53 protein-coding genes (1 of these 53 running past the window's edge) are annotated in these 57,671 nt (G+C 45.5%); 29 read left to right on the plus strand and 24 right to left on the minus strand.

What is annotated here, in order from left to right; all coding sequences use genetic code 11:
* The first annotated feature begins 153 nt into the window (after positions 1–153).
* Positions 154–798 carry a pentapeptide repeat-containing protein gene (locus tag QUB70_RS00005; RefSeq protein WP_332977657.1) on the plus strand — a complete coding sequence of 215 codons (645 nt, stop codon included), beginning with the start codon at positions 154–156 and terminating at the stop codon, positions 796–798.
* Positions 799–847: 49 nt separating this feature from the next.
* On the opposite strand, the gene QUB70_RS00010 is transcribed toward QUB70_RS00005, so the two are convergent.
* The 7 genes from QUB70_RS00010 to rpsL form a co-directional block, all read right to left on the minus strand.
* On the minus strand, positions 848–1,780 hold the full coding sequence (locus tag QUB70_RS00010; RefSeq protein WP_332977658.1) for a PspA/IM30 family protein: 933 nt from the start codon (positions 1,778–1,780) through the stop codon (positions 848–850).
* Between the two features lie 222 nt (positions 1,781–2,002).
* Positions 2,003–2,644, minus strand: a complete 642-nt coding sequence (locus tag QUB70_RS00015) for an LON peptidase substrate-binding domain-containing protein (RefSeq protein ID WP_332977659.1) — start codon at positions 2,642–2,644, stop codon at positions 2,003–2,005.
* Between the two features lie 410 nt (positions 2,645–3,054).
* Positions 3,055–3,372, minus strand: coding sequence for a 30S ribosomal protein S10 (gene rpsJ / locus QUB70_RS00020; protein WP_015174046.1), 318 nt, complete (start codon positions 3,370–3,372; stop codon positions 3,055–3,057).
* A 203-nt stretch (positions 3,373–3,575) separates the two neighbouring features.
* Positions 3,576–4,805 (minus strand): elongation factor Tu, encoded by a 1,230-nt coding sequence (gene tuf / locus QUB70_RS00025; RefSeq protein ID WP_332977660.1) that lies wholly within the window; start codon positions 4,803–4,805, stop codon positions 3,576–3,578.
* Positions 4,806–4,905: 100 nt separating this feature from the next.
* Entirely contained in the window at positions 4,906–6,978 is a 2,073-nt protein-coding gene (gene fusA, locus QUB70_RS00030; protein ID WP_332977661.1) for an elongation factor G, read from the minus strand.
* Between the two features lie 336 nt (positions 6,979–7,314).
* Positions 7,315–7,785, minus strand: a complete 471-nt coding sequence (rpsG, locus tag QUB70_RS00035; protein ID WP_006632196.1) for a 30S ribosomal protein S7 — start codon at positions 7,783–7,785, stop codon at positions 7,315–7,317.
* 120 nt (positions 7,786–7,905) lie between these two features.
* Entirely contained in the window at positions 7,906–8,286 is a 381-nt protein-coding gene (gene rpsL, locus QUB70_RS00040; protein WP_006632197.1) for a 30S ribosomal protein S12, read from the minus strand.
* 235 nt (positions 8,287–8,521) lie between these two features.
* Between rpsL and QUB70_RS00045 the strand changes: the two genes are divergently transcribed.
* From QUB70_RS00045 to QUB70_RS00055, 3 genes are all read left to right on the plus strand, one after another.
* Entirely contained in the window at positions 8,522–8,713 is a 192-nt protein-coding gene (locus tag QUB70_RS00045; protein ID WP_332977662.1) for a hypothetical protein, read from the plus strand.
* Positions 8,714–8,741: 28 nt separating this feature from the next.
* Positions 8,742–8,945, plus strand: a complete 204-nt coding sequence (locus QUB70_RS00050) for a hypothetical protein (protein WP_332977663.1) — start codon at positions 8,742–8,744, stop codon at positions 8,943–8,945.
* A gap of 176 nt (positions 8,946–9,121) precedes the next feature.
* Entirely contained in the window at positions 9,122–9,973 is an 852-nt protein-coding gene (locus QUB70_RS00055) for an Npun_R2479 family HD domain-containing metalloprotein (RefSeq protein ID WP_332977664.1), read from the plus strand.
* Between the two features lie 174 nt (positions 9,974–10,147).
* Here QUB70_RS00055 and QUB70_RS00060 read toward each other — a convergent pair whose 3' ends face one another.
* The 7 genes from QUB70_RS00060 to QUB70_RS00090 form a co-directional block, all read right to left on the minus strand.
* Positions 10,148–10,663, minus strand: coding sequence for a transcriptional repressor (locus QUB70_RS00060; protein WP_332977665.1), 516 nt, complete (start codon positions 10,661–10,663; stop codon positions 10,148–10,150).
* A gap of 134 nt (positions 10,664–10,797) precedes the next feature.
* Positions 10,798–11,151, minus strand: a complete 354-nt coding sequence (locus QUB70_RS00065) for a hypothetical protein (RefSeq protein ID WP_332977666.1) — start codon at positions 11,149–11,151, stop codon at positions 10,798–10,800.
* 106 nt (positions 11,152–11,257) lie between these two features.
* Positions 11,258–12,754 carry a chlorophyll a/b binding light-harvesting protein gene (locus QUB70_RS00070; protein ID WP_332977667.1) on the minus strand — a complete coding sequence of 499 codons (1,497 nt, stop codon included), beginning with the start codon at positions 12,752–12,754 and terminating at the stop codon, positions 11,258–11,260.
* 22 nt (positions 12,755–12,776) lie between these two features.
* Positions 12,777–13,847, minus strand: coding sequence for a chlorophyll a/b binding light-harvesting protein (locus QUB70_RS00075; RefSeq protein ID WP_332977668.1), 1,071 nt, complete (start codon positions 13,845–13,847; stop codon positions 12,777–12,779).
* A 622-nt stretch (positions 13,848–14,469) separates the two neighbouring features.
* A complete protein-coding gene (locus tag QUB70_RS00080) occupies positions 14,470–15,207 on the minus strand; it encodes a response regulator transcription factor (protein WP_332977852.1) in 738 nt (245 codons plus the stop codon).
* A gap of 731 nt (positions 15,208–15,938) precedes the next feature.
* A complete protein-coding gene (locus tag QUB70_RS00085) occupies positions 15,939–16,901 on the minus strand; it encodes an FTR1 family iron permease (RefSeq protein WP_332977669.1) in 963 nt (320 codons plus the stop codon).
* 168 nt (positions 16,902–17,069) lie between these two features.
* Positions 17,070–17,504, minus strand: coding sequence for a ferritin-like domain-containing protein (locus QUB70_RS00090; protein WP_332977670.1), 435 nt, complete (start codon positions 17,502–17,504; stop codon positions 17,070–17,072).
* Positions 17,505–18,063: 559 nt separating this feature from the next.
* On the opposite strand from QUB70_RS00090, the gene QUB70_RS00095 reads away from it, so the two are divergent.
* The 3 genes from QUB70_RS00095 (at position 18,064) to QUB70_RS00105 (ending at position 20,469) form a co-directional block, all read left to right on the plus strand.
* Positions 18,064–18,993 carry an energy-coupling factor ABC transporter permease gene (locus tag QUB70_RS00095; protein WP_332977672.1) on the plus strand — a complete coding sequence of 310 codons (930 nt, stop codon included), beginning with the start codon at positions 18,064–18,066 and terminating at the stop codon, positions 18,991–18,993.
* Positions 18,986–19,642, plus strand: coding sequence for an energy-coupling factor transporter transmembrane component T family protein (locus tag QUB70_RS00100; protein ID WP_332977674.1), 657 nt, complete (start codon positions 18,986–18,988; stop codon positions 19,640–19,642). The genes QUB70_RS00095 and QUB70_RS00100 overlap by 8 nt, the downstream gene beginning before the upstream one ends.
* Positions 19,643–19,734: 92 nt before the next feature.
* On the plus strand, positions 19,735–20,469 hold the full coding sequence (locus QUB70_RS00105; protein ID WP_332977676.1) for an energy-coupling factor ABC transporter ATP-binding protein: 735 nt from the start codon (positions 19,735–19,737) through the stop codon (positions 20,467–20,469).
* Positions 20,470–20,648: 179 nt separating this feature from the next.
* Here the strand turns inward: QUB70_RS00105 and QUB70_RS00110 are convergent, their stop codons facing one another.
* Positions 20,649–21,653, minus strand: a complete 1,005-nt coding sequence (locus QUB70_RS00110; RefSeq protein WP_332977678.1) for an ion transporter — start codon at positions 21,651–21,653, stop codon at positions 20,649–20,651.
* Between the two features lie 244 nt (positions 21,654–21,897).
* Between QUB70_RS00110 and QUB70_RS00115 the strand changes: the two genes are divergently transcribed.
* Both QUB70_RS00115 and QUB70_RS00120 read left to right on the plus strand, forming a co-directional pair.
* A complete protein-coding gene (locus QUB70_RS00115; protein ID WP_332977679.1) occupies positions 21,898–22,905 on the plus strand; it encodes a 2-hydroxyacid dehydrogenase in 1,008 nt (335 codons plus the stop codon).
* A gap of 196 nt (positions 22,906–23,101) precedes the next feature.
* Positions 23,102–23,539, plus strand: a complete 438-nt coding sequence (locus tag QUB70_RS00120) for a CAAD domain-containing protein (protein ID WP_332977680.1) — start codon at positions 23,102–23,104, stop codon at positions 23,537–23,539.
* Between the two features lie 292 nt (positions 23,540–23,831).
* Here the strand turns inward: QUB70_RS00120 and aroA are convergent, their stop codons facing one another.
* Positions 23,832–25,187 (minus strand): 3-phosphoshikimate 1-carboxyvinyltransferase, encoded by a 1,356-nt coding sequence (gene aroA / locus QUB70_RS00125; protein WP_332977681.1) that lies wholly within the window; start codon positions 25,185–25,187, stop codon positions 23,832–23,834.
* Positions 25,188–25,632: 445 nt separating this feature from the next.
* Between aroA and QUB70_RS00130 the strand changes: the two genes are divergently transcribed.
* A complete protein-coding gene (locus QUB70_RS00130; protein WP_332977682.1) occupies positions 25,633–26,127 on the plus strand; it encodes a hypothetical protein in 495 nt (164 codons plus the stop codon).
* A gap of 167 nt (positions 26,128–26,294) precedes the next feature.
* Here QUB70_RS00130 and QUB70_RS00135 read toward each other — a convergent pair whose 3' ends face one another.
* On the minus strand, positions 26,295–26,774 hold the full coding sequence (locus tag QUB70_RS00135; RefSeq protein WP_332977684.1) for a hypothetical protein: 480 nt from the start codon (positions 26,772–26,774) through the stop codon (positions 26,295–26,297).
* 142 nt (positions 26,775–26,916) lie between these two features.
* Between QUB70_RS00135 and QUB70_RS00140 the strand changes: the two genes are divergently transcribed.
* Together QUB70_RS00140 and QUB70_RS00145 are read left to right on the plus strand one after the other, a co-directional pair.
* Positions 26,917–27,594, plus strand: coding sequence for a hypothetical protein (locus tag QUB70_RS00140; RefSeq protein WP_332977686.1), 678 nt, complete (start codon positions 26,917–26,919; stop codon positions 27,592–27,594).
* A gap of 74 nt (positions 27,595–27,668) precedes the next feature.
* Positions 27,669–28,763, plus strand: a complete 1,095-nt coding sequence (locus QUB70_RS00145) for a DNA-methyltransferase (protein WP_332977688.1) — start codon at positions 27,669–27,671, stop codon at positions 28,761–28,763.
* Positions 28,764–28,774: 11 nt separating this feature from the next.
* Here the strand turns inward: QUB70_RS00145 and QUB70_RS00150 are convergent, their stop codons facing one another.
* Positions 28,775–29,458, minus strand: coding sequence for a hypothetical protein (locus QUB70_RS00150; protein WP_332977690.1), 684 nt, complete (start codon positions 29,456–29,458; stop codon positions 28,775–28,777).
* Here QUB70_RS00150 and QUB70_RS00155 point away from each other — a divergent pair.
* On the plus strand, positions 29,457–29,756 hold the full coding sequence (locus tag QUB70_RS00155) for a putative quinol monooxygenase (protein WP_332977692.1): 300 nt from the start codon (positions 29,457–29,459) through the stop codon (positions 29,754–29,756). The two genes, QUB70_RS00150 and QUB70_RS00155, sit on opposite strands and share 2 nt — an antisense overlap.
* Positions 29,757–30,078: 322 nt before the next feature.
* A complete protein-coding gene (locus QUB70_RS00160) occupies positions 30,079–30,882 on the plus strand; it encodes an MOSC domain-containing protein (protein WP_332977693.1) in 804 nt (267 codons plus the stop codon).
* Between the two features lie 118 nt (positions 30,883–31,000).
* Here the strand turns inward: QUB70_RS00160 and QUB70_RS00165 are convergent, their stop codons facing one another.
* Entirely contained in the window at positions 31,001–31,873 is an 873-nt protein-coding gene (locus tag QUB70_RS00165) for a calcium-binding protein (protein WP_332977694.1), read from the minus strand.
* A gap of 84 nt (positions 31,874–31,957) precedes the next feature.
* On the minus strand, positions 31,958–33,631 hold the full coding sequence (locus QUB70_RS00170) for a methyltransferase domain-containing protein (protein ID WP_332977697.1): 1,674 nt from the start codon (positions 33,629–33,631) through the stop codon (positions 31,958–31,960).
* 369 nt (positions 33,632–34,000) lie between these two features.
* Here QUB70_RS00170 and QUB70_RS00175 point away from each other — a divergent pair, with 369 nt between their 5' ends.
* The 10 genes from QUB70_RS00175 to QUB70_RS00220 all read left to right on the plus strand — a co-directional run bounded on the left by QUB70_RS00175 (position 34,001) and on the right by QUB70_RS00220 (position 50,227).
* Complete coding sequence (locus QUB70_RS00175; RefSeq protein WP_332977699.1) at positions 34,001–37,807, plus strand: glycosyltransferase; 3,807 nt, start codon at positions 34,001–34,003, stop codon at positions 37,805–37,807.
* 545 nt (positions 37,808–38,352) lie between these two features.
* Positions 38,353–39,102, plus strand: a complete 750-nt coding sequence (locus tag QUB70_RS00180; protein WP_332977701.1) for a peptidylprolyl isomerase — start codon at positions 38,353–38,355, stop codon at positions 39,100–39,102.
* Positions 39,103–39,242: 140 nt separating this feature from the next.
* A complete protein-coding gene (locus tag QUB70_RS00185; RefSeq protein ID WP_332977703.1) occupies positions 39,243–42,248 on the plus strand; it encodes a peptidase domain-containing ABC transporter in 3,006 nt (1,001 codons plus the stop codon).
* A gap of 52 nt (positions 42,249–42,300) precedes the next feature.
* Complete coding sequence (locus QUB70_RS00190; RefSeq protein ID WP_442927659.1) at positions 42,301–44,307, plus strand: chromosome partitioning protein ParA; 2,007 nt, start codon at positions 42,301–42,303, stop codon at positions 44,305–44,307.
* 344 nt (positions 44,308–44,651) lie between these two features.
* The gene (locus QUB70_RS00195) at positions 44,652–46,367 is read left to right on the plus strand and encodes a hypothetical protein (RefSeq protein WP_332977706.1); all 1,716 of its coding nucleotides are present in this window, start codon (positions 44,652–44,654) and stop codon (positions 46,365–46,367) included.
* A gap of 3 nt (positions 46,368–46,370) precedes the next feature.
* The gene (locus QUB70_RS00200) at positions 46,371–47,171 is read left to right on the plus strand and encodes a glycosyltransferase family 2 protein (protein ID WP_332977708.1); all 801 of its coding nucleotides are present in this window, start codon (positions 46,371–46,373) and stop codon (positions 47,169–47,171) included.
* Complete coding sequence (locus tag QUB70_RS00205; RefSeq protein WP_332977709.1) at positions 47,168–47,293, plus strand: hypothetical protein; 126 nt, start codon at positions 47,168–47,170, stop codon at positions 47,291–47,293. The genes QUB70_RS00200 and QUB70_RS00205 overlap by 4 nt, the downstream gene beginning before the upstream one ends.
* Before the next feature lie 188 nt (positions 47,294–47,481).
* The gene (locus QUB70_RS00210) at positions 47,482–48,189 is read left to right on the plus strand and encodes a Uma2 family endonuclease (RefSeq protein ID WP_332977710.1); all 708 of its coding nucleotides are present in this window, start codon (positions 47,482–47,484) and stop codon (positions 48,187–48,189) included.
* Positions 48,190–48,270: 81 nt separating this feature from the next.
* Positions 48,271–48,927 (plus strand): Uma2 family endonuclease, encoded by a 657-nt coding sequence (locus tag QUB70_RS00215; protein ID WP_332977711.1) that lies wholly within the window; start codon positions 48,271–48,273, stop codon positions 48,925–48,927.
* Positions 48,928–49,162: 235 nt separating this feature from the next.
* Positions 49,163–50,227 carry an NAD-dependent epimerase/dehydratase family protein gene (locus QUB70_RS00220; RefSeq protein ID WP_332977713.1) on the plus strand — a complete coding sequence of 355 codons (1,065 nt, stop codon included), beginning with the start codon at positions 49,163–49,165 and terminating at the stop codon, positions 50,225–50,227.
* Positions 50,228–50,314: 87 nt separating this feature from the next.
* Here the strand turns inward: QUB70_RS00220 and QUB70_RS00225 are convergent, their stop codons facing one another.
* From QUB70_RS00225 to QUB70_RS00235, 3 genes are all read right to left on the minus strand, one after another.
* Positions 50,315–50,938, minus strand: coding sequence for a hypothetical protein (locus tag QUB70_RS00225; protein ID WP_332977715.1), 624 nt, complete (start codon positions 50,936–50,938; stop codon positions 50,315–50,317).
* A 101-nt stretch (positions 50,939–51,039) separates the two neighbouring features.
* Positions 51,040–51,642 (minus strand): Uma2 family endonuclease, encoded by a 603-nt coding sequence (locus QUB70_RS00230; protein ID WP_332977853.1) that lies wholly within the window; start codon positions 51,640–51,642, stop codon positions 51,040–51,042.
* Positions 51,643–51,678: 36 nt separating this feature from the next.
* Entirely contained in the window at positions 51,679–51,804 is a 126-nt protein-coding gene (locus QUB70_RS00235) for a hypothetical protein (protein ID WP_332977717.1), read from the minus strand.
* Positions 51,805–51,836: 32 nt separating this feature from the next.
* Between QUB70_RS00235 and QUB70_RS00240 the strand changes: the two genes are divergently transcribed.
* Positions 51,837–52,382 carry a Uma2 family endonuclease gene (locus tag QUB70_RS00240; RefSeq protein ID WP_332977719.1) on the plus strand — a complete coding sequence of 182 codons (546 nt, stop codon included), beginning with the start codon at positions 51,837–51,839 and terminating at the stop codon, positions 52,380–52,382.
* A gap of 59 nt (positions 52,383–52,441) precedes the next feature.
* Here QUB70_RS00240 and QUB70_RS00245 read toward each other — a convergent pair whose 3' ends face one another.
* Positions 52,442–53,116 (minus strand): class I SAM-dependent methyltransferase, encoded by a 675-nt coding sequence (locus QUB70_RS00245; RefSeq protein ID WP_332977720.1) that lies wholly within the window; start codon positions 53,114–53,116, stop codon positions 52,442–52,444.
* 50 nt (positions 53,117–53,166) lie between these two features.
* Between QUB70_RS00245 and rfbC the strand changes: the two genes are divergently transcribed.
* The 4 genes from rfbC to QUB70_RS00265 all read left to right on the plus strand — a co-directional run.
* Positions 53,167–53,712 carry a dTDP-4-dehydrorhamnose 3,5-epimerase gene (gene rfbC / locus QUB70_RS00250; protein ID WP_332977723.1) on the plus strand — a complete coding sequence of 182 codons (546 nt, stop codon included), beginning with the start codon at positions 53,167–53,169 and terminating at the stop codon, positions 53,710–53,712.
* A gap of 2 nt (positions 53,713–53,714) precedes the next feature.
* The gene (rfbD, locus tag QUB70_RS00255) at positions 53,715–54,593 is read left to right on the plus strand and encodes a dTDP-4-dehydrorhamnose reductase (protein WP_332977725.1); all 879 of its coding nucleotides are present in this window, start codon (positions 53,715–53,717) and stop codon (positions 54,591–54,593) included.
* Positions 54,594–54,807: 214 nt separating this feature from the next.
* Positions 54,808–56,802, plus strand: coding sequence for a hypothetical protein (locus QUB70_RS00260; RefSeq protein WP_332977727.1), 1,995 nt, complete (start codon positions 54,808–54,810; stop codon positions 56,800–56,802).
* Positions 56,803–57,024: 222 nt separating this feature from the next.
* Positions 57,025–57,671 carry the 5' portion of a glycosyltransferase family 2 protein gene (locus tag QUB70_RS00265; RefSeq protein ID WP_332977729.1) on the plus strand. The gene runs 328 nt beyond the window's last position, so the window shows 647 of its 975 coding nt (coding positions 1–647); its start codon is at positions 57,025–57,027; its stop codon lies beyond the right edge, outside the window.

Below are 57,671 nucleotides of genomic sequence, written 5' to 3' on the forward strand. Positions count from 1 at the left end.
GCGATGGGATAGGGAGCTGCGTAGTTGGGCCAATGCGGGTTGATCCGCTCAAAGTAAAACAGAAAGGGGAGGGCTGATGCCTCCCATGTCATTGCAATAAATGACTATAGTTTTACCAGCTATGATATTAAATAAACTTAGGAGGCGGGCGAGATGAATGGTGATGAACTTCTCAAGCGATACGCAGCCGGAGAAAGAAATTTTCATGAAACAAACTTGATAGGCGGTTCCCTGTCAAAAGCTTTCCTAAGTCATATTTGCCTCGCCTGTGCCAACTTGAAAGACGTAAACCTAGCTTCGGCAGACCTGAGTTGGGCTAACTTAATTGGTGCAAACCTCGATAGTGCTTGTCTGCTGCTGGCAGACCTACATGGTGCGGATCTGAGTAAAGCAAATCTAACTCATGCGAAATTAACAGGGGCCGACCTGATTGACGCAAACTTAGAAAATGCCAACTTAGCAGATACTAAAATGATTGGTGTCAACTTGAGCGGGGCAAATTTGTATGGTGCCAATCTCATGGAAGCCAACCTCATAGATGCTTGCTTGGATGAAGCTAATCTCGAAGGAGCGAATCTTTGCGAAGTCAAACTTCGGGGAGCGAGTCTGAGAAGAGCCAACTTGAGAGGAGCCTTTTTATGCGAAAGTAACCTTCAGGACGCCGATTTGAGAGAAGCTGATTTGCGCGGTGCTAATTTAAGCGGTGCCTTTTTATGCGGTACTAACCGCAAAGGCGCTAAGTCAGATAAGGAAACTGTTTTAAGGGGGGCGATTCATTTTTGCATCAGACAAATCTAAAATCAGACAAGTCTGAGATCGAGCAGTATATACGCGCAGAATCTGACAACTAAGGACTGAAAAATATAGTATTCATTTGACTGAAAGTGCAGTTAATTTGCTCCTGTACCTTAGCAAAATGAAGCTGCATCTTTAGTATCTCTTTCTTAGAATTAGCTTCAGCAATTTTACTTTCCAAAGCCAGCAAGTTGCGGTTGAGAGTTTCTACTCGCACAGTTTGGTCGTCTAAGTCAATTTTTAGTTCTGCCGCCTTATCGAATTGAATCTGCTTGCGAACCAAGGCGAGGCGAACTGAACTTTCATCCTCTTTTTGAAGTCCTGGCAAAGCTCGCTGATGCCACTGATTGGCTTGAGATTCAGCTTGATTGTACTGCCACTGAATCCGCAGTTGGGCGGAAATCGCGCTGCCAACAGCCTGACGCAGTTCTTTGAGAGGTTCCTGAATTTCTGAGATTAACAAATCCCAAAGATCCATCAGTTCGCTGGTAAATTGTTCGCGTTCTACAGAGGCTACCAATGCTTCTAACAGCAATAAATTTGGTTGCATCTGCTGCATATTTGTCTCAAATATTAGCTGTGCTTTTGACAACTGTCGATCGCTATTTTTTTCTGAGACTGCACCGGGTAAGCGATCTAATATTTTTTGATTGTTGTTTCTCTGGGCTTCTGAATCTGAACTTGCACGTACAAAGGCTTGTAATTTTTCGCGGGCGATCGCACTTAGGCTTTGTCGCAGCAAATCGCCGGCCGCCCGCTGCACAGGCCCTGTTTCGCTTTGACAAATCTTGATGACTATTTTTAAGCCTGGATCGCCGTAATTCAATGTCTCTGTCAGGGCGGCGATTCGATGTTCGCTGACAGAACTAGACAGCCTGTGTTTAACTCCTGCTAGTCCGCCGAGCACGACACCGCCCACAGGAGGCGACAGTTGACCGCCTTTAACAGCATCGTATGGTTTCGGTTGGTCGAGATTTTGTGACACAAGTATCTAATTTTGGAACGGGCAAGATGCCCGTTCCACATAAAAATTTATTTTTGTGGAACGGGCAAGACGCCCGTTCCTAGATATTTTTGTAAAAGGTCTATTAATTCTCAATTATTTAATCTCCAATGCGAAAATCGAAAATCAAAAATGGTATGATTTATGTGTAATTTTGGCTTCAATGCAGGCAAAGTCGATCGTACTTTTTGCCTGCCCCATTGACTACTTGAGCGTATCTTTAAGTACAGTCCTCGCTGCCAAGTGATTGCGAGTAGAAGTCAAAATTTCGGTTTCGCGTTCTAATCTCGCAGCAGTATCTTGCAATTCTAATAGAGTTTGCTGTTCTGTCGCTGCACCGTAAAGGTAGCTGGCTACCCAGTAGGACAATTCTGTGGGCAAACTGGGAATGTCTTCCGGGAGGTCGATCGGCTGATCCATCAATTTACTGGAGAGGCGAACTACATCTCTCAGCAGTTGTTCGACATCTTTTCCCAAAGGTCTGAGGTCTTGTTGCGGCGGTTCGTCTTCTATCCACTCTACCAGACCGACTAAATATGGTTTTTCCCGAACTGCGTCGAGCACTCGGAACCGCTGCTGTCCGAGAGTCATAATCTTCATGCGATCGTCGGGGAGGCGCTGGCAGTGAATCACTTCGGCGCAACAGCCAACGGCAGAAACTTTATTTTGGTTGGGGTCCCACATGAGTACACCGAAACGCCGATCGCCCTCCAGAATCGTATTCATCATGATTCGATAGCGAAACTCGAAGATTTGCAGCGGCAGCGGTCTACCTGGAAATAGAACCACTTCCGGCAAGGGGAATAAGGGGAGTTCGCGAACTGCTACAGAGGAAGAGGATGCCATTGTCGCTCAAATGTGAGGGTACTTGCGCTTATTTTTCTTACTTTAACTGATTTGAGGCAATTCCGGGGCAGGAGCGATCGTCATTTGGACGGGAACGGGATCGACGCCTCACGCCCGCCAATGCTGCTAGCAACCGCTATCAGCTTCAACAAGCCGTCATGCCTTCAAAATGATTAAAATTATGTTTTTATTTAATTAACGATTTCAAACGCTCTGATAGCTCCTTTTAAATGAGCGTTTGTCTATCGCTCAGCGATCGATCTAATTTTACGTTTAATTATACAGATTTACTTACAAACCACTAACTAATGACTAATGACTAATGACTACTGTCGATCGAACTTTCAGCAAAAAGAAGGAACAATGTATTTTTCCATTGTTCCTTCTTTCCAAGTTTCCGATGTGTCAATCTACAGCTTGACTTCGATATCTACGCCGGCGGGCAAATCCAGTTTCATCAAAGCATCAATTGTTTTGGCAGAAGGCTGGTGAATGTCGATAATTCTGCGGTGCGTGCGGGTTTCAAAGTGTTCGCGAGAATCTTTGTCTACGTGGGGCGATCGCAGCAAGCAGTAAATCCGCCGTTTTGTGGGTAAAGGAATCGGGCCGATCGCAGTGGCGGCTGTCCGATTTGCTGTATCTACAATCTTTTCGCAAGATGCGTCTAGAATGCGCCGATCGAAAGCTTTGAGGCGAATGCGAATTTTTTGTTGTTGGATAGCTGCCATTTTTGTTTCTTTAATTTTCTAGGTTCAGTTTATTTTTAGTCATTAGTTATTAGTCATTAGTCATTAGTTATTAGTTATTCACTATTTAATCGTTAACTGCTGACTGCTGACTGATGACTGATGATTGATGACTGCTGACTAAATAGCAGAAAAGCCTATTGATATTTGGCGGCTTTTCTGCTATTTAGGCTGTTAGTGCAGTCCTACTTGAGGATTTTGGAAACGACGCCGGCGCCGACGGTGCGGCCGCCTTCGCGGATAGCGAAGCGCATTCCTTGTTCGATCGCGATCGGGTGGATCAGTTCAACAGTCATTTTGATCCGGTCGCCGGGCATCACCATTTCAGCTTCGGTACCGTCATCAGCGGTGAATTGTGCGATCGTGCCGGTCACGTCAGTGGTACGGACGTAGAATTGAGGGCGATATCCAGAGAAAAAGGGTGTGTGCCGGCCGCCTTCTTCCTTCTTGAGGATGTACACTTCAGATTCAAACTGAGTGTGAGGCATGATGCTTTTCGGCTTAGCAATCACCATTCCGCGTTCAATATCCGCCTTTAAAATCCCCCGCAGCAGCAGGCCCACGTTATCGCCGGCCAAACCTTCCTCCAGAGACTTGGTGAACATTTCCACACCAGTCACCGTAGTGCTGCGAGTGTCCTTAAGACCCACCACTTCGACTGTTTCGCCGACTTTGATGGTTCCGCGTTCAATCCGACCTGTGGCTACAGTGCCCCGACCTGTAATCGAGAATACGTCTTCTACAGCCATCAAGAAGGGCTTGTCAATTTCGCGTTCTGGGGTAGGGATGTAAGAATCTACTGCTTCCATCAGCTTGTAAATCTTGTCAACCCACTCATTCTCGCCCTCCTTGGTTTTGGGATTGGCAAGCATCGCTTCGAGAGCTTTCAAGCCCGAACCGGTCACGATGGGGATGTCATCGCCAGGAAAATCGTAAGAGCTCAAAAGTTCGCGAACTTCCAGTTCTACCAATTCCAAGAGTTCAGCGTCATCCACCATGTCTTCCTTGTTCAAGAAGACAACCAGGCTGGGAACGCCAACTTGCTTAGCTAGCAGGATGTGTTCGCGAGTTTGAGGCATGGGGCCGTCTGCCGCTGACACTACTAGGATGCCGCCGTCCATTTGAGCAGCACCGGTGATCATGTTTTTCACGTAGTCAGCGTGTCCGGGGCAATCTACGTGGGCATAGTGCCGACCTGTGGTTTCGTATTCCACGTGAGCAGTATTAATCGTAATACCCCGTGCTTTTTCTTCTGGCGCGGCGTCGATGTCGGCGTAGTTCTTAGCCTTTGCTTGACCTAGTGCAGAGAGAGTCATCGTAATCGCGGCGGTCAAAGTTGTTTTGCCGTGGTCAACGTGACCGATCGTACCGATGTTTACGTGGGGTTTATTCCGTTCAAATTTTGCGCGTGCCATTCTCGATTTGTTCCTTGTTTTTTTAGCGATTTTAGACTTGAGATTTTAGATTCTCGATTTTGGATTCAATCCAAAATCCAAAATCTAAAATCTAAAATCATTAGTTCCCTTTGTTCTTAGCGATGATGGCTTCAGCCACATTTCGCGGCACTTCTTCGTAATGGCTGAATTCCATTGTGAAGATGCCTCGACCTTGGGTTTTCGAGCGGATGTCGGTAGCGTAACCAAACATTTCTGCTAGTGGAACTTTTACAGAAACTTTGGCAATTCCCTGATCCGTCTCTTGGCCCTCGATCTGACCCCGACGCGAGTTGAGGTCGCCGATGACGTTCCCGATGTAATCTTCGGGAACTTCAACCTCTACTTTCATCATAGGCTCTAGCAGCACTGGCGACGCCTTCATCACGGCTTCTTTGATCGCCATTGAACCGGCGATCTTAAATGCCATTTCTGAGGAGTCTACGTCGTGGAAAGACCCGTCTACCATAGTAGCTTTGAGGTCAATCACGGGATATCCTGCTACAATACCCGATTCGCAGGCTTCTTTCATCCCTTGTTCTGCCGGGCCGATGTACTCTTTGGGTACAGTGCCACCGACAATTTTGGAGAGAAATTCAAAGCCGCTTCCGACTTCGGTGGGTTCTAGTTCGATCACAACGTGACCGTACTGACCTTTACCGCCGCTTTGGCGGATAAATTTACCTTCGGCGCGGACGGATTTGCGAATGGTTTCGCGGTAGGCTACTTGCGGCTGACCCACGTTGGCTTCTACTTTGAATTCCCGCAGCATCCTGTCTACCAGGATTTCCAGGTGCAGTTCGCCCATGCCGGCGATGACTGTCTGGTTGGTTTCCGGGTCAACGTTGACTCGGAAGGTGGGGTCTTCTTCCGAGAGCGACTGGAGGGCTTTGGAGAGCTTCTCCATGTCTTGTTTGGTTTTGGGTTCGACAGCCACGGAGATGACTGGCTCTGGAATAAACAGAGATTCCAGAATCACTGGCGCTCCTTCTTCGCAGATGGTGTCGCCGGTGAAGGTGTCTTTCAAACCCAAGGCTGCTCCCAAGTCTCCGGCGCGGAGTTCGTCTACTTCTATCCGATCGTCGGCTTTGAGGACAATTAAGCGAGAAACCCGCTCTTTTTTGTCTTTGGTGGAGTTTAGGACGTAGCTACCTTTTTTGAGGATACCGGAGTAGACGCGAACAAAGGTCAGGCGGCCGTAGGGGTCTGCCATGATTTTGAATGCCAGGGCTGACAGGGGCGCGTTGTCGTCTGCGAATCGCTCTGCGGTGTCGCCGTTGGGCAGCAGTCCTTGAATAGGGGGAACTTCCAAGGGCGACGGCAGGTAGTCGATCACTGCATCCAACAAAAGCTGAACGCCTTTGTTTTTGAAGGCAGAACCGCACAGCATGGGGACGATCGCCCCGGAGACTGTGCCCACACGCAGGGCCGAGCGGATTTCCGCTTCTGTTAACTCTTCACCTTCGAGATATTTTGCGGTGAGGGCGTCGCTGGTTTCTGCTACGGACTCGATCAGCTTGGTTCGGTATTCTACTGCTAGATCCTTTACTTCATCGGGGACTTCTATTTCCTCGATATCCGTGCCGGTGTTGTTCTTGTAGATGTAGGCTTTCATCTCTACTAAATCTACAATTCCCCGGAAGTTTTCTTCGCTGCCGATCGGGATTTGGATGGGTACGGCGTTCGCTCTCATCCGATCGCGAATTTGACCGTAGACTTTGTAGAAGTTTGCACCCATCCGATCCATTTTGTTGACGAACACGATCCGGGGCACTTTGTACCTATCGGCTTGCCGCCAAACTGTTTCCGATTGCGGCTGCACTCCGCCTACCGAGCAGAACACTGCGATCACTCCGTCGAGCACTCGCATGGAGCGTTCTACTTCGATCGTGAAGTCTACGTGTCCTGGAGTGTCGATGATGTTGATTTTGTGATCTTTCCAACTGGTGGTGATAGCGGCGGCAGTAATCGTAATTCCACGCTCTCGCTCTTGTGCCATCGTGTCCATAGTTGTTGTTCCATCGTGCACTTCACCCATTTTGTGAACCATGCCTGAATAGAACAGAATTCTTTCTGTTGTTGTTGTTTTGCCCGCGTCAATGTGGGCGGCGATGCCGATGTTGCGAGTTTTTTCTAGCGGGACGATACGTACCACAGCTACCTCCTGAGAGTTTGTGTTGCTATAATACAACTATACTACACAATGACTTTGTTTGCCGTCGCTACCGACTTAAAACATAAGTATATGGAGCTTATTGTTACATTTTAATACTTTTTGCAAGATTTGTTCACAAAAATATTAAGGATGTGTCATGGGCGATCGAGAGAATACGTCAGTTTTGAGTTTTGAGGAAGGCAGTTTTTGATTGGCCCTGCGGGCAGTGCTGCCAGTCGCAATGCAATCTCAATACTCAAAACTTAAAGTGTCAATCCCTCGCCTGTGCTTTTATACCACAGGCTCGCTCAATTAGACCTGCATTCGAGCTGGCAATTAGTAACGATAGTGAGCAAAAGCCTTGTTGGCTTCGGCCATGCGGTGGGTTTCTTCGCGCTTGCGAATGGCACTGCCTGTTTCGTTAGCTGCATCCATCAGTTCGTTTGCCAGCTTGGCGGCCATCGAGCGGCCGGTGCGAGCGCGGGCAAATCTGATCAGCCAGCGGAGGGCGAGGGTGGTACCGCGATCGGAACGCACTTCCATCGGCACTTGGTAGGTGGCGCCACCTACCCGGCGGGCTTTGACTTCGACTAGGGGTGTAGCGTTTTTGACTGCTTTTTCAAACAAGTCTAACGGTTCGGCCCCTGTGCGTTCTTGGATTGTTTTGAGGGCGTCGTAGACGATGCTGGAGGCCACGGATTTTTTGCCGTGCTGCATGATCCGTCTCACCATCATGCTTACCAACCGGCTGTTGTAGGTTGGATCTGGCGGAACTGGACGTTTTTGAATAACTGTGCGGCGAGACATAGTTCTATTTGGGATTTTTGATTTTGAATGATTGAATTTGGGGTTTTGGGCTTAAATATCGATCCCGGACGATCGGATTTATTTTTGCTTCCCAACCCCGACGATCGGGCGAGATCCGTGTTACTTTTTCTCTTTAGGACGCTTGGCCCCGTATTTGGAACGGCCCTGCTTGCGGTCTTTCACCCCGGCGGTGTCTAAGGTACCGCGAATAATGTGGTATCTAACTCCGGGCAAATCTTTTACCCGACCGCCCCGGATCATTACTACCGAGTGTTCTTGCAAGTTGTGACCGATGCCGGGGATGTAGGCTGTCACTTCAAAACCAGAGGTCAGCCGTACCCGAGCCACCTTCCGCAGCGCCGAGTTTGGTTTTTTCGGGGTGGTCGTGTACACTCTGGTGCAAACTCCGCGGCGCTGGGGGCAACTCTTGAGAGCTGGCGATTTGGTTTTTTTCTGTGTTTGTTCCCGTGCTGAACGGATGAGTTGCTGAATAGTGGGCATGAGTTACGGCATTTCTAGCTTTTTGCTGAATATAGTGATTTGGCGGCATCCGCACTGAAAGTCCCTTCCCCTCTGGGGGGACGGGATAAATGAAAATAATTATGGGTAAGTGAGGATACCAGACTCTATATAGTACACGACTCGACTTTTTTTGGCAAGGAATTTGCACGGCGGACGATCGAACTTCCTTCCTTGCTGCAAGTTTGGACTTGCGACCACAACGGGCGAATGGTATGTGACTTACTATAATTTAAGCGCAACTGTGATGCTTGTCACAGCGGCCAGCAAAATTTATGAAAAGCAAAATATCGGGATATTTCGCTCGAATCACCATTTTTCGGAGAGGCCCATCAACTCTCTTTGTGCGATCGCATCACAGTCTCAGGCCGATCGATATCACATAAAGTTATCTAAAATTGCCGGATAATCAGAAATATACATTGAGTTGCCCGCAGATGAGAACCACAGCTTATAATCCTGAATATACAATTTCCGAACTTTACTTGAACATTTGGAAATCCGGTAAGATCGATCGAACTGTGTTCCACCAAATTCAATACGCAATTAATTCTCAGAGTTTAAGAAGTTCCGACGATCGAAAAATTGTCAGCAGGCTGCTCTATGCAGTGCGGCGGGGATGGCTGTCAGTCATGGACTGAATTGCTTGGGAATGTTGAGTGCGTTCCGTTGCTTCGGGACTCCCCATGCGTAGCGCCGTCAATAAGTTTGGATTTGTGAGATTTGAGTTTTGAGTCAAAATCCCATCCCTAAAATTAGAGGGATTTAAAAAAAATCACCGCTCTTGAAAGGCAATATTAAGGTAAAATGACTGGGTATGTTTAATTCTACAGAACTGCTGATCGAAGCTTTCATTAAACAACTTGAGAACGGGTACAGTCGCACTTACGGAGGCTACAAATCAGATTATGCCGACATTATTGCCTGGGTTGGGGCAATGGCATTAGAAAACATAGCCAATAGCGACGCTCTTTATCACAACGTAGAACACGCCATTTGCATTACCTTAGTCGGTCAAGAAATCTTGCGGGGAAAACACATTCGCAAGGGCGGAATATCCTGCGAAAACTGGCTGCACTACATCATTTCTCTGCTGTGCCAAGATATCGGATATGTCAAAGGAGTTTGCCGGCAAGACCAAGAATCAGAAGGATTGTATGCTACGGGAAAAGATGGTATGAGAATTGTACTTGCTCCCGGTGCAACAGCCGCCAGCCTAGCTCCTTACCGAGTTGACAGAGCTAAACTGTTCATTGACGAGCGCTTTGGGAACCACAAGCTAATTAATGCTGAGATAATTAAGCAGAACATAGAACAGACTCGTTTCTCGGTGCTTGACGGCAACACTGACGAAGATGCAGTTAATTATTCTAGTTTAGTTCGCGGTGCTGACTTGATAGGTCAGCTCAGTAACCCGCAATATTTGCAGAAAATTGGCGCGCTGTTTTACGAGTTGGAAGAAAGTGGCGCTACTAAAGTTTTGGGCTACCGACATCCGGGCGACTTGCTGCAAAGCTACTCTAAGTTTTACTGGAGCGGCATTTATCCGCACATCAGCGAATCTCTCGGTTACTTGCAGTTGACGCAGGAAGGCAAACAGATTGTTGCTAGTTTGTACGCTAACGTATTTCGGATGGAACACCAACGTCGCGATTCTGAGGTTGCTTGATTGCGAAGTATTTTGCTGTAGAAATGATACACTTGCTCCTCAACAAAGGAGCTTTTTTTGAACCCTCCCGTTTCAGTCTGAAATTAACGGCAAATTACTTACGATATTTGCGATTTCAATGTTTATTGTTAATAACAAAAGTGTGACGTAAACATATTAAACTAAATATTCTTCCTAACTCATCTCATCCTCCATTTCCGAATGATATTTGGGACACAACCAATTGCTGGCCACTAAAGAAGGCCATCCCTCCCGCAGCGCTTCCAAACAAACAGCGCGCACAGTTAACTGACAGTCAAGCAATTCTACACCAGCTTTTTCAACTTGCTTTTTGCCAATTTTTAAAATCGATTCATCACTAAATTCAAAAGTCTTGTGACACTGAATGCAAACCAGATGGTGGTGGTGGTGCAATTCCTGCAAATTCAGTTCGTAATGTTTGTGTCCTTCTGCTAATTCTAGTTCGCGCAAAATCCCAATTCTTGCTAATAAATGCAGAGTTCTATACACAGTAGATAAGCCAATTCGCTCTCCTTGATTCTGTAAAGTTTTATATAACTCTTCTGCACTCAAATGATTGCCTTGTCGCAAATTTTGAAAAACACTCAAAATAGTTTCTCGCTGGGGAGTCAGGCGGCAGCCTCTCTGATTGAGTTCGACTTTGAGTGAGTTAGCGCTGTATAAATTCATATTCGTGAAGGAATAAAGAAGAAGGAAGTTCGGCAACGGATTCTGTAACGGATTTAAGGGATGTTAGGAAGAAGGAAACAAGATGAGGGATGAGGAGGGTAGTACCTGTGGCTACCCTACAAATTCTTCGCAATTCATAATTGAGGGCTATAGGCGCTTGTCCCTGTTGCTAAAGGTGTAACTAGAGGATTGGTTGTCGGTATTTCCGTGTAAGGTTTGTGAAGTCGGGAGCAATGTTGCTGACAGGAATTGGCAAAACAGGTTTTCGGTTCAAAGTCAGTACAGCCGATCGCATCTTCAGTACAAGCAACACACGGCCGCACAGTACACTTGAGGCGGTAGTCATTAGTAAAAAACTCGCAATCCGAACACGGAATTTGATGCAGTCGCCGAATTTGATGGACTCCTTCTCGCAGCGCTACCGAAATACTCCACAAAAACAGAACTATCACAGTCACGATACAGAAACAGCAAATAAAAACAGTCATAGGGTGATTTTCTCAACAGTACATACAAATTCCGAGCTGAGCCAATTTAAGCAAGAAAGTTGAACTTTGTTTCTTGCTTAAATTGGATTCAGATGCTATTTCAACCTCAGTTCACAACACCTCGGAAAATTGCATCAATGCCAGCAAAATTGTCTAGGAGCAAATAGGCAAGGAAAGCTCCGCTAGTACCGCCCATCACCAAACCGCCCCGGAATAAACTCCAATCTTCCGGCGTTTTGTGCCAGTAAAGAACTGTACCTGCTTCGACGTTCCGATTCTCGTAAATCGAGAGGCCCATTGCCAAAATCAAGACTAATGCCAGAGTTGCCAGCAATGCTGCTAGAGGTGCTAAATCTTTTTCTTGCAAAGGCAGCAATACTGCAAAAGCTCCTACCAGGAAATAGCCGTGAGCCAAACTAACTTCTAATCCCCTGACTATGGGAGACAATCCTTTGCGATAAATCGGCAAATTCCGCAAAAAAGTTACAGTCACATCCGAAAAACTCACTGCTGTTGCCGCCGCAGGTTGAGCTTGAAGCCGATCGGACTTTTCAACATTGCGGGCAGTTGCCGTTACAAATTCGCCCGATCGAAAATCAAACCCCGCCGCTTTTGTCCGAACGCGCAGCGCGTGCCAGATGTGACCCGAAAGCGCCAAAATCGCCAAGACAAAGTGAGTTGTTGCCAGCCAAGTCCGCGACGAAACGACTGTGGCTTCCGGGCCGCTCAAACCAACAGGGCCGTAGAAAACCTCTGGATAAACCGTGTCATTTACAGTCACGAAGTAGGCTGCCAAAAAGCCCATATAAGCCAGAGCACCCAAACTGTAAGAAAGGTAAGCTTCCCCAGACCAAAACAGCACTCGCTGGGCCCAAGCAAAAGGCTTGGTAAAGATATGCCAGAAACCGCCAAGAATGCAGAGCAAGCCAACATAAATGTGACCGCCGACAACATCTTCTAAGTTGTCAACTGCTGCCATTCCTTCCGGGCCGCGTACGGGCAAGAGATAGCTAAAAATGCGGGCGGGATTGAGCGTCGGCTCGCTAATTATCCGCACGTCAGCAACGTGGGGATCGTAAAGACCGCCCCAAAATAAGGCTTTTGCCACTAACAACCAAGCACCAGCACCTAACAGCAATAGGTGAATGCCGATGATGGTTGTCATCTTGTCTTTGTCTTCCCAGTGGTAGCCGAAAGAACCAAAGAAAGTTTTGTTTTGCGGCAATACTTTCGGGCCGAGCAAGGAATGGTAAAGGCCGCCTGCACCGAGAACGGTAGAGCTAATTAGATGCAAAACTCCGATGACGTAGTAGGGATAGGTATCAATAATTTGACCTGCTTTTCCTACTCCAAAACCCAAACTTGCCAAGTGCGGCAGCAGGATTAAACCTTGGTCGTACATCGGCAACTCTGGGTTAAAGTTTGAAAGTTCAAACAAAGTCATTGCCCCGGCCCAGAGTACGATCAAACCTGCGTGAGCGACGTGAGCTCCCAAAATTCGCCCTGAAAGGTCAATGAAGCGGGCGTTGCCGGCCCACCAACCGTACTCGCTTTGTGGGTTGTCCGGTTCTGGAATTAAATTCGGATCTGCTATTCCTTGCATTTTTGCTTTCCTCCTGATGCGGTTAACTGACTGGACTGGCTGCAATTGGGCCGCCCCCTGGCTGGATGTCTTCGCGCATTGGCTGCACGACTTTGCCTTTGCGGAAGTCAAATCCTGCTGCTCGCAGGGCGTGCCAAAAATGTCCTTGCAGGACGAAGAAGGCGAGCCAGAAGTGGGTGTTAGCCAACCAGACGCGGGAGGTCAGCATTCCTTGGTTGTGGAAGTAGGGAAATTGCTCGAAGCCAATTTTTAGGGCCGGCCCGTAGAATTCCTCTGGGTAAACTAGGGTGTTGACCGACACAAAGTAGGTGGCGATGAAGCCCATTAAGGCTAGGGCGCCGAGACTGTAGGAGAGGTAAGCTTCTCCTGACCAAAGGAAAAGGCGCTCCGTCCAAGCAAAAGGCTGGGTGCGAATGTGCCACAGCCCGCCGATTATGCAGAGGATTCCTACCCAAATATGGCCGCCGACAACATCTTCGAGGTTGTCAACTGCGGCGAGCCAGTGTTTGCCACCTGCACCGAACAGGTAGCCGAAAATGACACCGGGGTTGAGTGTGGGTTCCGAAATTACCCGCACTTGCCCGATCGTGGTATCATATAAACCACCGAAATACATAGCTTTGGCCACCAACAAGAAGGCACCGATACCTAACAAAACTAGGTGGATGCCCAAGATGGTGGTCATTTTGTCTTTGTCTTCCCATCTGTAGCCGAAGAAAGGAGTTCTTTCTTCGAGGGTGGCTTCTCCTTTGAGGGAGTGGAAGATGCCACCGAAGCCGAGAAAGGCTGAGCTGATTAGGTGTACCACACCAATCTGAAAGTATGGATAGGTATCGACTATTTTGCCTCCGGCTCCGACACCGAAGCCGAGTCTGGCTAGGTTGGGCAGCAGAATTAAGCCTTGTTCGTACATGGGCAATTCTGGGTTGAAGCGGGAAAGCTCAAACAGAGTGTAGGCTCCCGCCCAGAGGACGATGAGGCCGGAGTGGGCGACGTGAGCACCCAGCAAACGACCGGAAAGGTTAATTAAGCGGGCGTTCCCGGCCCACCAGGGAAAGGTTTCTCCTTCGGCTGGGAAGGATTTTTTGGCCATGCTTGTCACGGCGAGTTACCTCTTGAGAAAGATGTCAATTGAGTCTTAAGCTTGTGCGGCTTATTGATATAGATAATCAACAATTTTGCTGGCTGAGTCAAGTCTTTTTGATAAAATATTTCATTAAGTTTGGTTTAGATATGTAACGCAGTTGCCAAAAAGGCTCTTTAGCAAGGGTTGCAGGGAGTTTGGGCGATCGGCTGGCACAAGTTTTCTTAGTGGTGCAGGTTGCCAGTGAGTAAATATTTCTGGATTTATTGATAAATAATTTTACTAAGGTGCAGGAGAAGCACACCCACCAAAGAAACCGGGTTTTTTAGGGAATCTTGGGGTTTTAACGAAGTATTGCGGTCAAAAACCCGGTTTCTGAACCCCATGCGTCCAGGATTGATATAGCAACCGCCAAGGCTGTATTTCAATAGACCTCTTGCAAAAATAGCTGGCACGGGCTCTCCGGCCCGTCCCACAAAAATCTTTTTTCTTGTGGGATGGGCTTTGAGCAGCGTCCCAAAATTTGATTAAAAGGACTTTTGCAAGAGGTCTAATTTAAAAGCCTGAGAACACTTGCTCTCAGGCTTTTTTAGCTAGATTTGTAATTGCTTGTTGCATCTGATGCGCTAGTTCAAGCAGATGATTTGCTTTCCTCGGCTACTTGCTCGTTGCTGGGTAATTCCAGGCAATAGCCGGCTCCGTATACGGTTTTGATGTACCGAGGATGGCGGGGATCGGGTTCCATCTTCGTTCTCAGGTGTCTGATGTGTACGCGAATTGTTTCGATGTCGTCGTCGGGGTCGTAACCCCACACTTCTTTGAGAATTTCGCTGGGAGAGACTGTCTGACCGTGGCGCTGGAGCAAGCAGTGCAGCAACTCGAACTCTAGGTGAGTGAGTTTGACGGTATTAATGTACCAAACGGCTTCAAACCTTTCGGGCACAAGGGTCAGCGGGCCGTAATTCAGGATTTCGGAGTGTTTGGCAGCTTGGGGGATGCGGTCTGTGCGCCTCAGCAAGGCTCGCACTCGCGCCAGCATCTCTTCTAGTTCAAAGGGTTTGGTCAGGTAGTCGTCGGCGCCGGAGTTGAAGCCTTCTACTTTGTCTTGAGTTTGACTTAAGGCTGTCAACATCAAAACGGGAATGTCGGATGTGCGATCGTCGCGCCGCAAACGCTGACACACTGTGAATCCATCTACTCTAGGCAGCATCAGGTCTAGCACGATCAGGTCGGGGAGCATTTGTATGGCTAGTGCCTGACCTTTGATGCCGTCTTCAGCCTGGGTGACTTCGTAGCCAGCCATTTCTAGGTTGACTGCTACGAGTTCGGCGATCGCCACGTCATCATCAATAACAAGTATCCGAGGCATCATTATTTATCTCACCGCTAACCGAATGGCAAAGCCTACAGCCTTCTGGGGGTTCCAGGTAACTTTAACGAACAATTTTTTAATTTTAAGCTTCATTAAGGATTATAAGGTTCATTAAGAACTTTGCGATCTCTGTAAATATTCTTGTACTAATTATAAGCCCTAGTAGCGCCTATCAGAAAACTGTTCGTCAAAAATCTTGCTGGGGGGCCGATTTTTTGCCGACAAACAACAAGAGCTTCAACTTCAGCCGGGTGCGCCTGCGACTTCACAGAATGACTCTAGCGGTAGCCCGCGTCTTGGAAATCCTTGTTAACAATTAACTGTTAATTTTTAAACTTTGTTACTTTTTATTATTAAAAAAATAAATTTTTTTTTGAGGGTAGCGCTTGCTTTTTTGGGCTATTGACGGTATTATTAAATAATAGAAATATAAGTATTTATATTAAAAATTGTCAATATTTCCATTATTAAATGGTATCATACAAATGTCAATAAGTCAATTCACAAACTCGAAAATTTGGGGCCGTTTTTTGAAAGCGGGGCAATGTTTTTGGGGATCGGGTTAAAAGCAGTGAAATAAGCTGTAACAATCGCCGTCAGTCGATTTTAGATTTTAGATTTTAGATTTTAGAGGCGACCCCACGGATAAATGCGGGGGCTTGAGGATTTTCGATTGATTCCACGGATAAATCACGTGGCGGGTACCATCAAGAAATTCTTGGTCACAACTACTGAGAAAGAGTTGATTCTGGAGCAGACTGAGTATTTTTGGGAGAAACAGTGGGGCCCCGGCCTAATTTTTGGAAATAAAGACTGCCGACGGTGACTGAGAATATAGCATAACCGATCGCTTGGATGAAATAAAGTCGATCTCTGTATCCAAATAGTGCTTTGAGAAGGACTCCGGGAAATTGTCGATCGGGCAAAACTGCCTCTGCATTCCACACGAGGGGCCCTAAAATACAGGAGTGGAGTTGTGCAGTGCGATCGAAATAAACACAAATCGCTGCATACTTGCTATCCATCTGCGACAAAATGGCAGCAGCTCGGTCAAAATGTTTGAGTGCAGAGACTGCCAAACCGGCTACAATTAGCAGCAACAAAATCCCCATAAACTTGAAAAACTGGCGGATATCAATTTTGACACCCCATTTGAAAATTAGGGAACCAATGATTGCAGCCCCAAGCAAACCGGCCAAAGCACCTAAAGCCGGAGTTAAACCTTGTTGAAATTGAGCGCTGACAAATATAACTGTTTCAAAACCTTCGCGAAGTACGGCGATAAAAATTAAGCCGAATACGCCCCAGCCGGCATTAGTATTTTCTTTCAAAGCAGCGGTAACAGCGCCTTCAACTTCAGCTTTGAGAAAGCGGGCTTGCTGAGTCATCCAAATTAGCATCCAGCTTAGCATGGCGATCGCGATAATTCCCAGAGAACCTTCGAGCAATTGCTTGATTGCTGGTGCGTAAGGCTGATTTGATGTTGAGAGTGCGTGGAACAACTGATTGAATAATGCACCTACAAAAGCGCTAGCAGCAATGCCGGCTGCGATACCTGCACCTACCCAAGAATTGAGATTAGTTTGGTCGGCTTTTTTTAAGCAAGCTAGGACTATTCCGACGACCAAGGCGGCTTCTACGCCTTCGCGGAGAGTAATTACAAATGTTGGGATGGCTTCAGTAAAGTTCATTTTTTGAGAACTGCTAATTTGTAGTTAGTCCTTAGTCTTTAGCAACTTTTATTTTAGCGCTGGCAGAATATCAATTTATTGAACCGCGAAGGCGCGAAGGAAGAGAAACAGGAGAAGTAGCCGATACTCTTAAGGCGGTTCGGAAGTAACTAAGGACTAAGGACTAAATCAACTGTAATCCCGCAGCATTTTTTTGAGTTCTACTTGGTGCAATTCTTCTTGTCCGATGAGATTGCGGGCATATTCTTCGAGATAAACGCTGGAGTTGGTGACGACTTCAAGTAAGGATTTATACTTTTTAAGCGCTTTTTTCTCGTGATTAAGGCTTTCTTCCAACAAGTCTTTGATAGAGTGTTTGTAGGTTTCTTCGATGGGAGCGATTTTTTGGCTGGGATGCCCTTCTAAACCTGTCAAAATTTCTCCCGCTTGTTGGGCGTGGAGTAGAGATTCAGTTGCTTGTGCTTGAAAAAACTGCACGATGGGAATTCGGTTTGGCCCTGTCACCATGAGTGCATAGTGGGTGTAGCGCACTACTCCTGCTAGTTCCCATTCCATGATGGTGCATAGCAGTTCTTGGGTTTTTTTCTCGTCAAGTTCTTTCATTTGTTGTTTTAGATGTAGAATAACCTACAGGGCGTTGCTCATAATATCACATTTAAGTTAAAAAGTAAAATTAAGGCGCACAGAACAACTTGTAATTTCTTACAAGCGAGCGTGGCTTTAGCCCTGAGTTCCTGACTGCTGCTGTCGTCAAAAACTTAATGCAATCTATTCTCAAAAAATGACAATAAAACCCATTAGGGATGTTCAGTTAATTATTTATATTTTTTTAATATTCTTGTTTGAGCTTGACGGTGAATACATTTTGCAGTTGAATCTGTAAACAAATATTGATAATTCCGATCGAAAAGCTTCTATGTGGGGGTTGTCGGTCAAATATCCGAATACTTCTTCAGGAATATTTAATGTAAAATTTCTCATCCTCAAAATCCTGCCCGTGAGGCACTAATCTATAGCGAATAAGCGATCGCCCGCCGCAAGTCCCCCGTTAGCGAAGCCCTCGAAGAGGATCGCCCGCCGGCACGAATACCCCCATAGGGGATAGTAAATTTTTGTAAAAAATAGTTGACTAATTGGAAGTTCTCTCCTTTGGGATACATCAATGCACATACCTGATGGTTTTCTTTCACCTCCAGTAGCCATTGCCACCGGCATAGCAAGTGCAGCAGTAATTGCGGTTGCCCTGAATCGAACCCGCGATAGCATCGGACTGCGGCAAGCCCCGATCGTGGGCTTAACCACAGCTTTCGTGTTTGCTGCCCAGATGATCAACTTTCCCGTAGCCGGCGGCACCAGCGGGCACTTGTTGGGAGGGGCGCTGGCATCCGTCGTTTTGGGGAGCCCTTGGGCGGCAACTCTGGCGATGAGCACGGTTTTTATAATTCAAAGCGTCTTGTTTGCCGACGGGGGCATCACCGCCCTGGGAGCCAATATTTTTAACATGGGGCTAGTTGGCATTTGGGTGGGCTGGTGGCTGTTACAGCCGTTGCAGCAACTCTTGGGAGGTTCCAGAAATCGTTTGCCCTTAGCCGCGGGCATCACCGCCGCCCTCAGCGTCGTGGCTGCTTCGATTTGTGTGGCGATCGAACTCGCAATTTCTGGTACAGTACCGCTGAATATCGCATTGCCAGCAATGGTAGGCGTACATATTTTAATTGGTATTGGCGAAGGGATAATTACAGGCGGCGTTTTAACTTATCTCGTCAAAGTGCGGCCGGATTTACTGCCGGGAGAACAGCCACAATTGCAGAAATGGGTAGTGCCGGTAATCGGAGTTTTATTAATTTCGGGGGTGCTTTCGCTGTTTGCTTCAAGTTGGCCTGACGGGTTAGAAGCGGTAGCCGAAAAATACGGCTTTAAAGATAAAGAAGCTGTGGCGATCGAAAATCCTACTCCTTTAGCAGATTACACAGTTAAAGGATTAGAAGAACAGCCTATAGGTACTAGCATTGCTGGAGTTTTAGGCTCTGCCATCTGTTTCGGCGCGGCTTTTGGGATTGCTCAGTTGGTGGTAAAACCTAAAGATGTCTAAACTCTCCATACCTTTTCGATTGCGCCTGTCTTTGATAATTGTCATCGGTATTGGTTTTATGAAGACAGGCGCTTGGCCGTGGCTGGGTATTTATGGGGCGATCGCACTTTTTTGGTCGTTTTGGCTCAGGGCTCCGGTGCGAACCCTAGCGCAACTGTTGGGAGCAGAATTGCTTTTTCTCTCCTTATTAGTGCTGCCCCAAGGTTGGGAGCGCGCCAGTTTTCTGTTGCTGCGTTCCCTAATTTGCCTGCTAATTATGAACAGTTTTCTGCTAACTTTGCCGCCCCACAGTTTCGGAATAGCCCTCAAAGGATTGCCCTTACCAGCAGGTTTGCAAGAGATTGTACTTTTAGCGGGACAATACTTAGAAATCCTGCTGACCGAAGTCAACCGCATGAAAATATCCGCCCAACTCCGAGGCTTGTCCGGCGCCGGAGGATGGCTGCGCTACGCCAGTGCTTCCATGATCGGAGCTCTTTATTTGCGAAGTCTCGATCGCGCAGAAAGAGTTCATGCAGCAATGCTAATTCGCGGCTATCAAGGAAGTTTGCCAGCAGACTCAAAATCGACACCAAAAGAGCGACTCTGGCTCACAGTCACAACTGTAACCGCAGCCGGATTAACAATAGCCTCTTACCGTAACTGGTAACTTTTTGCAGAATCCCTTCCCCTCCCCTCTCTGCGCTCTCTGCGCCCTCTGCGGTTAAAAACTCTTAATCCAAAAATCGAGGCAAATAAAAATTGACTAATCTCAAAGTGATGCCAACAATTGAAGTACAAGACTTAGTATTCGGATATCCACAGCAAAAACCAGTGTTGCAAGGAATTTCCTTCACCTTACAACCCGGAGAAAGAGTTGCTCTACTAGGTTTAACTGGCGCTGGAAAAAGCACTTTGCTCGAAAACTTAATCGGCTTAAAAATGCCTCAATCCGGCGAAATTAGAGTGCAGGGAAAAAAGCTGGAAGAGGCGACTTTATCGCAGGCGCGCAGGCAGATTGGATTTTGTTTTCAAGACGCTAACGACCAGCTATTTATGCCGACTATTTTAGAGGATGTAATGTTCGGGCCGCGCAATTACGGAGTGCCGCCGGGAGTTGCGCGCGATCGAGCTTTATCGCTATTAGACGAATTCGGTTTAGTAGAATTTGCCAACCGTTCGGCCCACGAACTTTCGGGAGGTCAAAGAAGGTTGGCAGCCTTGGCAGCAATTTTAGCATTAGAACCGGCAATTTTAATCTTAGACGAGCCGACCAACGGACTCGACCCCTCGTGGCGCAGGCATTTGGCGTCTGTTTTGTCCCAATTGCCGATCGAGGTAATTTTGATCGCGTCCCACAATTTGAATTGGATCGGGAAAACGACTCAAAGGGCGTTAGTTTTGGCAGACGGTCAGATTCAGGTCGATCGAGAAACGCAAGAATTGCTAAAAGATCGATCGACTCTTGAATATTACAATTTGCCGCCAGACTGGTAATTAGTCATCAGTCATTAGTCATTAGTCATTAGTTATTAGTCATCAGTCATCAGTCATCAGTCATCAGTCCAGTCCTGAACGCAGAACCTAATTATGTAGGGTGCGATGTCCATCGGCTTACCGCTATAATTCGCGCCTCAAACCATTTGTTTGCCTTAGTCCTGAATATCTACCTGTAATTAAAGCTCGAATTTGCGAACTGCTTCATTATAAAAATGAATAGCTAAATCGCGAAGAATTTCTTCATTTTGAAAATCATTTCCTAACTTCTCTTTCGCCGTTAAAACACACAGTTTCATCAACTCGGATGAACTTTCGATGTGAAGCGCGATCGCACTTTGGTTTTGTTGAAACCCGACCTCGATGTCCGCCAGCATTTTGACTGATTGATAATTAGCAGATTGCTGTAAATTTGCAGCCATTTTTTCCTGCTTTCTCTTTTGGACTTCCTCGGAAAAACCCGCAGCAATCAGCCCCGCAGGTAACGCAAAAATTCCGATTCCCAAAAATGCTAATATTGCTCCTAAAAATTTCCCTAAAGGAGTAATTGGATAAATATCACCGTAACCGACAGTAGTTAATGTCACAACTCCCCACCACATTGCATCGGGGATGCTCGCAAAAATTTCTGGATTCGCCTCGTTTTCAACAAAATACATGACGCTTGAAGCAAATATTAACAGAATAAAAACTGCAAATGCAGTGGCAATTAACTCCTCTTTTTTAGCGTACAATACTGCTCCTAGTGTTCGGAGTGACTCTGAATAGCGGCTCATTTTTAGCAACCGCAACAAGCGCAGCAGGCGAATTAAATTAACAAAGCTTAAATTAGGAAATAACAGCAATGAGTAAAACGGTAGGATTGAAATTAAATCGATCAGACTTAGCGGTGTAAGACCGTATCTCAATCTTCCCCAAAGCGGGTGGCTGTATCTGCTATCGACTGTAGACACCCACACCCTTAAAATATATTCTATTGTAAATGCTAAGGAGGAAAAAAATTCTATATTTGCCAAAAGCGATGTATGTTCCGGCGACAAGGTGGGCGAAGTAGAAGCAATAAAAGCTGCAACGTTAATCAGAATCAAACAAGTTATGAAAACATCATCTGCTAAACTGTATAAATTGCTTGATTCTGAGGTTTCTAGGATTTCATAAATTATAGTTTTGATTTTTTTACGCATCTGAGTTTGTCCTAAAAAATTAGCAATTAACGCTCGCGATTGACTACAGTATAAGCAATTAAATTCAAAAAATTAAGCAGGAGTTGCCCTCAAGCTAAAAAATGGGCTTCTTCAGAGAGGCTCTTGTTACGAAATTCAATATTTTTCAGGGAAAGTTGGTTGTTTGGGGCAACGGCGTTCTAGTAAAATTTAGAGTTAATCTGAAAAGAATTTCCACCTATTACTGGGTTTGCAGGCAAAAAGCATGAAGGTAGCCGTATTTAATACCAAATCCTACGATCGCACTTTTCTGACAGCAGCAAATGTCGGGGGTCAACACGAGTTGGTTTTTTTTGAACCGCATCTGACCCTGGAAACCAGCGTTTTGGCTGCTGGATTTCCGGCCGTCTGCGCGTTCGTTAACGACTGCTTGGACGCGAAAACACTGCGGGCGATCGCCGAAAAAGGCGTCCGCTTGCTAGCCCTGAGATCCGCCGGATTCAACCACGTCGATTTAGCAGCAGCCAGGGATTTAGACCTAACTATCCTCCGAGTTCCCGCTTATTCTCCCTACTCCGTCGCCGAACACGCAGTCGCTCTGATTTTGTCCCTCAACCGCAAAATCTACCGGGCCTACAACCGCGTCCGCGAAGGCAATTTTGCCCTAGACGGCTTGTTGGGTTTTGACCTCCACGGCAAAACGGTGGGAATCGTCGGGACTGGCCGAATTGGCGCAATTACTGCCCAAATTCTGCACGGATTCGGGTGTCGCCTGCTGGGATACGATGTTTACCAAAACCCAGATTGCCTCGCCCTCGGCATGGAATACGTCGCACTCCCGGAACTGTTCGCCGCCTCTGATATTGTCAGCCTTCACTGTCCGCTGATACCAGAAACTTATCATTTGATCGGTGCAGGGGCGATCGAGCAAATGAAGCCGGGGATGATGCTGATCAATACCAGCCGCGGTCAGTTGATTGACACTAAAGCTGTGACCAAAGGACTGAAGTCTGGTAAAATTGGTTACCTCGGCTTAGATGTGTACGAACAAGAGACGGATCTGTTTTTTGAGGATTTGTCAAATCACGTCATTCAAGACGACGTATTTCAGCGCTTGCTGACTTTCCCCAACGTCCTGATTACCGGACATCAAGCTTTTTTCACCGAGGAAGCTTTGAAAAATATCGCCGAAACCACGATCGGCAATATCACCGATTTTGAACAAGGGCGCACTTGCGTCAATCAAATCGACCTCCAACAATCCAAAAAATGAGTCAAAAGACCGATTTGGCGGCGAAGGCAATTGTTTAAAATCAAGTCATATCATTATTTTTGCTTGCAATTTGTGAAGCTCTGCCTTAGTCTCATCAATTAGTGCCGGCAGTGTGGATGCTTTGCTAATTGCCTGAGAATTATACTGCCAGCAACTCAAACCCTGCAATTTTACTTGACACCGGAGGAAGTATCAAATGACACAAGCTAACTTTTCGGACGACACACAAAAAATCGCTGAAGTCGTCACAGTAGACCTGGTGGAGGACAAACCGGGGGTCATGACTACAGTGACAACCACAGAAACACCGACCAGCCAGCTCCAAGATATTAAAGACCAAGTTCTGACAATTTTGTCGGAACTTCCCGCCTATGTCTCCAATTTTTTTGCTGACTACCAAAAGCCCCTCGTAACTGTTGGTTTAATTCTGGCAGGCGGTATTAGTATTAAGGTATTGCTGGGAGTTTTAGATGCTCTTAATGATGTCCCTTTGGTAGCTCCAATTTTTGAGTTGATCGGTATGGGATATACGGGTTGGTTTGTTTACCGCTATCTGCTCAAGGCTTCCGATCGCCAAGAGTTGTTAACGGAAATTGATTCTTTAAAAGAACAAGTTGTAGGCAAAGATTCTTAAACGGATGTTGAAGGAAGAGGGAAGAAGGAAGAAGGAAGAAGGAAGAAGGAAGAAGGAAGAAGGAAGAAGGAAGAGGGAAGAGGGAAGAAGGAAGAAGGAAGAGGGAAGAGGAAGAAAGAAGAAAGAAGAAAGAGAGTTTTTCTCCCTCTCCCCATCTCCCACTCTCCCAATCTCCCACTCTCCCCCTCTCCCCATCTCCCACTCTCCCAATCTCCCACTCTCCCCCTCTCCCAATCTCCCCCTCTCCCCCTCTCCCAATCTCCCCCTCTCCCCTTCTCCCCCTCTCCCGCTCTCAATTTGGATGGCAAACTTGTTGCAAAGTGGCAGTAAAGTCGGGGTAGGAAATGGCAGCGGCTTCTGCCCGGTGAATGTTAGTAATACCTGTGGCGTTGAGGGCTGCGATCGCCAAACTCATCGCTATTCTGTGGTCGGTGTAGCTGTCAACATCCGCGCCAGTCAAAGGAGTTCCCCCGGTAATTTCTAAACCGTCGGGTAACTCTGAAATTTGGGCTCCCATGCGGTTGAGTTCCGCAGCAGTCACGGCCAGCCGATCGCTCTCTTTGACTCGCAACTCGGCCGCATCTCGAATTATGGTAGTACCCGACGCAAAGATCGCCGCTACTGCCAAAATCGGGATTTCGTCAATCAGTCGGGGAATTAAGTCGCCAGCAATGGTGCATCCCCGCAATTGGCCGGAACTACGAACCAAAATATCCGCTACAGGTTCCCCGGCAGCCTCTCGCTGATTTTGCAGTTCAATGTCCGCGCCCATCATTTCCAAAGCTTCCAAAATGCCTGTACGAGTTGGGTTGACGCCGACATTTTCGACTACGAGTTCGGAACCCGGGACGATCGCCCCAGCAACTAGCCAAAATGCCGCCGAACTAATATCCCCCGGTACAATCACATTCTGCCCTTGCAGTTGTGTCGGCCCAGTGACTGTCACGCTGCAAGTTTCTGGATCGACGCTCAATCGGGCTCCAAACGCCCGCAGCATCCGCTCGCTGTGATCCCGCGAGAGAGCGGGTTCTGTGACTGTAGTTTCTCCGTCAGCCATCAAACCGGCGAGCAAAATGCAGGATTTAACTTGAGCTGAGGCGATCGGAGAACGGTAGTGAATCGGTTTTAACTGCTGTCCGAGTATCGCTAAAGGAGCTAAAGAATTGCTCTTTCGACCCCAAATTTGCGCTCCCATTTGTTGCAGCGGTTTAATGACGCGCGACATGGGGCGCGATCGCAGAGAACTGTCACCCGTTACCGCATAAAAACGCCCCGGATGAGACGCTAAAATTCCCAACATCAGCCGCATCGTTGTCCCGGAATTACCCGCATCCAAGACTTCCACAGGCTCCTCTAACTCGCCAATTCCGACACCCGTGACTGTCACCAGTTCCGCGTTGAGTTCAGAAACTTTGGCTCCCAGGAGCGAGAAACATTTAGCAGTGCTGCGGGGGTCTTCTCCTAGGAGTAGTCCTTCAATTGTAGTTTCACCTCGGGCGATCGCACCCAACATCAAAGCTCGGTGAGAAATCGACTTATCGCCCGGAACTCGAATCCTTCCCGACAGCGACAAGCCCGAGGCCGGTTTTTGAATGCTTAAAGTTTGACTTTTGTCAAGAAGCGCAGTAGTTATAATGTCAGCTTGCATTGAGATAAACTAGGATGGGATGGCGTTAGCTATCCTACCCTTTTGGGGGTGCTAAGTCAGTCGTCTTTTGGTATGTCTGCGAGTTTTTTCCCAATGTGTCCGGTTAACTCCAAGGCTGATTAAACTCGCCCAGACAGTCCGCTGTCAGTTGTCGGCGACAGGGGAGGACGGAGGCAAATGCACGGATTTCACTTTAATTTCACCTTAATTCCACAAATATTATCCGTGTATCTGCCTAGATTTCATGTCATGCTCTCACTTATCGACCAGATGATTGAATTTTGACTGAACAATTTTATGTTTTCGATTGCGAGTTATAGATTTTTCATTTTTTTTAGCAAAAGCTCCGGAATTTCGAGCCCAGCTAATCTAAAATCTAAAATCTCAAGCCTAAAATCTCAAATCTCAAACCGCCCAATTCACAATAACTCCTAAACTTTTATTTATGCTGACGCATCACCGCAAGCCTGTAAGTTTATCGCTGGTATCCACAGATTTACCTTTGTGGTCATTTGTTGAAACCGCTGGTACGCTGTATCAAAAAGACCGCGATCGCTTTCACTTGTTGTTGCACGAACCAGCCATCCTCGATCGCCAATTTTCCGACGAATCGGCCGAGCAAGTTACTATCTTGCCAACAACCACAAAACCCCGGTTGCTCTGGCTAGAAGTTTCGCCCTATCGAGTCATTATGACCATGCAAGGAAACGGCAAATACAGTTACCGACACTGCTGGGAACGAGGAATGTACGGCTTGAGCCGTTATTGGCTTCAGGGCGACTCCCTGGCGACTCCCGAACAGTTGCGGCTCCGCAACTTCACCCGCAACTTGACGCTGACAGGAAAGCCGGAACCCGAACACTTGCGGTTAGAATACGAGTTGTGGTCGGAGAAAGTACAACTCGGTCGTTATATTTTGAATCTAGAAATTCATCACTAAAATTGGGAATGGGTAATTGGGAAGGGGTAATTGAGAAGGGGTAATTGAGAATGGGTAATTGAGAATTAGTAGATGCCCGGTGAAGGCAACGCCTTCCAAAACTCATGCACCCCGTGTGCCTTATTCGCGGCTCGCGTTGCAATCTCAAAACTCAAAACTATTACCATTTAGGAACTGCTCTTACAATAATTAATCAGTTGGTCAGTCAAAGCGTCTTGATTTTCGGCTGCTTGATTCGCCTGCTGTCCGGCTCTGATAATATCTGCTCGAGCTGTTTGGATTTGCACTCGACCTTCTATACTTGTAGAAGCCAGATTTCCTCTCTCAAGACTTTTGCCTATGTCGTCGAGTGCTTGACCCATGTCCCGGAAGGATTCAACCGATCGCCCCTGAATTTCTTTGAGGGTTGTATCTGTTATTCGCAGATCCTCAAGTTGTTTCGCTGTCTGGTTCAAATCTTTAGCTAAGTTCTCGGTCGTTGCAGCATCGTTGCTGTCTTTCTTCATATCAATGAGAGCGTTGCCTTTGGTGACAATTTTAGTAAATTTAGTACACTGGACAGCTCGGCTATCGCTGCAACTAATCGTCAGCGTACAGCAAGCAACAACTATTAGCAAGATGGCAATCTGTTTGCGAAAAAAGTACATGAATCCTCGGTTGCAAAAAAAAGTAGATTCTGGGATTTTGTAGTAGAGTGGGTCAGCGATTAGCCGATATATCGACTGTGGAAACACCAGATGGCATCCAGACACGCTCTGCTAAGCTAAACTACGTACCTGTTTAGGAACTATGGTCAAAAACAGCAATAACCTACAGAAGGGCAGCATTTGGGGATATCTTACCCTGCTTTTGCCTATTTCCTTGACGGCGGTTGCCAGTTTCGAGTCGGGAACGATGTTTTGGGCGATCGCCACCACAGCGGGCATTGCTTGGGCTTACAAGCTCTACCAGCAGCAGCAAAAACACAAACTCGCTCATTTAGACTCGGTTTTCTACAAGTTGATCAAGGAAAATCAAGGGCGAGTTACGGCTTTGGATTTGGCGATGAATGCGAAACTCCCCGGAGAAAAGGTTCAAGAGTATCTCGACGAACGAGCTCTTGAGTTTGCTGCCGATTTTCAAGTAACGGAAGAAGGCGGAATTTTGTATTATTTTCAAATAGCTCCAACTGTCAATCAAAGCGAAACACCTAATGCGGTAATAGCTGTTCAAGAGCCTCCCACAAATCGGGAAAAAGCACCAGATAAAAAACCAAATTTATTCCCGATTGCTCAAACCAAGACTCCTGACAAACCCAAAATCTCTTTTACCCAAACGGAACTATCCCGCAGATTCAAAGTTCACGCAACTACGATCGGCAAGTGGAAACTTAAGCCGGAGTTTGATCGGTGGAGCCGCGAAAAAGACCCCGAGGCGATCGCCTGGGAATATTCTACAGAAAACAAGCGATTTTATCCCAAAGATTGAGATATTGACTAATTGACTGGTTTGGGTTATATTCAGTTAAAGTAGAAGTTTTTTTGAAATTAAAGGCAAAGCAAATGCAGCACCAGAACCGAGAACAGCTCCCGCTCGATCGGATATTTCTGGGAAATTGTCTGGAACTTCTGAGCAGCTTGCCCGATGAATGCGTTGATTTAGTAGTATCCTCTCCTCCCTACAACTTGGGGAAGGAATACGAGACTAAGCAAGCTCTCAATATTTATTTAGAAGAACAGAGAATTGTGCTGCAAGAATGCAGCCGAATTCTCAAAAAATCAGGTTCACTGTTCTGGCAAGTCGGTGCTTTCTCCGATCGCGGTACGCTAATTCCGCTCGATATTCGCTTTTTTCCAATTCTAGAATCCTGCGGGTTAATTCCTCGAAATCGAATTATCTGGGGGAGACAGCACGGTTTGCACGGCAGAAAGAAATTCTCATGCCGCCACGAGACAATTCTTTGGTTTACTAAATCCGATGAATATATATTTAACTTAGACGATATTAGAGTACCGCAAAAGTATCAAAATAAAAAACATTACCGAGGCTCTCGCAAAGGCGAACTTTCATGCAATCCTGACGGGAAAAACCCAGGCGACATTTGGATGTTCCGCAACGTCAAACACAACCACGAAGAACAAACTATACATCCCTGTCAATTTCCCGAAGACTTAATCGCTAGAATTGTCTTGACTACAACCGTGAAAGGTAATGTTGTTCTCGATCCTTATATGGGTTCGGGTACGGCGGCCGTTGTAGCTAAAAACTGCGATCGGCATTTTATCGGTGCAGAATTGGATCTAAAATATTATCAAGTTGCGCTGCGTCGTTTAAGCGGGGAACCGGACGAGCGCGGCTATTTCCCCAACTTAAAAACTCTGCGAGACTATGTAGAAAAAACCGGACAGCCAATTGAAGCATTTCGGTTTGACGTACAAGTAGGTAAAAGACCAACAGAACGCAGCAAAGCAAAAATATATCCCGAAGAGTATCACTTAGAAGAAATGGAGAAACGCTTGCTCTATGAGGAAGCTGCTTTTGCTGCGGATATTCGGGGAAAAGCTCCACCAGTAGACCTCAAGCTAAATGGCAACGGTAAGAAAACGCTGAATTCTACTAAAATTGGAGATCAATTAGAACTTGAGTTGTGGAGCTAGTATATCATTTTTCACATAATCCGAATAGAACTGCGACTGCGGGGCGAGGGCCCTGAAATAATTTGACATTCACACTCTTGCTGAGTTACTATTGTCCTTGATGTTTGAGCGCTGTAAACAGTCAATTTTGCAGGTACAGTTGTATTATTTTGCTTGAATAAACCAACGATTCTGAGCGGTACATTAAATAGATAGGCAGATAATACTGTTAACTGGTTCACAGCTTGCTCGTAGTAAAGGCTGCTATTAGCAGCAGGAAACATTTGTGATTTTGTAACTATAATAACAGCCCTAATTGGCTGTCCTGTGAGAGGCGTATTAGTATTGAAAAACAATTGCGATCGCACGGTATTGTTTAATAGAAATGAATAGTGAGAAAACTGAACTTCTACAATCGCACCAGAAGAGCCAAAGTCAACATCTGTTCCCAAAAATCGATACATCGGCGGAATCGGGATTTTCGCTAGCCATCCAAGTTTGACCAACTCAGTTTTGATGTATTCATTTGTTGCTACAGGATCGAAAACTGCATTGCCCACAAATCCAGCTTGACCAGAAGCTTTTATGTGCAGTGGCATAGCAGCAAGTACGCTGCTGATTTGGTTCCATTCCGCGCTACAGTAGTTACTGATGACAGTGCTTGCCCCATTGAAATCCGTAAATTCAATTAAAATAGCAGTCCTCCTTTCTCCCATGTCCCAACCAACCTTGCGAGTAGTCGCCCGCCTCGCCGCCTTTCCCGACAAAGTAGCAGAACTCAAATCTCTGCTGCTGAGCATTATAGAGCCAACTCGCCAAGAGCAAGGCTGCATCAAATACGAACTCCTGCAAAATCAAGCCGATCCCACAGATTTTACCTTTGTTGAAGAGTGGGAAAGTGCAGATTTGCTCGAACTACATCTCGGTTCAACTCACCTTCAAGACGCCGTGCAGAAATTAGACGGTTTGGCCGTTGGGCCTCCCGATATTCGCCGCTATGAATTGCTAGCTTAATCGGCTTTTTATAGCAATTTTATTAAGGTTTTTGAATTAGTTTCGACCCCCCTAGCCCCCTTAGTAAGCAGGGTGGTTTTATTGTGGGGAGAAGAAATCTGAAACGACAGAAAGCACCACTCAAAGCTCGCGTCTGGGACGCAACTGTTATATTAATAAAGGTACGTAGTTGGGCTTTAGCCCTCTTTCTATATACGTCTCAAGAGGGCTAAAGCCCAACTACGTACCTATTTCTAGGATGACAATTAATCCACCCTGCCCTAGCCCCCTTAGTAAGGGGGGACAAGAGTTCAGTTCAAGTTGAAGCACAGCTAAAAAAATTATGACAGTAGCAACCATAAAACAGTTATTCACTTATCCAATTAAAGGGCTGACACCGCAAGAGATGTCGGAGTTTGCTTTAACAGCCGGACACGGAATTAAGGGCGATCGAGCTTTTGCCTTAATGTTTGCAGATAATCTTAAAGTGGCAAAGATGCCGGCCCAAAATATGCCTTGGATGAGCAAAAAATATTTTGCAGTCCAAAACGATTGGCCTCTGTTAGCAGCTTTAGAATGCGATTATCAACCGGAAACGACCGTTTTAACAGTCAAGCGTCAAGGAGTTGCAGTGTTATCAGCAGAAACAAACACAGCAGCGGGGCGCGATCGCATCGGCACTTTTTTCACCGAATATCTGGCCGCAATTCAACCCACAAAAGAAGCGACACACCCGCAGCTTGCACCTGTGCACTTAGTCGGCGACAGCAGCGGCGAAACTCGTTATCCCGATCGAGAACCAGTACACATTTCTTTACTCAGTCAAGCCACATTAGACCAATTAACAGAAATCGCTGGTCAAAACATTGACGTGGGGCGATTTCGCCCGAACATTGTGTTAGAAGGTATGGCAGCTTGGTCGGAATTTGAGTTGATCGGAAAACAGTTTCAATTAGGCACGGCGCACATAGAAGTTACAGCACGAATCGGTCGCTGTGTCAATATAGAAGTGAATCCAGAAACGGGCGATCGGGATATTTCCCTACTCAGTTTACTGCAACAGGAATTCGGTCACGCACAAACTGGAGTTTTAGCCAAAATTATCAACAGCGGTACAGTTAAAATCGGCGATATTTTGAATTCCTAGAAGTGCATAGCTCCCAGAAACCGGGTTTATTTCCAGATATTTTGCCATCAAACCCAGATTTTGTAAGAAACCCGGTTTCTTAGACTTTGCATACGGGGGATTTCAACCGCAGTCTTATCTACAAACCCTCTTCCGGCACCCTCACCTTATTACCAATCAAATTCAGAAAACTCGTTCCAAAATGTTGAATCTCTAAAAAATTAGCATAAGCAGGAGTTGACTTGTAAACTCTAAAAGTCCGCATAATTCCTAAAGTCGCCGCACTTTCCAGCGGGCCGATAAAGCTAGTATCCCTGTCCAAAAAATGAGACTGCTTAGCCCAGTGTGCCATCTGTTCCGCATTCAAAAAATAGCAGCCGGAATGAGGATTCAAAGCCCGCTCAAAAGCTATGGTTTGTTCCATAATTTTTCCCATTAACTGCCGCTGCTCCTCTATATTTTGAAACTTCGCAGTAGCTGTAGCCGCTAAATCACCATCAACATAAGCTTTAAAAACAGCCCCTTGAGGGGATATTTCATAGCGATTAGGTTGCAGCAAATTCCCATTTCCCCCGTGATGAGTAAACCACTTTAATTTACTAAAAAACCACGGATCGTGCAGAATTAAATCATCTTCCAAATAACAGAAATAATCGTATTTGTCAAGACACGCTCGCAAAACTGCTTGACACTCAAACCCCAACAGCAGCGGTTCGCATTTTGTAGCGTGGTGCATAAAACATCTGGGCTGCACTGGCAGTTGAGGCAACATATGATAGCCTTGAGTAGTGCAAATAACAATGTCAATTTCGTGCTTTTGAGATTGATTGGCTGGGATAGTTGCACACTCGCTAATGTCAATCATGGACTGAGATTTGCCGTACAAAGCTTGCAGCGATGTCACGCAAGCGGTTAAAGCATTGAGTCGCGGTTGCGGATCGTTTCGCTGGGAAGCGTGTTTCCCGTCGCCGCTGGGATTGTAAAAGTGAGCAATAGTGAATAGAATTCGCATTGGTGTGGAGTAACAATTAAAAATTAAACAATAAAACACTAAAACAGAAAGAGCGCACAATAACGCCTATAAATCTTACCGCATTTAGTCACCAAATAACTCCGGCAGGCGATCGCGCAACTCAGCATTTAAACGCGGCAACTCGTCCCGCATCTGTAAGTACCAATCTCGCCGCTGCCGGTAGTGCCCGCACAGCAAGCGGTTGTCCCGCACCCATTCGCAAGCATTCGCGGCTATTTCCCGGCGCATATAAGTGTCGGAGATCAGCGAATTCAGCTTGATTTCAAACTCTTTTTCATGTCTGTAAATTAACCCGGTTTCACCTTCGACAATCGAATGTTCGTACACAGTGGGACTTGCCAGAACCGCTACTCCCCGCGCTGCACATTCAATGAACTTTAAGTCAGATTTCATTTCGTTAACCGGGTTACAAACGAGCGGCAGCAAAGCGATATCGCAACTGTACATAATTTCTTGATACCGTTCGTAACTGCAAAAGGGTTCAAATTCTTTTTGTTGTATTTTTAAGGATTCAAAAAATCTGCTGTCGTGGATTACTTTAACTCGAATCCGGTGTTTGTGTGCCACTAAAACTCGATTTAGCGCTGCCATAATCGGCTGCCAATCTTTTTCGCGGTTGAGGGCACCAAAAAAGATTGTGACTGTATCTTCTGCCGGATAGATTCGCGGCGGAGGTAGATAAGCTAATTGATTGGGAAATACGGCAACATTAGGATTGTAGTGCCGCAAAATTTTGGCTAGGGGTTCTGTAGAAGTTTGCACGCAGTGACAGCCGCGATAGCTGAGGTAATTATTGTCAGCGTATTCGCGGCGGCGGACGGGATTGTCGTCAATTTCAGCTACTATTAAATAGCCTTGTTGCAGCAGTTCTTTGAGTTTGGGAATGTAGGCGGGATATTGCATGATTGTCCGCTGCCAGATGAAGACTTTTTCTTCTCCAGACAGCGGCGGAATTAATTCTGCTGCTTTCACGCCGGATACAGTGCGGACACCGGGAATTGTGGCGCTAAATTTGTCCGGTTCCAAAACTCGCACGCGATCGCACCCTGTAGGAGCCATAATGATAGTCTGAATCAGCAGTCTGCGCGGAGGTACGGTCGATTTGGTCGATCGCACGATATAATGTTCAGCACCCGTTTCCGTAGCAAAACTGCTCGATGTCAGCTCTAAAGCCTTTACCATTGGATGCAGCAATTCCTGAAAGCGGACAAAATTTTCGGTTTTGTGTCCCTTTCCTTGAAATTCATAAACCTGCAATCCGGCTCCAGCAAATAGTGATTTAATACTTTCTAGGGTAAACCAGTGCTGCATCTTGCTGTCGGGATTTTCCCACTGTCCCCGCAGCAGATTGACAATTCGCCGCCAGTATTGAGCGTTGGGAATTCGGGCGAGAATTTGCCCCTCTGGATGCAGCAAAGCAGTGTACTGTTTGAGGACATCCCAGGGATTTTTGAGATAGGGAAGCAAGTCCCCGAAAATCAAGCAATCGACAGTTCCTGGAGCGATGTCGAGACTTTCGATGGCAATTTCTTCAACATCGGCTACCGTCACCCAGTTTAGCCGATCGACTGCAATTTTAGCTTTTTCTCGATCGCGCTCAATGCCAATATACTGACAGTGAGGATTTATCTGCTTGTACTCTTCGCCCGTAGAACCCGTACCGCAGCCAATTTCGACAATGACTTTAGCATCCGGCGGTAGCAGCTTCAAGAAATCGTGGTTGGCGCGATCGATCACTTTCTCTAAAATTCCTGATTAGTTTATCGTAAAATAAAACAGAGCAACCCATGCCAACAGACGACCAGCCGAAGGTTAGCATTGCGATGCCAGTATACAATGGCGATCGGCACATTTGTCAAGCATTAAATTCTGGCGTTGCGAACTCTTTCTCTTTTCTCTTCTCTTGCTTTGGGTCAAAAGCGTCAAGAGTATTTCATTTAAATCTTGTTCACCAATCGTGCAAGGAGGGCGATATGTTAGCAAATATTGGGCATAATTATAATTTATTCTCAACACCTACCCTCCTTTAGCGCAATTGAGATTATCAATTAATTCTGCTTTTTCCCAAAAAATCCACACAACAATTTGCCGAATACATTATAAACTATGAACTCAAATTTAGGAATTAACATCGCCGGCTACATCAACGGCGAATTTGGCATAGGAGAAGGTGTCCGAGCAAACATCAGAGCCGCAGAAGCCGCCAACATTCCCTTCAATATTAACAATTTTACCCGCAGTCCCCACCGGAAAAAAGATACCACCTATCAAAACTTTAGCCAAGACAATCCCCATCCCGTAAACTTAATTCAAGTCAACGCCGATGAAGTTGCAACCTTTATCAAACATACAGGTTCCAGCTATTTTGAAAACAAATACAATATCGGCTTTTGGGCCTGGGAACTTCCCGTATTTCCCCCGAAATGGCAGCCAGCATTTAATCACTTTCACGAAATCTGGACTTACAGCAACTATTGCGCCGAGGCAATTTCCGCAGTCTCGCCAATTCCCGTCATCAAAATCATGCCCAGTATTGCTCTCCCCGCACATTCCCTTAACAGAGAAGCACTGGATTTACCTAAAGATAAATTTATTTTCTTGTTTGTATTCGACTTTTCTAGCCGCATTGAGCGCAAAAATCCTTTAGCGGTAATTCAAGCGTTTAAACAAGCTTTTGGCGAAGATGACCGCGTATTATTGACGGTCAAATCTTCTAATTCAAACAAATTTCCAGAGGAGCGAGCATCCTTAAACTCAGCCATAGCAAATAATTCAAATATCAAACATCTAGACGGGTATTTATCCAAAGATAAAATCAACGGTTTGCTATACAATTGCGACTGTTACGTATCGCTGCACCGCTGCGAAGGATTCGGCTTAACAATGGCTGAAGCCATGTTTTACGGCAAACCAGTAATTGCCACAGGCTATTCATCAAATACAGAATTTATGAATGCCGGCAACAGCTTTTTAGTAAAATACAAGTTAGTCCCAATTGCAGCAGATTGCGGGCCTTACAAAAAAGGTAATATGTGGGCAGAACCCGATACAGAACACGCTGCTGATTTAATGAGTCATGTCTTCAACAATTACCGGGAAGCTCAGCAAGTTGGCAGAATAGCTGCTGAGGAAATTCAGACTTTACTGACTCCACAAGTTGTCGGGAGGAAAATTCAAAACCGTCTCGAATATATTGCCGAAATTACAGATAATTTCAAAAGCTTGGAGCGCGGAATACGAAAAAAGCCATCTCAGGTAGCGACAACAGTAAAAAATGCACCACCTTTAGTTAGTATTTGTATTCCGACATACAACGGAGAAGCATTTATTGAGGAAGCAATCAAAAGTGCGATCGCCCAAACTTACCCTAACATAGAACTGATTGTATCCGACGACGGCTCCACAGACCGCACAATTGCGATCGCCCAATCCTTCCAATCGCAAACATCCGCCGATTTCCGCATCGTACTGCACCGCAACTACGGCTTATCACAAAACTGGAACTTCTGCATATCCCAAGCAAAAGGTGAATACATTAAATTTCTGTTTCAAGACGACTTGCTCGAACCAGAATGTATTGAGAAAATGGTCGCACTCGCCCAACAAAATCCAGAAATAGGTATGGTTTTCTCCCCGCGCGGCATCACCATAGCTGAAGATGAATCTAACCCAATTTTGCTGAAAGCTTCCCAATCAATTAAAAATTTGCACAAAAATTGGTCTAATTTAAAATCAATTCAGTCAGGAAAAGAATTACTGGCAGATACTAACTGCTTGAGCAACCCCATAAACAAAATTGGCGAACCGAGTACCGTCTTAATTGCCGCCCGAGTATTTACCGAAATTGGATTATTTGATTCAGGATTATCTCAGTATGTAGATTTAGATATGTGGTGGCGAATCATGGGAAATTATCACATCGGGTTTGTAGAGGAAAAACTCTCGTCACTGCGGATTCATCCCGAACAACAAACTTGGAAAAACTTCGCTGCTGGGGAAAATCATAAGGATGTAGTCAGATTTTACAATAAACTACTAAATAGTCCAGATTACAGTTTCCTGAATCAACAAATTCAACAGACAATTCGCCACAAATTGGCATTAAGAACCCAGCCTCGTATATCTGACTTGTCAGCACTGGTTGATCAGTACAAAAAATCGCCATCAAACCAGTCTATTCTCGCGCAACTGCGGCAATACCGCCAACATATAGCTAGAAATTGGCTGAATTTTCCCCTCGGTAAATTGGAAAATGCTTACTTGGGAGAAACGGGAAAAGCTCATAAATTGCTACTAGATAGCGGCCTCAAAAATGAAACTTTAACTGAGGAAGAACAAAGTTTTGTCCAGCAGTTATCCGCGAAACTTGCTGAAGGAGAGGAAATTGCCGATAAGATTCAATATCTCCTCGCAGCGATGCTGTACCGCGATGCTTATCAGTTGCCCCTAGAGTATAAAAATGCAGCAATTCCCCAGTGGTTTTTTGACGACTTTCTGAAATTCTTATTTCAGTCTCCCAGTTATTTCCAAGAAAAGTGGGAAGTTGAAAGGTACTTTGAATATTTCCAGCAGTTAATCGAGTACGTCGCTGCTAATATCGCCAGTTTTCCCGCTTCTGAAGTTTGGCGTTATTTGGCGGCATTTATTGCAAAAAATGTTAGCTTCAAAGCTTTGTATTTGAGCGAGGCAAATTTGCTCAATATATTGAGTCAGCGAGCTGATGTTCTGGAATTTTATTTGAAAAATATCGGCTGTCAAGTAGACTGGAATTTTCTTCAAAGAGAACCTGAAAGAACTAAAATCCGAGTGGGCTTTTTGGTTGAGAAAATTAGCGATCAATTCGAGAGTCGTGCTGCAATTTCGAGTTTTGAATATTTAGACAGAAACAAATTTGAAATTATTGTGTACAATTTCCAGGTACAAGACGAGAAACTGGGGAAATATTGCGAAAATTGCGCCGACAAACTGGTGCAACTCCCGGAAGATTTGCCAAATCAAGTCCGAGAAATTCGATCGCACGATTTAGATATTCTGCTAATGTGCACCAATACTACCGACACTTCCCAACCAAGCGCGCTGCTGTGCCTGCACCGACTAGCGCGAGTGCAAATGGCTACCGCTGCATCAACCCCCGCCACCACCGGAGCCCGAAATATCGATTATTTTATTGCCGGAGATTTGACATTGCCCGCAGGTGCAGCAGCACAGTATCGCGAAAAATTAATTACTTTAGAAGGCTCGGGAGTTTGTTTCAGCTATCCTACTACTGTAGAATCAGCACCTGCCAGAGTTGAACCGACTCGCAGCAGTTGGGGAGCCACTGATGAATCTGTAGTGTTCATGTCGGGCGCTCCGGCTTTTACAATTATCCCAGAATTGAGAGAAACTTGGGCAAAAATTATTGCCGGCGTACCGAATTCTATTTTAGTTTTGTATCCCTTTTGTTCCCGCCCAGAAAACTATCCGACGGTGACTTTTTACAACCAAATTCGATCGCTCTTTGGGGAATCTGGGATTGACAAAAAGCGGGTAGTTGTGATAAGAGCGCTACCAAATCGTGCAGATTGCATAAAATGTTTGGAATTAGCTGATATATATTTAGACTCGTATCCAGACAGCGGTGCCGGCTCCTTAGTAGAACCGCTGTTGGCCCTGTTGCCTGTAGTGGCAAGAGAAGGGCAAACAGGTCGATCGCGACAATCGGCAGCAGTGCTCCGAGAGCTGCTGCTTCCGGAACTGGTAGCAAACAGCGAGAACTCTTATATAGAGATGAGTACAGCACTGGGAACTAACCCAGAACTGCGCCAACGCTATCGGGATCGAGTCCAACAAAAAGTGGCGGCCAACCCCAAATTTCTTGACAGTCGCGCTTACTCCGAGAGAATAGGCAAACTATTTGAAAGGAACCCCTAGGGAGAGCCAAGCGTCAAGAAATAGACAACAATAGCGCTAGCCCGGCGAGGCTCTGCTATCATCGGGAGATTGAGGGGTTAGTAGTTGTCGCTCTTTTCCTGCCACAGCTAAATTAAAAGGGGAAGCGCAAGTCAGTTGGAGATAAAAAAGTCAGGAACCTCAGCCTTAAGGCGTGAGGCTTGAAAGAGAAATCTAGCAAGCCGTCCTGACCAGCCTAAGACTTTCTCAGTCTACGTTTTTTGGGTCACGATACCGGAGAATGCGTAGCTAGTTTTCCGCTCTATCGCTGAGGGTTAAACAGTTCTAAGGTCACTGGAACAGTGCTTTCAGTCTAACAAGCCCTAAAAACATTGGCGAAGCTAACATTACCCCGCAAGGGAGGCTCGCAAGAGCAAAACACTATGTGTACAGGGTTGAGAGGTTTGAGGCGGTAACTGTCCCGCTGAAAGTACAAAACAAAAGCACACCGAACCCTTGCAACCCCAAGGCAGTAGTGGTAACTGTAAAGCCGTCCTAGAAGGACGGGGTTTCTACCCATTTTTCTGATGACAGGACTTTTTCAAATAGGCGATAAATTACTTCAAGCTCAGGATATGCCATCGCTCCTGAAGCGGTACCAGTTAATGCCGCAATTTTTGCGGGGTGTAATAGTAGACCAAGCGATCGCATCCTTTAGTTGCAGCGACGAAGAACGCCACTCCGCCGCCCTTGATTTTCTGGCACAGCACCAACTGACAGCCCCCGAAGCCAAAGAAGCTTGGCTGCGCAGCCAAAACATGACGGAAGAAGAACTTCAAGAGATGGCCTCCAGGCCCTTGCTGATCGAAAAATTTAAGCAAGAAACTTGGAGACCGAAAGTAGATAATTATTTTTTAACCCGCAAAGCCAGCCTAGACCACGTAGTCTATTCCCTGGTACGCACCAAAAATCCAGCACTGGCAAACGAACTTTACTTTCGCATTCTCGAAGGAGAACAAAGCTTTGCCGAAGTGGCCCGCGACTTTTCCGAAGGCCCAGAGTCCAAGTCCGGCGGGTTGTTGGGCCCAGTCCCCCTCTCGCAGCCCCACCCGGCAATCAGCAAACTTTTGTCCGTCAGCCAGCCAAATCAACTCTGGACGCCGCGTCCTCTGGCAGAATGGATGGTAATTATTCGACTAGAAAAGTTCATGCCGGCCCAGCTCGATGAATCGATGCGGCTGCACTTGATTAACGAACTCTTTGAAAGCTGGGTCGCCGAACAGATATCGAAAATAGGCCCGCTACAGCCCCTCTCTTCCGTGTCTTCAATATCATGACAATCAAGCAATTGGGTCAGTTGCCCCCGTCGCGCGGCCGTGGAGACACATAAAAACTCCGCATCCTGATAACCTGCGGACGGTACAGGCAGTTGCTTCAATCTAAAATCTAAAATCTAAAATCTAAAATCTAAAATCGGATGACTTCTTCCGCTGTTTCCCTCTCCCAAATTCAGGATTTCCTAGGTCAAACACCTCCCTTTGACCGACTGTCAGAGACGGCTCTGACAGCCTTGGTGGCTAAATGCCAACTCCTCGGCTACCGAACGGGGCAACCCCTGTTTGAACGGGAAAAAATGCCGACTCAGGTGGCAATTATCTATCAAGGCCAGGCCCGGCTGCTGGGCTTTGACCAGCGGTCGCAGCGCCACGTAAGTTTGCGCTTGGTGCAGTCGCAGGAAATCCTGGGCTGGGCTGGCTTGCTCAGGGGGGTTCCCTGCGAAACGGCGATCGCCTCTACAGATGTGATCGCGATCGTCCTACCTGCCGAAGATTTCCTCAGCGTACTGGAAAAACAGCCGACCTTTGGAGAAGCCTTTCGCGAACACTGTTCCTTGAGCGAAGTATTTGAACTGTTGAGCCTGGAATTGCAGCGCCAAGCGGACGGCACTTCCAATCTCAAGGAACTCACCCTGCAAGCTTGGCAAGACGCGACAGTTGTCAACGTGCCAAACGGCAACAAAAAAACTCAAGACCTCGCCAAAGAGCTAGATGCCGATCGAGTTTGGCTCGTCAGCAGCGGCGTCTTGGGCGACTTTCCCACCGGCAGCCGCTTCTCTGTGGAAAACGCAGCCAAATCCTTAAAAGTAGAAGGCCGCCTCGGCGCCCGCTTGGTTGGCTTCCGGGAACCCCCAGCACCCCAACCCGATCCAGACCCATTAAATGGCACGACACAGGCAGCAGGCTCTGACCCGCAGCCGCTCGGAAAATTGCTCGACATTAAGATCGCCCCAGAGCGTCCGCCAGAACCCACAACAGACCAACCAAAGGATGCGGCGAGATACCCAGTTTTCCGCGCCAAAGGGCAGATTGACGCCCCGCTAGCTTGCTTCCAAATGTTGAGCAAGTATTTCGGCCTCAAATTTCGTCGAGATATCATCCGCAAAGTTCTAGAAAATCAGTTAAAAACTGCTGGTTCTATCAGTATGCAAGCCTGCGGGGCGATCGCCCAAAGCATCGGCCTCACGCCTCAATTGGCGCAAGTGCCAGCAGAAGCCATCAACCGCATCAAAGCGCCGGTAATGATTAAATGGGAAACCAGCTTTGCCATTATTTACAGCATCACCGAGCAAGAATTGGTGATGGCCACGCCCGAAAAGGGGCTGATGCGGAAGCGGATACCTCAGTTTAAAGAAATCTGGGGCGAACAGGGAGAAGTCCTGCTGCTGCAAGCTCCGCAAGTCGAACAAAAAGAGCAGTTCAGCTTCTGGTGGTTTGTGCCGGCGCTGATGGAACACAAGACAGTGTTTTTTGAGGTGTTGCTCGCTTCGTTTTTTGTACAGTTATTCGGTCTTGCCAACCCTTTAATCAGCCAAGTAATTATTGATAAAGTATTAGGTCAGCGCAGCATTGACACCTTGGATATTTTGGGGGCGTTTCTGTTAGGTGTTGCCCTGTTTGAAGGACTGCTCAACGGTTTGCGTACCTTTTTGTTTATAGATACCTCAAACCGCATCGATGTTAAATTGAGTGCGGAGGTAATCGACCACTTGCTCCGGCTTCCCCAAAATTACTTTGACAATCGGCGCGTCGGAGATTTGGTCTACAAATTCAGCATGATGGGCCAGATTCGGGAATTCATGACGAGTACAGCTCTGACAGTGGTTCTCGATGCGGTATTTTCGGTGGTTTATGTCGCCGTGATGCTCTCCTACAGCGTGCAGCTAACGGCAGTATCTTTGGCAGTGGTACCGATACTGGGGCTGATGATTGTTCTAATCAATCCGCTGGTGCTGCGCCTGATCAAACAGAGAAATATGCGTTTTTCTGACGCTCAATCTTATCTAGTGGAAGTAGTCAGCGGGATTCAAACTGTTAAGGCTCAAAATATTGAATTGAAATCCCGCTGGGAGTGGTCGAGCCGCTACGCAAAATACATTACAGCCAGTTTTAAAACAATTATCACCGGGACTACGGCCGGTACGATTAGCAGCTTTTTAAACCAGGTGGGTAACTTGGCTCAGTTGTGGGTGGGAGCTTATTTGGTACTGGGAAATGAGATTACTTTGGGTCAGTTGATTGCTTTCCGAATTATTTCGGGGAACGTGACGGGTTCGCTGCTGCGTTTTGTGAGCGTGTGGCAGAGTTTCCAAGAAGTCTCGATGTCGATCGATATGCTTAAGGATATCGTCGATAATCCCACGGAAACCAGCGATGAAGACCGCAGCAATATCCCGCTGCCGGCAATTCAAGGGCAGGTTACCTATGAGGAGGTTTCCTTCCGATTTTTGGAGAGCGGGCCGCTGCAATTGGCTAATGTGAATTTGGAATTTCCCGCTGGCAGTTTTGTGGGAATTGTGGGGGGAAGCGGTTCCGGTAAAAGTACGGCGATGAAGCTGTTGCAGCGTCTTTATCCCCCGCTGTCGGGCCGGATATTTATTGACGGCTATGACATTGCTAAGGTGGAACTGTACTCGCTCCGCAGCCAACTTGGGGTGGTATTGCAAGATACTTTGCTGTTTAACTGCTCGGTACAGGAAAATATTGCTCTGAGCAATCCAGATGCGAGTACGGATGAGATTGTGCGAGCTGCGAAATTAGCGGTGGCTCACGACTTTATTATGGGCTTGCCTGCTGGCTACAATACAGTAGTGGGAGAGCGAGGATCTTCGCTTTCTGGGGGTCAAAAGCAGCGGATCGCGATCGCCCGCACGATTTTGCAAAACCCGAAACTGCTGATTTTGGACGAAGCTACAAGCGCCCTCGACTACCATTCCGAACGCCAAGTTTGCAATAACTTAGCAGAAGCTTTCGCCGGCCGCACGGTGTTTTTCATTACTCACCGCCTGACTACAATCCAAAACGCCGACATAATTATTATGATGGATCAAGGTTCTGTAGTCGAGCAGGGAAGTCATAAAGAATTAATGGCTCTTAAAGGGCGTTACTACTGCCTCTTCCAACAACAAGAGTCGTCGAATACCTGATATTTCACAACTCACAACTGATAACTAACAATTAACAACTGAAAACTCACAAATGGCTATGAAATCGATAATACTTTCTGAACAACCAGTCATTCTAGAAAAACCAGCGATTTGGTCGCACTTGTTTTTGTGGATGATCATGCTGATGACCACTTCTGGTGTAGTTTGGGCTTATTTTGCTAGCGTAGAGCAAGCTGTCCCCGCTGTAGGCCAATTGGAACTCAAAGATGGTGCTAGAGACATCCAAGCACCTGCTACGGGCGCTGTGGTGAGACTTCACGTTGAAAATGGCGATCGTGTGGAAAAGAACCAGCCTCTGCTCACTTTCAACCCCCTTGCACCCAGTGCCGATTTGACATCGATCCAGAAAACTAAAGAAGCTCTGGAAAAGGAAAATAAATTTTACGAAGATGTTGTCAACGGCCAAATTCAAGGCGCTGTTCCTTCTAACCTAGAATCAACAATCAAGGACAGACAGAGCCTGACGGCACAAAATCAAGTGCTGCAAGCTTTGATTGACGAACTGTACCTCAACAGGGGAGCCAGCGGAAATTTTGATGCTGCTCAGCAAGGACTTTATGTTAATTATCGATCGGAATTTTTGTCTCGCGTCGCTGCCGCTCAAGGGCAAGTTCAGGAGTTGGAAAAACAACTGAAGCAAGCTGAGGATGCTGAGAAAGCCGCCGGCGATCAAATGACAGTGGCACAGCAACAACTGGGTTTTGCCCAGAACCAATTAAATTATGCTCAGCAGCAGTTAAGTTCTTCGCAAGAGCAAGTAAAATCTGCCCTGGCTCAGAGAGATTTGGCGGACGAACAGTTAGCGAAATCCCAACAAGTATTGAAGTCGAATCAAAACATTTTAGGCAGACTCGGCCCCCTGGTAGAGCAAGGAGCCATCGCTGAACTGCAAAAAGAAAAACAGGAACAAGATGTTTTTAGAGGCCAAAGCGACGTTCTCAAACAGCAAGATCAAATCAAGCAGCGCGAAGGTGAAATCAACTCCCGTAAAGGTGAAATCAACACGCGCCGAGGTGAGATAAATACGCGCCGAGGCGAAATTAACGCGCGTCAAGGTGACATTCAAAAAATTAGTGCTGAAGTACAGCGCCAGCAAGGAGAGCAAGCGCGCATTCAGGAGTCCATCAGCCGCGCCCAAGAACAGTTGAAAAACACCAAGGATTCCTGGGCAAAAGAACTTTACACCAAAATTGCTGAAAACCAGAAACAAATTGCCAGCAGCGATTCTCAGTTAAGCCGCTTCAAAGTGGAAAACCTGAAAAAGCTGTCCGAGGTGAACGCTCAGCTAGAAAAAGCGCAGCAAACCCGCGATACTCAAATTCTGAAGGCTCCGGTATCCGGCGTTATCTTCGATTTGAAACCTTCTAAGAAGGAGAATGCTAAGTTGGATATAGCGAAAGATCCGATATGCCAATCCATTATTAACTCGGTGGTGAAACCGGGCGAACCGCGTCCCGCACGCTGCGAAGAAGCTTATTACGAAGCGCAGCAAACTGAGAAGCTACTCAAGGTTTTGGATGACGAAAACGGTCTGGAAGCTGTGGTTTACCTCGAAAACAGCAATGTGGCTCTGGTATTAGATGCTTTGAGACAGAAGCGGGAAAAATTGGAACCATATCACGGCAAACAATTAGATGGAGAAAAGATTGACTGCGAAACAGGTAAAATTTGCGTTTGTCCAGAGAAGGAAATTAACAGAGAGAAACTGGGTTTGACGAAATACCAATGTGTGCCTGTGGAAGTGAATGTAGAAGCTTTCCCGGCGATGGAGTTTGGTACTGCTGAGGGTGAAGTTATAGAGATTAGCAGCGATGCTGAGCCTCCTACTGAACTGCGGAAATACTACGCTTTTAAAACCAAAATTAAGCTCAAGAATCAAAAGTTTATTTTGAATAAAAACAAGCCCGATCAAGTGGAGGTTAATTTGCAGTCGGGAATGGCAGTAAGCTCTAATATCAATATCGGCAAGCGGACTGTTTTGCAGATGTTTATCAACAGGTTTACTGGGAAGCTGGATACGTTCAAGACTGTTAAGTAATTCGGTTAACCGAATTGAACGCGAGACTTTTAGGGTGTTCGGAAACCCGGTTTCTTGAAGAAACCGGGTTTCTAGCTTTGATAAAACTCGGCGGTTGAAAGCGCTGTCGAGAGTCAAACGAAGTGCCTCTCTAAGAGACTAAGAAATGAGAATTAAATAACTTACACTCTTGAAAGTGGGGAGTAGGGGTTGGGCGTCCCGCCCTTTTTGGACGGGCTCTCCCGCCCATCCCACAATAACAATTAAAATTGTAAGTTATTTAATTCGCGATCCTAATAAATAAACGGGGTATTTAAGCTGGGTTGAGATAAAATTGTGATGGCAATTGGTGCGATCGCACATTTATGAAAAAAATTATTTTATTTACGTTCTATCTGATTCCTGTTGTCCTGTTAATCGGATTTGTAGCTAACTTTAGCGTTAACGTTCCCATAGATGACGAGTGGAGGTTAGCCAGCCTTTTTGAGAAAATAGCTGCGGGAAATGTAAGTTTCAACGATTTTTGGGCTTTGCACAGCAACCACCGGATCGTATTTCCTAAAATAATTATTGCGGTGCTGGCTTTTGCTTCCCGATGGAATATCAATTATCAGTTGTGTCTCAGTATAGGTTTGGCGGCGATAACTTTTATCGCTACGTACAAGTTATCCTCAATGCAGGTTAAGAATGTTGAGGATAATTTGTTCCATCTAGCTAATATTTTCACTGGTATTTTGCTTTTCTCCCTTGTTCAGCATGAAAACTGGCTTTGGGGATTTCAAATTGCTTGGTTTTTAGTTAATTTGTGTTTAGTAGCTGCGGTTTATGCGCTGATTTCAACTCACAAATTATTGCCTAATGTTAGAATCTCTATTGCTGCTGTATTCTGCTTTATTGCTAGTTTTTCGCTGGCTCAAGGCTTGCTGTCTTGGTTGGCGGCAATTCCGGCTGTGGTGGCTGTGGAGGGAAATGCAGCCCAGAAACGAAAAAGACTTATTGTATGGATGCTGCTACTGGTGGCAACTTGTGCTGTTTATTCCATTGATTATCATCCCAGTCGGAAAACAAGTATTATTTCATTGTTGAATAAGCCCCTAGTGGTAATTGATTACTTTTTGAGTTTGCTGGGTTCGCCACTTGTTCGATTGTCGGGAATTTCGGCATTGGTAGGGGTACTAATATTTGCAAGTTTCTTATTTTTGGGATTCCACTTTGGGAGAAAAATTAGTGAGAATCGTGAGGCTTTACCTTGGCTGTCAATAGGTTTGTTTTCGGTTTTATCGGCTCTGTTTATTACGGCGGGTAGGGCGCAATTTGGATCGCTTCAGGCGATAGAATCGTCTAGATATACGACTAATTCGATTTTGCTATTAATTGCTTTGGTTCAGCTAGGGCAATTATTTGTTAGAGGTCAATATCAACAAACAAAAGCAACGTCCAAAGGTAATTATAAATTTACTTATAAGGTAGTTGTAGGGCTGTTAATAGGGATAATTGTTGTTAACTCTCAACAGGCGATCGCCCAATCTCGCTCGGCATTTCTTTACAAACAAGGCGCTCAAGATTGTTTGCAGTTAATTAACTATCTGGAACCATCGGATTTTTTTGATAATTCGCCGGAAAGCTGTTTGAGGGTGCTGAGCAAAAAAACTTGGCTGGTGAGAGAAGGCGCTGCAATTATCGACAAAATAGGTTGGAGAAAGTTCGCGAACAATGTAGAGTTTATTTCTAATACCGAGAAAGTTTACGGCTATTTAGACAAACCTCAAAATAGCGATAAATCCTTGACTGTTAAGCAAAATGATTATGTTAAGGCTGCTGGTTGGGCGGTTTTGCCAGAAAAAGTGCAACAGCCGAATATTGTACTGCTATCTCTGGGCGATAAACAATCTTTTTTTGCTAACGCTTATGTAAATTTGGACAGTCCGGACATAGCTAAGAGTTTAAAATCTGAATTATACAATAATGCAAGGTGGGCTGTTGATTTGTCGGATAATAATTTGCCGATCGCCCAAACTGAAATTAAAGCTTGGGTGTATAATCCTGTGGACAACCAATTTGTCGAGTTGCGCGGAGGATGAGGAGTGAAAATTTCTGTGATTATACCAGCCCACAATGAGGAGGGCTGTTTGGAAGGTACTGTGCGGGCGATCGCCCAGACGCTCGATTTAGAAGGCATTCCGCACGAAATTTTGATTGTCAATGACAATAGTGTCGATCGAACAATTGATATTTGCCAGGAGTTGTCAGAGACTTTTCCTACAGTTAGATACATCAACAATCAACCTCCCAACGGTTTCGGATTTGCCGTGCGCCGGGGTTTGGCGGAATTTGACGGAGATGCTGCGGCAATTGTGATGGCGGATGCTTCCGACGATCCGATAGATTTGGTAGCAGGATACCGCAAATTGCAAGAAGGATATGATTGCGTTTTCGGTTCCCGCTTTATTAAAGGCGGCTTTGTGGTTGATTATCCAATTCACAAGTTAGCAATTAACCGCTTAGCAAACTGGTTTGTCAAAAGTATTTTCGGCTTGCGGTACAGCGATGTCACCAATGCTTTTAAACTCTACCGCAGAGAAGTAATTGAAGGCGTACAACCAATTTTGAGCCATCATTTTAATTTGACAGTCGAACTGCCTCTAAAAGCAATTGTTAGGGGTTTTTCCTATACGGTAATTCCTCTGAGGTGGTACAATCGGACTGCGGGTATTTCTAAGCTGAAAATAAAAGAGATGGGCAGTCGATATTTGTTTATTGTCTTGTATGTCTGGCTGGAAAAACATCTCTCTCGCGGCGACTACCACCGGACTAGAAAGATGAATGAATTGAAATTAGATTTGTTGCCAAAGTCCAGGACTGAAGTTTTGACGGCGAAGGAATGATGACTACTGATGTTGGTACCGCAGCTATTGATACTTTGATGCAGATCGGAGATAATAAGTGCGATCGGTTAATCGTCATCCTAACTGCCATATTCTCGCGAGATGGAAAAATTCATGAATAGCAACTCTGCGATCGCCTCGCAGATTGCCTACAAAATCGAGTTTCCTGATTATAATGGTGAATACGCTAAAAAGTAGGATAGTCAAGGATAATTTGACGAGATAGGCGATGGGGAAGTTTGGGTTATAAGATATACCAAATTGGGAGGATTAAGTCATGGTTTTTACAGCCCCACGAATGGCAAGATTGATGCCTAATGCCAGTAAACTTGAAAGTGATGAGCCAGAAATGGAAAGTTCCCTACATTATATTCAGTTAGCATTATTAGTTGCCTGTTTGGAATGGCAATGGCGCGAACGCAACGACTTTTTTGTTGGAGCAAACCTGACGGTTTATTACAGCCAGCAACAATTGCGGAATCGGGATTTTCGCGGCCCGGATTTTTTTGTGATAACAAACACAGAAAAACGTCCGCGTCGTTCTTGGGTAATTTGGGAAGAAAACGGGAGATACCCCGATATAATTATAGAATTACTCTCGGATTCTACCGCCAGAGTCGATCGCAATCAAAAAAAGATATTATATCAAAATCAATTCAGAACGTCCGAATACTTTTGGTTCGACCCTGAAGATTTTGAATTTGCTGGTTTTCGTTTAATCAATCAAGAATATCAAGCTATTCTTCCCAATGAATTTGGTAGATTGTGGAGTGAGGTACTAGAATTTTATCTAGGAATTCATGATGGGAAATTGCGTTATTTTACCCCAGACGGTGAGTTAGTTGCTACACCAGAGGAATCTGCACTGCAAGCCCAAGAGCAAGCTGCACAAGCCCAAGAGCAAGCTGCACAAGCCCAAGAGCAAGCTGCACAAGCCCAAGAGCAAGCTGCACAAGCCCAAGAGCGAGCCGAGCGTTTAGCGAATCAGTTGCGGGCTTTGGGAATTGAACCAGAGTAGTTGTCAAAATTGATTGACAAGATGATTCACTTTTGAGGAAAGTTTGGGTTAAAAGACATACCAAATTGGGAGGATTAAGTCATGGTTTTTACAGCCCAAGAAATGGCAGATTTAATGCCAGATACCAGTCAACTTGAAAGTCAGGAACTGGGAATGGAAAGTTCCTTGCATTATATGCAATTAGCATTATTAGTCGCCTGTTTGGAATGGCACTGGTGCGAACGCAATAATTATTTTATTGGAGCAAATCTGACGTTTTATTACAGTCGCAAACAATTGCTCGATCGCAATTTTAACAGTCCGGATTTTTTTGTAATTAAGAATACCGAAAAACGTCCGCGCTATTCTTGGGTGGCTTGGGCAGAAAATGGTAGATATCCAGATATAATTATAGAATTACTTGCCAATTCTACCGCCACAGTCGATCGCAACGAAAAAAAGATATTATATCAAAAATCGTTGAGAATACCCGAATACTTTTGGTTCGATCCTGAAAATTTAGAGTTTAGCGGTTTTCGTTTAATCGGTCGAGAATATCAAGCTATCCTTGCCAATGAATTTGGTAGATTGTGGAGTGAGGTACTAGAATTATATCTGGGAATTCACGATAGGAAATTGCGTTATTTTACCCCCGATGGTGAGTTAGTTGCTACACCAGAGGAAGCTGCACTGCAAGCACAGGAGCGGGCCAATCGATTAGCGAATCAGTTGCGGGCTTTGGGAATTGAACCAGAATAAGCTGTTACGCATTTAAAATAGTATTGTAGGGTGCGTCAGCCCTTTCTCGTTTCCCTTGTAAGCGTAAGTGTTCTAGCTGACGCACCCTACAGGCCTCGTTAGTGGTTTAAATGCACAACAGCTTAGTTGTCCAAATTAATTCACAACATGATTCAGTTTTAATGCGGGGCATACCTCAACACCCATTGTTCAATAATTTAACAGCAGTAATTAATCCTCTAAGAAAGTTGAGTCAATGCCTGAGAGAATTTTAATTGTTGGTGGTGCGGGTTTTATCGGCAGTTGTTTGGCAATTGGCATGAAGAAACTGCACCCGGAATGGCAAATAATTTGTTTGGATAACCTGCGTCGCCGGGGTTCAGAATTGAATCTGCCTCGGCTTAAAAGTTGCGGGATTCAGTTTGTTTACGGGGATATTCGTACAGCGGCGGATTTAGATCCAGTTGCACTGAATGCGGACTGCATTATAGATTGTGCTGCGGAACCTTCTGTGCTAGCTGGTTTTAGTTCGCCACAGTACGTTTTGCAGACGAATTTACTGGGCACTGTGAATGTTTTGGAGTTGGCGAGACAAACGGGTGCGAGTTTGCTGTTTTTGTCTACGAGCCGGGTTTATCCGATCGCCTGTGTCAAATCTGTTAAGCTGTTAGAGTTGCCGAATAGATTTGCGATCGCCCCTGAGCAAACTTTACCGGGTATATCCGAGTTGGGCATATCAGAAGACTTCCCATTAAAAGGACACCGTTCGCTGTACGGAGCAACTAAATTAGCATCGGAATTGCTGATTGAGGAATACAGGGAAGCATACAATGTGCCGGCAATTATTAACCGTTGCGGGTTAATTACCGGTGCTTGGCAAATGGGTAAAGTAGATCAGGGTGTTTACGGTTTGTGGGTGGCGGCTCACTATTTTCAAAAGTCGCTGAGTTATATCGGTTTTGGCGGCAGCGGGAAGCAAGTTAGAGATTTACTGCACGTTGAAGATTTGTTGAGGTTAGTTAATTATCAGTTAGAACATTTTACTGAATTTGACGGCGAAGTTTTTAATGTTGGTGGCGGTTTGAGCAACAGTCTTTCTTTGATTGAAGCGACTGATTTGTGCCAAAAGATTACGGGTAAATCGATTCCGATTCATCCTGTTTTGGAGGAACGCGCGGGGGATATTCCGATTTTTATTACCGATTCTTCTAGGGTGATGGAGAAAACAGGATGGCAGCCTGTTATTGGGCCGGAAGCGGCTTTGCAGGATATTTATGATTGGATTGCTGCTAATGAGGTTGTGTTGAGTTCGATTTTGTAGGGAGTTTTTTTATGGCAGATTGCAAATAGTATGGTGCGTCGCTATGGGAAATTTCGCCACTATTTGAGTGACTAGAAGCGACGCAGCTTACGGCGAAATTTCATCCCCGTCTAAAATTCCCACCATTATTTTCATTAAATCCTCTAAATCGTCAGGCACTTTAAACAAATTGATATCTTGAAAAATAGTGTGCTGATTTCGGTCTAACTTGCCAAATCGCCAGACATCTCCCATTGTCACCGCACCGTAAAAGATATTTTGCTCTTCAACGTGCGACATCGCAATTAATTCTACAGCTAGTTGGGTAAATCCTCTAGTCATATCGTCGTTTTTTGCTTCAATGACTAGCAATTCTCGCTCGGATTTTACGAAATAATCTAAATTCCCCTTTAACCAGCTATTAACGTTAAGAGTATACTCAAATCGCAGTTGACATTTGCAGTACCGGATGATGTCCAGCAAAACTGGCGATACTAATGATTCTCTTCTAGCTGTTTCGCTGCTGAGACTGACAAAAAATAAAGTTTCTTTAATTCTTTGTTTGAGAAAAGCTATTTCTGACAGTTCTCTAGAGGTATGCGGCAAAGACATCTCAGTTTTGATCAGCGAGTAATCAAATTCTGCTAAAATTTGATCCGTTTCGTAAGGTAACTCAAAGTATGAACGAAATGTATATTCTCGACCTTCCTGTAAAATTTTTTGCTTGGTCATACTGTTTGAAATTGCAATGTGTCTATTTGTAAATTATTATAGCAACTCTAAATCATTCATACAGATTTGTAGGGGTAGTGCCCCCGCCTACCCTCTATCGCTTATCCCCAAACTTCTGTCAAATCCAAGACAAACCCCGGCAACACATCTTCACCGGACAAAGTAACAGGATTTTCCAGCACTTCTACATCGTGATTTTGCCTGTAAATTTCCACCTTTCTGTTTTTTCTATCTATCAACCAACCTAAACGAGCGCCATTGTTCATATACTCTTTAATCTTGGCTCGCAGTGGCTTCATATTGTCACTTTTAGAACGAAGTTCTACCACGAAATCAGGACTTAAAGGAAGAAAGCCTTCTTTTTGTTCTGGGGTAAGTGCGTCCCACCTTTCTTGACGCACCCAAGATGCATCAGGAGAGCGATCGGCTCCATTGGGCAGGTGAAAACCAGTAGAAGAATTAAATGCTTTACCGAGTCTAGTCCGCCGATTCCACAGCCAGAGTTGTCCTTCTATATCCAGATTCCGATATCCTGTGTCGCCTCCGGTTGGTGGGTTCACGATTAATTCTCCTGTTGCTGTGCGTTCTAATTGTAACTCTCGATTGGCGATCGCCAATTCAACGAACTGTTCGTGGGTAACGGTGAGTGTTAGTGTTAGTGGAATATTGACTGCAAGGGCGGCGGATGATTGAGTTTGTGTCATCATGTTTGTCCTCAAAGTGATGCTTTCATGGGAGCTTCATCCTAATTGGGGAAAGCCGGAAATGCTGGAGAGTTTGTAAATTTTATGATAACACTTAAAAGTGCCATCTACAAAGTGCGATCGCCATTTTGTCAACCAAAGCTCGATCGCATCTGGTATCATAGAAAAAAAGTTCCCCGCGCAGACGCAAAAACATGATAACTTCTACAGTTGTTGCCCAATCGAAAATCTACTCTCTAGAAGCATGGATGGAAAGTCCACCGGATCTCGAAGAGTGGGTTGATGGCGAATTATTGGAGAAAAATGGCATGACTCTCAAGCATAGCGAAGTACAAGGAAATCTTTACTTTCGTTGGAGAAACTACAAAGAATCCAGCGGACAGGGAGGAAAAGTTTATACCGATGTTCCCTGCCGCACAAACAAGCAGGGGCGCTATCCTGATGTTGCCTACCTTCCCCCGGAATTGGCAGCACAATTTGGCAATCTCAAAGTGCTGCCGCAAAGTTTTCCTTTATGTGCTGAAATTGTTTCGCCAACAGATTTGGCGGAAGATGTAATTGCTAAAGCTACAGAATATTTAGAATCGGGAAGTGAGGAAGTTTGGCTGGTATATCCTGAAAACCAATGGATTATTGTAGTAACAAAACAAACCCGAAGCATCTTTATTGCTGGGGAAGTTATTAGCACCCAAATTGTTTTACCGGGTTTTAGCATTCCCGTAGATGAATTATTAAAATGAGCAATTTTCCTACATTCTCATTTTCCGCCTCTGACGGGAAGTGTCGATATTGAAGATACTCAATTGTTTGGTTTCGATGCTTTAACAAACATTTGCCCTCCCAAAAATCTCCATAAAAAAGGCAATTTTAAGTAAACTTTTAACAGCAAGGGCGAAGCCGGTCTGCCTTTCGTCGAAAACGGTAAAAATCGCGGTCGAATCAGGTCAATTTCAAACCCGACAGTTTCTAAAAGCTCTTGCAGCGATAAATGCGTTATTGGTAGTTGATGGTCGATAAAATCGTAATATTCCTTGTATGAGTATTTAAAATTAGGCTGAATCACCAATAAAGAACCGCTCGGCTTGAGGGCATCAAAGCAAAACGAGATAATTTCTACAAGTTCCTCTTTGTTGCGGAGGTGTTCAAAAAAATTTGAGATAAAAATACGATCGAACTGTTCGGTAAAAAATGTGTGAGAGTCCAAATTTAACACATCAATATTAAGCACCTTCACATCAGCATTAGCAAATAACTTTGAATCGGGATTGAGGTCAATCAAACATTTTTTTTCAGCCCTAATTTGATTTATAAATTCGCAGTAACCGCCACCTATATCTAAAACGGCTGATTCGGGAGGAACATAATTTTGTAAAAAATCGTCAATCAAAACTTTCCAGAGTGCCACCTTGGCTTGCATTTGTCGGGAATCAAAGCGGTTGGCATACAACTTTTTGAGATATGTGTCAGTTTTCATAGTAAAATAGCCGAGACTGAGTATGAGTTTATCACGCGATACAGGCAACTATGAATGTTATATCTACTGAAATACCGGAAGTTCTGATCGTTGAGCCGAAAATTTTCGGAGACGATCGCGGTTTCTTTTTTGAGAGTTTCAATCACAAAGCGTTTGTCGAAAAAACAGGCGTGACGGCACAATTTGTTCAAGACAATCATTCCAAATCCTCTAAAAATGTGCTGCGCGGTTTGCACTACCAAATGCAGCAGCCTCAAGGCAAATTGCTGCGGGTAGTTGCTGGCGAAATATTTGATGTAGCGGTGGATATTAGAAAAAAATCGCCGACTTTTGGGCAGTGGGTTGGTTGTTTGCTGAGTTCAGAAAATAAGCGGCAATTTTGGGTTCCGGCGGGATTTGCTCACGGTTTTTTAGTGGTTTCCCAGACGGCTGAAGTTTTGTACAAAACGACAGATTATTACGCACCGGCACACGAGCGGTGTATCCTGTGGAATGACCCCGATTTGGCGATCGACTGGCCGCTAGATGGTGCCCAACCAATCTTATCAGCTAAAGACCAAGCTGGACAAACGTTGAAAAGAGCTCAAGTGTTTTGATTATGAAAATTTTACTCGCAGGCGGCAGCGGACAGCTAGCTCAAGAATTGCAGCCGATTTTATTATCTTCGGGAGAGGTTATTGCGCTCGATCGCACTCGCCTCGACTTATCCCAACCCGAAAGCATCCGTCAAGCAATGGGTGAAATTCAACCGAATTTAGTCGTCAATGCGGGTGCTTACACTGCGGTAGACAAAGCAGAAAGCGAACCGGAATTAGCAAACGCAATCAACGGCATTGCACCCGGAATTATCGCAGAAGAATGCGAAAAACTGGGAGCAAGTTTGATTCACTTTTCTACTGATTATGTATTTGACGGCAGCCACGGTTCTGCTTATTTGGAAACAGATTCTACGAACCCGCTGGGAACTTACGGCAAGTCGAAATTAGCAGGCGAGGAAGCAATTCGGAAAGCGGGAAACCGACATATTATTATTAGAACCGCGTGGGTTTACGGCAACGGCGGCAAAGGCAACTTTGTCAAAACTATGCTGAGGTTGGGAAAGGAAAGGGAAGAAATTCGGGTAGTAGCAGATCAGATCGGAAGTCCTACTTGGACCGGGGATTTAGCGGAGGCAATTTCGCAAATTATTCCTCTGCTTGGGCTAGAAAATTTTGGCACTTACCAGTACACTAATAGCGGTGTTTGTAGTTGGTACGATTTTGCGATCGCCATTTTTGAGGAAGCAGCAAAACTCGGCTTTCCCCTAAAAGTTCAGCGCGTAATTCCCATCACCACCGCCGAATATCCAACACCCGCAAAACGTCCGGCTTTTTCTGTCCTCTCTACGGTGAAAATATCAGCACTTCTGGGCACGTATCCTCCCCACTGGCGGCAAGGGCTCAGACAAATGCTGGCAAGAGAAGTCAGTCGATTTTAGATTTTAGATTTTAGATTTACTTGCAGCATTGAATCTGGGAGTTTGAACTTTAGTCTAAAATTTAGGGATTCAGGACAATAGGACTTACCCACAGGTGGCCAGAAACCGGGTTTTTTACGAAAATCCTTCGCTGTAGCCTAGAGATTAAATAAAAAACCCGGTTTCTTTGTCGGGAGTGCGTCGCTAAACCTGCCCCATTAATTAAAAATATCCCATGTCTGAAGCCATGAAAATTAAGCAACAATATATTTTAATTGCCGCATCAGTTCTCGGCATTCTAATACCAGCCTCATATATTTTGTACTTGATATCGCAAGCAGGAGACTTGTCTAATTTTGATTATTGGTGGATGACCTGGAATTTTTATTCAGTAGACGGTTTCTCTACAAATCCTTTTAATTGGATATTTCGGGCGAACGAGCATTTTGTCTTGATTCCGGCAATTATTTATGGCTTGAATATAGCTATCACTCAAGGTTCAAATATTGGTTTATGTTTAGTGGCCTGGTTCTTGGCTTGGATTCAGTGCCACATATTAATTGCTCTGCTGCCGTTAAAATTGAGGCGTTTTCCCCTGCAATTTATCTCGCTACTGCTTTGTATTTCTATTTTCAATTTTACTCCGGCGGCGGCTCACAATTGGATGCGGGGATTCAGCGGCGTTCACTGGATAATTGCTAATTTATTTGTGATTTGTTCGATATTTTGTTTGCAATCCTATGTGACGCTTTTGTTAGATAAGAGGGAGGCACAGCCTCTGGATATTCATTACCAAGCCGATCCCATTGGTGACAACTTAACGTCAAACCGACCGTCTCTCTTGTTTGTATCGAAGTCTAGATCCCCCCTAACCCCCCTTAATAAGGGGGGGACAAGAAATCTTCTCAAAGTCCCCCTTATTAAGGGGGATTTAGGGGGATCTAGACTCGACGACAAGCGATATTTATTAGGGGTTTCAGTCCTAAGTTGTCACCAATGGTTAGAGCCTGGGAACGAGGAATATAAGCAGAATGGTTGGGTAATTGGCAGCATTGTTTTTGGCGTTTTAGGGTGTATTAGTTACAGCACTCCTTTAGCTTTGTGGCCGATATTGTGTGCTGTTGCTGTTGTGCTGCGGTTTCCTCGGCGAATAACTTATTTGTATTTCATTGCTTCGATTGCAGTGATTGGCATTTATTTTTTAACTTATAAAACTCCATCCCATCACCCTTCTTTAACTAAAATTAACCCGCTGAAAACTCTCGAATATATTCCCACTTATCTCGGCGGAATATTTAGCGAAAATATTATTATTGCTTCAATTATTGGTATAATTGGTTTGATTGCAATGACGGGTTTTGTGGGTTATTGGCTATTTGTAAAAAAGGTCGCTAGACCGGATTGGCTGCCTTGGCTATCAATCCAACTTTACACGCTGCAAACGGCGTTAATGGCCGCGGTTAGTCGATCGGGATTTGGTGTCGAACAGGCCACCGCTTCCCGCTACGCCACACTCCCAGCTTTGTTTTGGATGAGCACAATTGTGCTGACAGTATTGTGGGTGCGCGAGTTGCAGCCAACACCAAGAATTCAAGGGCGTTGGCTGACACCGCTGTTTGCAGTCGCGACAGTTGCGATTATTTTAATGTACGGGGTGGGAGGCGAAACTGCAATGGCGATCGCCCGCAGAGCAACCTATCAACCGTTAGTAGCATTATCACTGCAATTAGGCATCACCGACGTAACCCTAATTAAAGACCGCGTAGGCAACAAACCCGCCGCTTTTGTCGGGTTAATCGACGCCTTAAAAACTAACAACTTAGTGCCATTTAACCGAGACATCAAAAAACACAATTTCTGTGCAGCATTAGACACACAAATAGACCCAAATTTACTGTCAGCGCCCAAAGACGGAGTACCCGGATATTTTGATACAGCCACCAAACTTGCACCAACAGCAGCCAGAGTAATTGGCTGGGTAGGAGACTCCGAAAACAATGTAAAATGTATTGCCATTCTCAACCAAGAAAATGTCGTTCGAGGTTTCGCCATGTCAGGATTTCCCCGCCCCGATTTAGTTGAATTATTTGGCGCTTCCTACGAATTCGCAGCTTGGAGAGGATACATTCAAACATCACCAACAGATAAATTATTGACAGCCTATGCCTCCTTTAAAAACCGCAAAGGTTGGGTAGCCTTACGAAACTCCCAAGTTATCAATAAAAACTAAAAAACCTCTCTTTCTCCTCCTCTGCGCCCTCTGCGCCCTCTGCGGTTAATAAAAAAATCTCATTGACCAATACTCCGGACAGTTTTTGAGACCGAGGCCCAAACCCTCATTCTACCGTTAGCATTTGACCTCACTGAGAAGGCTGAAACCCGCATTCTGCCGTTAGTGATTGAAAACTGTCCGGACTATTGATTGACAACACAAATGAAATAGAATAGCCCTATGCCAAAACATCTCAGCTTCGTAATCCCAGTTCACAACGAAGAAGCCACCATAAAATTACTGTTTGAAAAAATCCAAATCGTCATGTTCCAAACAGAAATTGACAATTACGAAGTCATTTTCATAGATGACGGTAGCCGCGATTATTCCTGGCAAGAAATCACAGATTTAGCCAGCCAACATCCCAAACTCATTAAAGCGATTAAAATGCGCCGCAACTTTGGCAAATCCGCCGCACTTTCAGCAGGATTTCGCAATGCAGCAGGGATAATTATTTTTACTCTCGATGCTGACCTTCAGGATGACCCCGCTGAAATACCCAAATTCTTACATCATTTAGAATCTGGATTTGATCTAGTTTCCGGTTGGCGAAAACAGCGGAACGACCCGCTTTCTAAAACTTTACCTTCCAAGCTGTTTAATGCCGTTGCGTGTTTGCTGACAGGGGTGCAAATGCACGACATGAATTGCGGTTTTAAAGCTTATCGCAGGGAAGTTTTGCAGTCGATTAAATTGTACGGGGAATTGCACCGCTACATTCCAGCTTTAGCAAACAATTTAGGGTTTAAAATTGGCGAAGTAGTTGTCGAACATCATCCGCGAAAGCACGGAAAATCGAATTACGGCTGGGAACGTTATGCGCGGGG

The sequence above is a fragment of the Microcoleus sp. A003_D6 genome (genome assembly GCF_036702825.1).
GTDB lineage: Bacteria > Cyanobacteriota > Cyanobacteriia > Cyanobacteriales > Microcoleaceae > Microcoleus.

What these genes read in the sequence shown, in the direction of transcription:
- rpsJ (WP_015174046.1), bottom strand. Translation starts at nt 3,372, where the DNA reads ATGGCAGCTATCCAACAACAAAAAATTCGCATTCGCCTCAAAGCTTTC.
- QUB70_RS00080 (WP_332977852.1), bottom strand. Translation starts at nt 15,207, where the DNA reads ATGCCTCGGATACTTGTTATTGATGATGACGTGGCGATCGCCGAACTC.
- rpsL (WP_006632197.1), bottom strand. Translation starts at nt 8,286, where the DNA reads ATGCCCACTATTCAGCAACTCATCCGTTCAGCACGGGAACAAACACAG.
- QUB70_RS00120 (WP_332977680.1), top strand. Translation starts at nt 23,102, where the DNA reads ATGACACAAGCTAACTTTTCGGACGACACACAAAAAATCGCTGAAGTC.
- QUB70_RS00225 (WP_332977715.1), bottom strand. Translation starts at nt 50,938, where the DNA reads ATGACCAAGCAAAAAATTTTACAGGAAGGTCGAGAATATACATTTCGT.
- QUB70_RS00180 (WP_332977701.1), top strand. Translation starts at nt 38,353, where the DNA reads ATGACAGGACTTTTTCAAATAGGCGATAAATTACTTCAAGCTCAGGAT.
- QUB70_RS00050 (WP_332977663.1), top strand. Translation starts at nt 8,742, where the DNA reads ATGAGAACCACAGCTTATAATCCTGAATATACAATTTCCGAACTTTAC.
- rfbC (WP_332977723.1), top strand. Translation starts at nt 53,167, where the DNA reads ATGAATGTTATATCTACTGAAATACCGGAAGTTCTGATCGTTGAGCCG.
- QUB70_RS00215 (WP_332977711.1), top strand. Translation starts at nt 48,271, where the DNA reads ATGGTTTTTACAGCCCAAGAAATGGCAGATTTAATGCCAGATACCAGT.
- QUB70_RS00110 (WP_332977678.1), bottom strand. Translation starts at nt 21,653, where the DNA reads ATGCGTAAAAAAATCAAAACTATAATTTATGAAATCCTAGAAACCTCA.
- QUB70_RS00165 (WP_332977694.1), bottom strand. Translation starts at nt 31,873, where the DNA reads ATGCGAATTCTATTCACTATTGCTCACTTTTACAATCCCAGCGGCGAC.
- QUB70_RS00240 (WP_332977719.1), top strand. Translation starts at nt 51,837, where the DNA reads ATGATAACTTCTACAGTTGTTGCCCAATCGAAAATCTACTCTCTAGAA.
- QUB70_RS00085 (WP_332977669.1), bottom strand. Translation starts at nt 16,901, where the DNA reads ATGAACTTTACTGAAGCCATCCCAACATTTGTAATTACTCTCCGCGAA.
- rpsG (WP_006632196.1), bottom strand. Translation starts at nt 7,785, where the DNA reads ATGTCTCGCCGCACAGTTATTCAAAAACGTCCAGTTCCGCCAGATCCA.
- QUB70_RS00005 (WP_332977657.1), top strand. Translation starts at nt 154, where the DNA reads ATGAATGGTGATGAACTTCTCAAGCGATACGCAGCCGGAGAAAGAAAT.
- QUB70_RS00245 (WP_332977720.1), bottom strand. Translation starts at nt 53,116, where the DNA reads ATGAAAACTGACACATATCTCAAAAAGTTGTATGCCAACCGCTTTGAT.
- QUB70_RS00205 (WP_332977709.1), top strand. Translation starts at nt 47,168, where the DNA reads ATGATGACTACTGATGTTGGTACCGCAGCTATTGATACTTTGATGCAG.
- QUB70_RS00195 (WP_332977706.1), top strand. Translation starts at nt 44,652, where the DNA reads ATGAAAAAAATTATTTTATTTACGTTCTATCTGATTCCTGTTGTCCTG.
- QUB70_RS00175 (WP_332977699.1), top strand. Translation starts at nt 34,001, where the DNA reads ATGAACTCAAATTTAGGAATTAACATCGCCGGCTACATCAACGGCGAA.
- QUB70_RS00260 (WP_332977727.1), top strand. Translation starts at nt 54,808, where the DNA reads ATGTCTGAAGCCATGAAAATTAAGCAACAATATATTTTAATTGCCGCA.
- QUB70_RS00055 (WP_332977664.1), top strand. Translation starts at nt 9,122, where the DNA reads ATGTTTAATTCTACAGAACTGCTGATCGAAGCTTTCATTAAACAACTT.
- QUB70_RS00070 (WP_332977667.1), bottom strand. Translation starts at nt 12,754, where the DNA reads ATGCAAGGAATAGCAGATCCGAATTTAATTCCAGAACCGGACAACCCA.
- QUB70_RS00235 (WP_332977717.1), bottom strand. Translation starts at nt 51,804, where the DNA reads ATGATACCAGATGCGATCGAGCTTTGGTTGACAAAATGGCGATCGCAC.
- QUB70_RS00100 (WP_332977674.1), top strand. Translation starts at nt 18,986, where the DNA reads ATGTCTAAACTCTCCATACCTTTTCGATTGCGCCTGTCTTTGATAATT.
- QUB70_RS00140 (WP_332977686.1), top strand. Translation starts at nt 26,917, where the DNA reads ATGGTCAAAAACAGCAATAACCTACAGAAGGGCAGCATTTGGGGATAT.
- tuf (WP_332977660.1), bottom strand. Translation starts at nt 4,805, where the DNA reads ATGGCACGCGCAAAATTTGAACGGAATAAACCCCACGTAAACATCGGT.
- QUB70_RS00095 (WP_332977672.1), top strand. Translation starts at nt 18,064, where the DNA reads ATGCACATACCTGATGGTTTTCTTTCACCTCCAGTAGCCATTGCCACC.
- QUB70_RS00210 (WP_332977710.1), top strand. Translation starts at nt 47,482, where the DNA reads ATGCCTAATGCCAGTAAACTTGAAAGTGATGAGCCAGAAATGGAAAGT.
- QUB70_RS00155 (WP_332977692.1), top strand. Translation starts at nt 29,457, where the DNA reads ATGTCCCAACCAACCTTGCGAGTAGTCGCCCGCCTCGCCGCCTTTCCC.
- QUB70_RS00115 (WP_332977679.1), top strand. Translation starts at nt 21,898, where the DNA reads ATGAAGGTAGCCGTATTTAATACCAAATCCTACGATCGCACTTTTCTG.
- QUB70_RS00145 (WP_332977688.1), top strand. Translation starts at nt 27,669, where the DNA reads ATGCAGCACCAGAACCGAGAACAGCTCCCGCTCGATCGGATATTTCTG.
- QUB70_RS00075 (WP_332977668.1), bottom strand. Translation starts at nt 13,847, where the DNA reads ATGGCCAAAAAATCCTTCCCAGCCGAAGGAGAAACCTTTCCCTGGTGG.
- aroA (WP_332977681.1), bottom strand. Translation starts at nt 25,187, where the DNA reads ATGCAAGCTGACATTATAACTACTGCGCTTCTTGACAAAAGTCAAACT.
- QUB70_RS00220 (WP_332977713.1), top strand. Translation starts at nt 49,163, where the DNA reads ATGCCTGAGAGAATTTTAATTGTTGGTGGTGCGGGTTTTATCGGCAGT.
- QUB70_RS00130 (WP_332977682.1), top strand. Translation starts at nt 25,633, where the DNA reads ATGCTGACGCATCACCGCAAGCCTGTAAGTTTATCGCTGGTATCCACA.
- QUB70_RS00160 (WP_332977693.1), top strand. Translation starts at nt 30,079, where the DNA reads ATGACAGTAGCAACCATAAAACAGTTATTCACTTATCCAATTAAAGGG.
- QUB70_RS00090 (WP_332977670.1), bottom strand. Translation starts at nt 17,504, where the DNA reads ATGAAAGAACTTGACGAGAAAAAAACCCAAGAACTGCTATGCACCATC.
- QUB70_RS00135 (WP_332977684.1), bottom strand. Translation starts at nt 26,774, where the DNA reads ATGTACTTTTTTCGCAAACAGATTGCCATCTTGCTAATAGTTGTTGCT.
- QUB70_RS00230 (WP_332977853.1), bottom strand. Translation starts at nt 51,642, where the DNA reads ATGACACAAACTCAATCATCCGCCGCCCTTGCAGTCAATATTCCACTA.
- QUB70_RS00190 (WP_442927659.1), top strand. Translation starts at nt 42,301, where the DNA reads ATGGCTATGAAATCGATAATACTTTCTGAACAACCAGTCATTCTAGAA.
- QUB70_RS00185 (WP_332977703.1), top strand. Translation starts at nt 39,243, where the DNA reads ATGACTTCTTCCGCTGTTTCCCTCTCCCAAATTCAGGATTTCCTAGGT.
- QUB70_RS00065 (WP_332977666.1), bottom strand. Translation starts at nt 11,151, where the DNA reads ATGACTGTTTTTATTTGCTGTTTCTGTATCGTGACTGTGATAGTTCTG.
- QUB70_RS00060 (WP_332977665.1), bottom strand. Translation starts at nt 10,663, where the DNA reads ATGAATTTATACAGCGCTAACTCACTCAAAGTCGAACTCAATCAGAGA.
- rfbD (WP_332977725.1), top strand. Translation starts at nt 53,715, where the DNA reads ATGAAAATTTTACTCGCAGGCGGCAGCGGACAGCTAGCTCAAGAATTG.
- QUB70_RS00150 (WP_332977690.1), bottom strand. Translation starts at nt 29,458, where the DNA reads ATGGGAGAAAGGAGGACTGCTATTTTAATTGAATTTACGGATTTCAAT.
- QUB70_RS00015 (WP_332977659.1), bottom strand. Translation starts at nt 2,644, where the DNA reads ATGGCATCCTCTTCCTCTGTAGCAGTTCGCGAACTCCCCTTATTCCCC.